This window comes from Pantoea sp. X-Soil-TKNS-1280, assembly GCF_059730475.1.
On the sequence record NZ_AP035962.1, the window covers coordinates 286,635 to 344,305 of the forward strand.

General features: G+C 55.3%; 42 protein-coding genes, 3 tRNA genes, 4 rRNA genes and 2 riboswitches (2 of these 51 cut by a window edge). Of the genes, 29 read left to right on the forward strand and 20 right to left on the reverse strand.

What is annotated here, in order from left to right; translation table 11 throughout:
* On the forward strand, positions 1-973 hold the 3' portion of the coding sequence (locus tag AC6I8X_RS01310; RefSeq protein ID WP_313688186.1) for an aminotransferase-like domain-containing protein. 470 nt of this gene lie to the left of the window's left edge; 973 of the gene's 1,443 nt are visible here — the last part of the coding sequence; its start codon lies off the left edge, out of view; the stop codon is at positions 971-973.
* Positions 974-996: 23 nt separating this feature from the next.
* Here AC6I8X_RS01310 and thiE read toward each other — a convergent pair whose 3' ends face one another.
* From thiE to rsd, 3 genes are all read right to left on the reverse strand, one after another.
* Positions 997-1,632 carry a thiamine phosphate synthase gene (gene thiE / locus AC6I8X_RS01315; protein WP_313688188.1) on the reverse strand — a complete coding sequence of 212 codons (636 nt, stop codon included), beginning with the start codon at positions 1,630-1,632 and terminating at the stop codon, positions 997-999.
* A complete protein-coding gene (gene thiC, locus AC6I8X_RS01320) occupies positions 1,629-3,554 on the reverse strand; it encodes a phosphomethylpyrimidine synthase ThiC (protein ID WP_497840430.1) in 1,926 nt (641 codons plus the stop codon). The genes thiE and thiC overlap by 4 nt, the downstream gene beginning before the upstream one ends.
* A gap of 79 nt (positions 3,555-3,633) precedes the next feature.
* Positions 3,634-3,733: riboswitch (TPP riboswitch) on the reverse strand.
* An 85-nt stretch (positions 3,734-3,818) separates the two neighbouring features.
* A complete protein-coding gene (gene rsd, locus AC6I8X_RS01325) occupies positions 3,819-4,325 on the reverse strand; it encodes a sigma D regulator (protein ID WP_313688194.1) in 507 nt (168 codons plus the stop codon).
* 63 nt (positions 4,326-4,388) lie between these two features.
* Here rsd and nudC point away from each other — a divergent pair, with 63 nt between their 5' ends.
* The 6 genes from nudC (at position 4,389) to AC6I8X_RS01355 (ending at position 8,790) form a co-directional block, all read left to right on the forward strand.
* Positions 4,389-5,162 carry an NAD(+) diphosphatase gene (nudC, locus tag AC6I8X_RS01330; RefSeq protein ID WP_299455299.1) on the forward strand — a complete coding sequence of 258 codons (774 nt, stop codon included), beginning with the start codon at positions 4,389-4,391 and terminating at the stop codon, positions 5,160-5,162.
* Positions 5,163-5,201: 39 nt separating this feature from the next.
* The gene (gene hemE / locus AC6I8X_RS01335) at positions 5,202-6,269 is read left to right on the forward strand and encodes a uroporphyrinogen decarboxylase (protein ID WP_497840431.1); all 1,068 of its coding nucleotides are present in this window, start codon (positions 5,202-5,204) and stop codon (positions 6,267-6,269) included.
* Between the two features lie 2 nt (positions 6,270-6,271).
* The gene (gene nfi, locus AC6I8X_RS01340; protein WP_313688199.1) at positions 6,272-6,940 is read left to right on the forward strand and encodes a deoxyribonuclease V; all 669 of its coding nucleotides are present in this window, start codon (positions 6,272-6,274) and stop codon (positions 6,938-6,940) included.
* A gap of 62 nt (positions 6,941-7,002) precedes the next feature.
* A complete protein-coding gene (locus tag AC6I8X_RS01345; RefSeq protein ID WP_299455291.1) occupies positions 7,003-7,593 on the forward strand; it encodes a YjaG family protein in 591 nt (196 codons plus the stop codon).
* A 188-nt stretch (positions 7,594-7,781) separates the two neighbouring features.
* The gene (hupA, locus tag AC6I8X_RS01350; protein WP_013507416.1) at positions 7,782-8,054 is read left to right on the forward strand and encodes a nucleoid-associated protein HU-alpha; all 273 of its coding nucleotides are present in this window, start codon (positions 7,782-7,784) and stop codon (positions 8,052-8,054) included.
* A gap of 67 nt (positions 8,055-8,121) precedes the next feature.
* Positions 8,122-8,790, forward strand: a complete 669-nt coding sequence (locus tag AC6I8X_RS01355; protein ID WP_497840432.1) for a DUF1481 domain-containing protein — start codon at positions 8,122-8,124, stop codon at positions 8,788-8,790.
* Positions 8,791-8,826: 36 nt separating this feature from the next.
* On the opposite strand, the gene purD is transcribed toward AC6I8X_RS01355, so the two are convergent.
* Together purD and purH are read right to left on the reverse strand one after the other, a co-directional pair.
* Positions 8,827-10,107: a phosphoribosylamine--glycine ligase gene (gene purD, locus AC6I8X_RS01360; protein WP_313689960.1), complete on the reverse strand. Its 1,281-nt coding sequence runs from the start codon at positions 10,105-10,107 to the stop codon at positions 8,827-8,829.
* A gap of 18 nt (positions 10,108-10,125) precedes the next feature.
* Positions 10,126-11,715, reverse strand: coding sequence for a bifunctional phosphoribosylaminoimidazolecarboxamide formyltransferase/IMP cyclohydrolase (purH, locus tag AC6I8X_RS01365; RefSeq protein WP_497840433.1), 1,590 nt, complete (start codon positions 11,713-11,715; stop codon positions 10,126-10,128).
* 603 nt (positions 11,716-12,318) lie between these two features.
* Between purH and AC6I8X_RS01370 the strand changes: the two genes are divergently transcribed.
* The 7 genes from AC6I8X_RS01370 to rrf (AC6I8X_RS01400) all read left to right on the forward strand — a co-directional run bounded on the left by AC6I8X_RS01370 (position 12,319) and on the right by rrf (AC6I8X_RS01400) (position 17,799).
* A 16S ribosomal RNA gene (locus AC6I8X_RS01370) occupies positions 12,319-13,860 on the forward strand.
* A gap of 73 nt (positions 13,861-13,933) precedes the next feature.
* Positions 13,934-14,010: transfer RNA gene (locus AC6I8X_RS01375), tRNA-Ile, on the forward strand.
* Positions 14,011-14,161: 151 nt separating this feature from the next.
* Positions 14,162-14,237 (forward strand) — tRNA-Ala (locus AC6I8X_RS01380).
* 196 nt (positions 14,238-14,433) lie between these two features.
* Positions 14,434-17,338 (forward strand): 23S ribosomal RNA (locus tag AC6I8X_RS01385).
* A 106-nt stretch (positions 17,339-17,444) separates the two neighbouring features.
* Positions 17,445-17,560 (forward strand): 5S ribosomal RNA (gene rrf, locus AC6I8X_RS01390).
* A gap of 14 nt (positions 17,561-17,574) precedes the next feature.
* A tRNA-Thr gene (locus tag AC6I8X_RS01395) sits at positions 17,575-17,650 on the forward strand.
* 33 nt (positions 17,651-17,683) lie between these two features.
* Positions 17,684-17,799, forward strand: a 5S ribosomal RNA gene (gene rrf / locus AC6I8X_RS01400).
* The 16S, 23S and 5S rRNA genes sit together here with 3 tRNA genes alongside, the layout of an rRNA operon.
* 116 nt (positions 17,800-17,915) lie before the next feature.
* Here the strand turns inward: rrf (AC6I8X_RS01400) and AC6I8X_RS01405 are convergent.
* A complete protein-coding gene (locus AC6I8X_RS01405; RefSeq protein WP_497840434.1) occupies positions 17,916-19,241 on the reverse strand; it encodes a carbohydrate porin in 1,326 nt (441 codons plus the stop codon).
* 480 nt (positions 19,242-19,721) lie between these two features.
* On the opposite strand from AC6I8X_RS01405, the gene metA reads away from it, so the two are divergent.
* From metA to aceK, 4 genes are all read left to right on the forward strand, one after another.
* Entirely contained in the window at positions 19,722-20,651 is a 930-nt protein-coding gene (gene metA / locus AC6I8X_RS01410; RefSeq protein WP_310618074.1) for a homoserine O-acetyltransferase MetA, read from the forward strand.
* A gap of 381 nt (positions 20,652-21,032) precedes the next feature.
* Entirely contained in the window at positions 21,033-22,631 is a 1,599-nt protein-coding gene (aceB, locus tag AC6I8X_RS01415; protein ID WP_313688663.1) for a malate synthase A, read from the forward strand.
* Between the two features lie 17 nt (positions 22,632-22,648).
* Entirely contained in the window at positions 22,649-23,953 is a 1,305-nt protein-coding gene (gene aceA, locus AC6I8X_RS01420) for an isocitrate lyase (protein WP_084871772.1), read from the forward strand.
* Between the two features lie 48 nt (positions 23,954-24,001).
* On the forward strand, positions 24,002-25,735 hold the full coding sequence (gene aceK / locus AC6I8X_RS01425; RefSeq protein ID WP_313688666.1) for a bifunctional isocitrate dehydrogenase kinase/phosphatase: 1,734 nt from the start codon (positions 24,002-24,004) through the stop codon (positions 25,733-25,735).
* Here aceK and iclR read toward each other — a convergent pair.
* Positions 25,732-26,562 carry a glyoxylate bypass operon transcriptional repressor IclR gene (iclR, locus tag AC6I8X_RS01430; RefSeq protein ID WP_084871773.1) on the reverse strand — a complete coding sequence of 277 codons (831 nt, stop codon included), beginning with the start codon at positions 26,560-26,562 and terminating at the stop codon, positions 25,732-25,734. The genes aceK and iclR overlap by 4 nt on opposite strands.
* Positions 26,563-26,712: 150 nt before the next feature.
* Here iclR and metH point away from each other — a divergent pair, with 150 nt between their 5' ends.
* Complete coding sequence (gene metH / locus AC6I8X_RS01435) at positions 26,713-30,444, forward strand: methionine synthase (RefSeq protein WP_409521717.1); 3,732 nt, start codon at positions 26,713-26,715, stop codon at positions 30,442-30,444.
* Positions 30,445-30,513: 69 nt separating this feature from the next.
* On the opposite strand, the gene AC6I8X_RS01440 is transcribed toward metH, so the two are convergent.
* The 5 genes from AC6I8X_RS01440 to pgi form a co-directional block, all read right to left on the reverse strand.
* Positions 30,514-32,607, reverse strand: a complete 2,094-nt coding sequence (locus AC6I8X_RS01440; protein ID WP_313685829.1) for a YjbH domain-containing protein — start codon at positions 32,605-32,607, stop codon at positions 30,514-30,516.
* Positions 32,607-33,344, reverse strand: a complete 738-nt coding sequence (locus AC6I8X_RS01445) for a capsule biosynthesis GfcC family protein (protein WP_313685827.1) — start codon at positions 33,342-33,344, stop codon at positions 32,607-32,609. The genes AC6I8X_RS01440 and AC6I8X_RS01445 overlap by 1 nt, the downstream gene beginning before the upstream one ends.
* Positions 33,341-33,988 (reverse strand): YjbF family lipoprotein, encoded by a 648-nt coding sequence (locus tag AC6I8X_RS01450; protein ID WP_313685825.1) that lies wholly within the window; start codon positions 33,986-33,988, stop codon positions 33,341-33,343. Before AC6I8X_RS01450 ends, AC6I8X_RS01445 begins: the two co-directional genes overlap by 4 nt.
* A 74-nt stretch (positions 33,989-34,062) precedes the next feature.
* Positions 34,063-34,311, reverse strand: a complete 249-nt coding sequence (yjbE, locus tag AC6I8X_RS01455; RefSeq protein ID WP_497840435.1) for an exopolysaccharide production protein YjbE — start codon at positions 34,309-34,311, stop codon at positions 34,063-34,065.
* Positions 34,312-34,896: 585 nt separating this feature from the next.
* Entirely contained in the window at positions 34,897-36,543 is a 1,647-nt protein-coding gene (gene pgi / locus AC6I8X_RS01460; RefSeq protein ID WP_497840436.1) for a glucose-6-phosphate isomerase, read from the reverse strand.
* Between the two features lie 419 nt (positions 36,544-36,962).
* A riboswitch (Lysine riboswitch) is annotated at positions 36,963-37,157 on the forward strand.
* Between the two features lie 113 nt (positions 37,158-37,270).
* Here pgi and lysC point away from each other — a divergent pair.
* Positions 37,271-38,626 (forward strand): lysine-sensitive aspartokinase 3, encoded by a 1,356-nt coding sequence (lysC, locus tag AC6I8X_RS01465; RefSeq protein WP_313685820.1) that lies wholly within the window; start codon positions 37,271-37,273, stop codon positions 38,624-38,626.
* Between the two features lie 275 nt (positions 38,627-38,901).
* Entirely contained in the window at positions 38,902-39,819 is a 918-nt protein-coding gene (gene panS / locus AC6I8X_RS01470; protein WP_313685818.1) for a ketopantoate/pantoate/pantothenate transporter PanS, read from the forward strand.
* 51 nt (positions 39,820-39,870) lie between these two features.
* Here panS and AC6I8X_RS01475 read toward each other — a convergent pair whose 3' ends face one another.
* Positions 39,871-40,464 (reverse strand): YhgN family NAAT transporter, encoded by a 594-nt coding sequence (locus AC6I8X_RS01475; protein ID WP_313685816.1) that lies wholly within the window; start codon positions 40,462-40,464, stop codon positions 39,871-39,873.
* Positions 40,465-40,685: 221 nt separating this feature from the next.
* Here AC6I8X_RS01475 and asd point away from each other — a divergent pair, with 221 nt between their 5' ends.
* Positions 40,686-41,795, forward strand: a complete 1,110-nt coding sequence (asd, locus tag AC6I8X_RS01480; RefSeq protein ID WP_313685814.1) for an aspartate-semialdehyde dehydrogenase — start codon at positions 40,686-40,688, stop codon at positions 41,793-41,795.
* 67 nt (positions 41,796-41,862) lie between these two features.
* On the opposite strand, the gene AC6I8X_RS01485 is transcribed toward asd, so the two are convergent.
* Positions 41,863-42,039 carry a hypothetical protein gene (locus AC6I8X_RS01485; RefSeq protein ID WP_208713649.1) on the reverse strand — a complete coding sequence of 59 codons (177 nt, stop codon included), beginning with the start codon at positions 42,037-42,039 and terminating at the stop codon, positions 41,863-41,865.
* 108 nt (positions 42,040-42,147) lie between these two features.
* On the opposite strand from AC6I8X_RS01485, the gene glgB reads away from it, so the two are divergent.
* From glgB to glgP, 5 genes are all read left to right on the forward strand, one after another.
* Positions 42,148-44,331 carry a 1,4-alpha-glucan branching enzyme gene (gene glgB / locus AC6I8X_RS01490; RefSeq protein ID WP_313685811.1) on the forward strand — a complete coding sequence of 728 codons (2,184 nt, stop codon included), beginning with the start codon at positions 42,148-42,150 and terminating at the stop codon, positions 44,329-44,331.
* Entirely contained in the window at positions 44,331-46,310 is a 1,980-nt protein-coding gene (gene glgX, locus AC6I8X_RS01495; RefSeq protein ID WP_497840437.1) for a glycogen debranching protein GlgX, read from the forward strand. Before glgB ends, glgX begins: the two co-directional genes overlap by 1 nt.
* Before the next feature lie 10 nt (positions 46,311-46,320).
* Positions 46,321-47,616: a glucose-1-phosphate adenylyltransferase gene (glgC, locus tag AC6I8X_RS01500; protein WP_497840438.1), complete on the forward strand. Its 1,296-nt coding sequence runs from the start codon at positions 46,321-46,323 to the stop codon at positions 47,614-47,616.
* Positions 47,617-47,677: 61 nt separating this feature from the next.
* The gene (gene glgA / locus AC6I8X_RS01505; protein WP_084871787.1) at positions 47,678-49,111 is read left to right on the forward strand and encodes a glycogen synthase GlgA; all 1,434 of its coding nucleotides are present in this window, start codon (positions 47,678-47,680) and stop codon (positions 49,109-49,111) included.
* A 21-nt stretch (positions 49,112-49,132) separates the two neighbouring features.
* Entirely contained in the window at positions 49,133-51,580 is a 2,448-nt protein-coding gene (gene glgP, locus AC6I8X_RS01510; RefSeq protein ID WP_497840439.1) for a glycogen phosphorylase, read from the forward strand.
* Positions 51,581-51,617: 37 nt separating this feature from the next.
* On the opposite strand, the gene AC6I8X_RS01515 is transcribed toward glgP, so the two are convergent.
* Together AC6I8X_RS01515 and AC6I8X_RS01520 are read right to left on the reverse strand one after the other, a co-directional pair.
* Complete coding sequence (locus AC6I8X_RS01515; protein WP_310618061.1) at positions 51,618-52,175, reverse strand: DcrB family lipoprotein; 558 nt, start codon at positions 52,173-52,175, stop codon at positions 51,618-51,620.
* A 117-nt stretch (positions 52,176-52,292) separates the two neighbouring features.
* Positions 52,293-52,958 carry a 7-cyano-7-deazaguanine/7-aminomethyl-7-deazaguanine transporter gene (locus AC6I8X_RS01520; protein WP_084871790.1) on the reverse strand — a complete coding sequence of 222 codons (666 nt, stop codon included), beginning with the start codon at positions 52,956-52,958 and terminating at the stop codon, positions 52,293-52,295.
* Positions 52,959-53,153: 195 nt separating this feature from the next.
* On the opposite strand from AC6I8X_RS01520, the gene tusA reads away from it, so the two are divergent.
* On the forward strand, positions 53,154-53,405 hold the full coding sequence (gene tusA, locus AC6I8X_RS01525; protein ID WP_313687066.1) for a sulfurtransferase TusA: 252 nt from the start codon (positions 53,154-53,156) through the stop codon (positions 53,403-53,405).
* A 19-nt stretch (positions 53,406-53,424) separates the two neighbouring features.
* On the opposite strand, the gene AC6I8X_RS01530 is transcribed toward tusA, so the two are convergent.
* The gene (locus AC6I8X_RS01530; protein WP_497840440.1) at positions 53,425-55,686 is read right to left on the reverse strand and encodes a zinc/cadmium/mercury/lead-transporting ATPase; all 2,262 of its coding nucleotides are present in this window, start codon (positions 55,684-55,686) and stop codon (positions 53,425-53,427) included.
* A 93-nt stretch (positions 55,687-55,779) separates the two neighbouring features.
* Complete coding sequence (locus AC6I8X_RS01535; protein ID WP_313687070.1) at positions 55,780-56,409, reverse strand: lysoplasmalogenase; 630 nt, start codon at positions 56,407-56,409, stop codon at positions 55,780-55,782.
* Between the two features lie 165 nt (positions 56,410-56,574).
* On the opposite strand from AC6I8X_RS01535, the gene AC6I8X_RS01540 reads away from it, so the two are divergent.
* Positions 56,575-56,931 (forward strand): DUF2500 domain-containing protein, encoded by a 357-nt coding sequence (locus tag AC6I8X_RS01540; RefSeq protein WP_313687072.1) that lies wholly within the window; start codon positions 56,575-56,577, stop codon positions 56,929-56,931.
* Between the two features lie 18 nt (positions 56,932-56,949).
* Here the strand turns inward: AC6I8X_RS01540 and AC6I8X_RS01545 are convergent, their stop codons facing one another.
* A complete protein-coding gene (locus AC6I8X_RS01545) occupies positions 56,950-57,219 on the reverse strand; it encodes a DUF1145 family protein (RefSeq protein ID WP_497840441.1) in 270 nt (89 codons plus the stop codon).
* Positions 57,219-57,671, reverse strand: partial view of a 16S rRNA (guanine(966)-N(2))-methyltransferase gene (gene rsmD, locus AC6I8X_RS01550; RefSeq protein WP_332668069.1) — the 3' portion only. Its footprint extends 138 nt past the window's final position; only the last 453 of its 591 coding nucleotides appear in the window; the start codon falls outside the window, past its right edge; its stop codon occupies positions 57,219-57,221. Before rsmD ends, AC6I8X_RS01545 begins: the two co-directional genes overlap by 1 nt.

Below are 57,671 nucleotides of genomic sequence, written 5' to 3' on the forward strand. Positions count from 1 at the left end.
TCTGACGATCGATAGCGGCTGTCAGCTTACCGCTGACGATATCGTGATCACCACCGGCTGCCATGAAGCGTTATCGGTATCTATCCGTGCTGTTTGCCAGCCTGGTGACATCATTGCGGTGGAATCACCGACTTTCCACGGCACCATGCAGACATTGCGTGGTTTTGGCATCCGCGTGATTGAGATCCCTACCGACTCGGTGACCGGCATCAGCCTCGAAGCGCTGGAGCTGGCGTTTGAACAGTGGCCGATCAAAGCCGTAGTGGTGGTGCCCAATTGTAATAACCCACTGGGTTTTATCATGCCGGAAGCGCGTAAACGTGCGCTGCTGACGCTGGCGCAACGCTTTGATGCCGCAATTATTGAAGACGATGTGTATGGTGAGCTGGCGTGGGAATATCCCCGTCCCATCAGCATTAAATCGCTGGATATGGATGGGCGCGTGCTGTTATGTAGTTCATTTTCCAAAACATTGTCACCGGGCCTGCGTGTCGGCTGGGTTGCGCCAGGGCGCTACCGTGAACGCGTGCTGCATATGAAATATATCAGTACCGGTTCATCGGCCACCGTGACGCAGCATGTGGTGGCGGAGTTTATTCGCCAGGGGCATTACTTGCCGCACCTGCGCCGCATGCGTCAGGTGTATCAACGCAATTACGAGACGTTGAGCTGCTGGGTCCGCCACTATTTTCCCTGTGGCATTTGCGTATCGCGCCCTCAAGGGAGTTTCCTGATGTGGATCGAACTACCTGAAGCCTTTGATGCCGTACGCCTGAATGCTGAACTTCGAGAGTCGAAAATTCAGGTGGCGGTGGGGTCATTGTTTTCGGCCTCAGGTAAGTATCGCAACTGCCTGCGTCTGAATTATGCATTGCCAATCAATGAGGCGACTGAGCAGGCGATCGCGCTGGTGGGAGCGGCGGTCGAACGGGCGATGCTGGCCTGTAGCTCGGAGGCTGAGGCCAGTTGCTGACGCGCCGCTACGCCAGCAGTGTCTTACGCTGTCACTGGGGGTTCCGCCAGCGCCAGCAATTCACGCGTGGCCGCCAGCCAGTCCGGGGCCTGGGTGATGGCACTGACCACCGCGATGCTGCCGACGCCGGTTGCCAAAACTTCAGGCGCGCGTGCCAGCGAGATGCCGCCAATCGCCACGGTTGAAATGCCTTCCAGCCGCGCCAGATGACGTTTCAGCTCGGTAATGCCCTGCGGCTCAGACGGCATCTCTTTGGTCTGCGTGGGGAAGATATGCCCCAGTGCGATATAAGAGGGATGTAGAGCCAGCGCCCGATCCAACTCGGCATCGTCATGGGTGGATAAGCCAAGGCGTAAACCCGCCTGGCGAATAGCATCCAGATCGGCCACATCCAGGTCCTCCTGACCCAGATGCACGCCATAGGCGTTATAGCGAATCGCCAATCTCCAGTAATCATTGATAAATAACCGGGCGCGATATTGTTTACCGAGCGCGATGGCATCGCGCACCGCGTCCTCAACTTCGTGATCCTCGCAATCCTTAATTCGTAGCTGAATGGTGCGTACACCCGCTTCCAGTAAACGGGCAATCCACTCAACACTGTCCACGACCGGATAAAGCCCTAAACGCGGGGCGGTACTGGGAAATGGGGTGGTCATACTTTTTCCTCTTTCAAAGCATCGGCAGCATGATACAGCTCGCCGCCACGGCTACGGAAGGCGTCTGACATCTGTGCCATGCCCACTTCAATCGGCTGGGTTTCAGCCTGCTGACGGGCGGCAAAGTCGCGCACTTCCTGGGTGATTTTCATCGAACAGAATTTTGGACCACACATGGAACAGAAGTGTGCCACTTTACCCGACTCCTGCGGCAGCGTTTCATCGTGGTAGGCGCGGGCGGTGTGAGGATCCAGTGCCAGGTTGAACTGATCTTCCCAGCGAAACTCGAAACGTGCTTTGGACATGGCGTTATCGCGAATTTGCGCGCCAGGATGGCCTTTGGCCAGATCGGCCGCATGGGCGGCGATCTTATAAGTAATCAGCCCTTGTTTTACATCTTCTTTATTCGGTAATCCCAGATGCTCTTTCGGGGTCACGTAGCACAACATCGCGCAGCCGAACCAGCCAATCATCGCGGCACCAATACCAGAGGTGAAATGGTCATAACCGGGGGCGATATCGGTGGTCAGTGGGCCGAGCGTGTAGAACGGGGCTTCGTGGCAATGTTCCAGCTGCTCGGTCATATTGCGGCGAATCATCTGCATCGGCACGTGGCCCGGGCCTTCGATCATCACCTGCACGTCATATTCCCAGGCGATTTTCGTCAGCTCGCCCAGGGTGTGTAGCTCAGCAAATTGCGCTTCATCGTTGGCATCCTGAATCGAACCCGGGCGCAGGCCATCGCCGAGCGACAGCGCAACATCGTAGGCGGCACAGATCTCACAAATCTCGCGGAAGTGCAGATACAGGAAACTCTCCTGGTGATGCGACAGACACCACTTCGCCATAATCGAACCGCCGCGTGACACAATACCGGTCAGGCGTTTTGCCGTCATCGGGACATAACGCAGCAGCACGCCAGCGTGGATGGTGAAGTAGTCTACGCCCTGTTCAGCCTGTTCCAGCAACGTATCGCGGAAAATTTCCCAGTTCAGATCCTCCGCCACGCCGTTCACTTTCTCCAGCGCCTGATAAATCGGTACAGTGCCAATCGGCACCGGGCTGTTGCGCAGAATCCATTCACGCGTTTCATGGATATAGCGGCCGGTGGAAAGGTCCATCACGGTATCGGCACCCCAGCGGGTTGACCACACCAGCTTCTCCACCTCCTCTTCAATTGAGGAGCTGACGGCCGAGTTACCGATATTGGCATTCACCTTCACCAGAAAGTTACGGCCAATGATCATCGGTTCGGATTCGGGATGATTGATATTGGAGGGAATGATGGCTCGCCCGGCGGCAACTTCCTGACGCACAAACTCGGCGGTGATATTGGCAGGCAGATGCGCACCAAAACTGTGCCCCGGATGTTGTTGCAGCAGCACTTCACCACGGATGCGCTCGCGCCCCATGTTTTCGCGCAACGCGATAAACTCCATTTCCGGGGTAATCATGCCCTGGCGTGCATAGTGCAGCTGAGTAACGCAACGACCTGCTTTGGCACGGCGCGGTTGGGGTAAATGTTCAAAACGCAGATGATCCAGCCCTTCATCCGCCAGCCGTTGCTGGGTATAGCTGGAACTGAGTTGGTTGATGGTTTCACTGTCGCCACGCTCAGCAATCCAGCCCGCACGAAGTTTTGCCAGTCCCTGGTGTACATCAATGGTTGCAGACGGGTCGCCATAGGCTCCGGCGGTGTCATACACCGGCACCGGTTCATTCGGTTCGTACTGCGGGTTTTCTTTGCTGCCGCCGGTCAGCGTGGGACTGAGCTGGATCTCACGCATCGGCACGCGAATGTCTTCACGGCTGCCGGTAAGCCAGATGCGCGTTGAATTGGGAAAGGCGGTACCTTGCAGAGAATCGATAAATTCCTGCGCCTGGGCGCGTTGTTCACGACGAGAAGTTTTTGCAACAGACATAGCAATTTTCCTGTAAATGATGGAAGTTGCTTGTCCGGAGTCCGGAAGGAGTAACAGAAACGATGCACGCATCGTACTGATGATGTTTACTCTTGTTCCCTTCGCAGGTACTAACCTGATCAGGTTCCGCGGATCCCGAATTAACGGTCTCAGCCCTATGGGCACTCCGACAAGATGGTGTTTTGCGCTCAAACCACAAAACAAAAAGCCCCTGTAGCATAGAAGGGCTTTTTGCGAATAACAAGTTTTTTACAAATGGGCGATTTAAGCCGGGCGGGCGACAGGACTCTCATTCGCCACCCGTGGGTGCGCCAGCTGATTATCCCACGCCAGACGCACCAGCTTGTCTTCCAGCGTAAAACGCGACTCCAGCACTTCGCCCACTTCAGATAACGCCTGCTGGAAGGTGGTGCAGTTGTCATCGGTGATGGCTTGTTGCAGATGGCCATCATACAACTGCATCATCCGTTCGGTATTGGCTTCCAGCGACGGGTAAAGCTGCGCAGCAGCAATCATCGGGCTATCGCCCTGCATCTCGCTGATAATATGTTCATACACGCTGAAATGACCGGCGGAGAGATAATCCACCAGATTGTGGCAAAAGGCATCCAGCGCCTGCTCATCCAGTGCGCTCAGCGCATCCTTCTTCGGCGTCATGCCAACCAACTGATAATAGGTCACCAGTAACTGACGACGCGCGTGTAGCCATGAATCGACTAATTCGTTGCCGCTGCCTACACGCTCGGTCAGGTCATCTAACTGAGTAAGCATACGAGGCTCCATGTGGGTTATAGTTGTTCATTCTGCGAATAGACGCTAAGGATGACGATTTAAATGCAACGTGAGATCTCAAGCGTAGACGCTGGCTGGTGGATTGTCAGCCATGAACAAAAACTTTGGCTGCCGCAGGGGGAGTTGCCGCATGGCACGGCGCAACAATTTGGCCTGGCAGGCAGCAGCGGTATGGTGATTGGCGAATGGCAGGGCGAAAATGTCTGGCTGGTGCGTGAATCACGACCCGACAACATGGGGTCAGTACGCCAGCTGATTGATGAGGACGTTGGCCTGTTCCAGCTTGCCGGGCGCGGCGTACAACTGGCGGAGTTCTATCGTTCCCACCGCTGGTGCGGCTATTGCGGCCACGAGATGCATTTAAGCAAACGTGAATTCGCCTGCCTGTGCGGCCATTGTCGCGAGCGCTATTACCCGCAAATCGCTCCCTGCATCATTGTCGCCATCCGCCGTGGTGATGAGATTTTGCTGGCAAACCATGCGAAGCATCGCAACAACGTTTATACCGTGCTGGCCGGATTTGTCGAAGTGGGCGAAACCCTCGAACAGGCGGTGGCGCGTGAAGTGATGGAAGAAAGTAATGTACGGGTGAAAAACGTGCGTTATGTGACCTCACAACCGTGGCCGTTCCCCCATTCGCTGATGATGGCGTATATGGCGGAATATGACGGCGGTGATTTGCAACATGACGGCAAAGAGCTGCTGGATGCGGGCTGGTTCCGCTACGATGCCCTGCCATTATTACCCCCGCCCGGCACCGTTGCGCGACGTTTGATTGAAGATACCGTTGCCCAGTGTCGCGCCAGCGCGATGTGAAAATGCTACACTGGCGCCCTGCAAGTGAGAGAGCCAATTATGAGTGAACTGAAGAACGATCGTTATCTGCGTGCCCTGTTACGTCAGCCGGTGGATATCACCCCGGTATGGATGATGCGACAAGCCGGGCGTTATCTGCCGGAATATAAAGCCACTCGTGCCGAGGCCGGTGATTTTATGTCGCTGTGTAAAAATGCTGAGCTGGCGTGCGAAGTCACGTTGCAACCGCTGCGTCGTTACGCGCTGGATGCGGCCATCCTCTTCAGCGATATCCTCACCATCCCCGATGCGATGGGGCTGGGCCTGTATTTTGAAACCGGTGAAGGCCCGCGTTTCTCTCACCCCATCACCTGCCGGGCGGATGTCGATAAACTGCCGGTGCCCGACCCGGAGCAGGAGCTGGGCTACGTGATGAATGCCGTGCGCACCATCCGCCGCAACCTGAAAGGTGAAGTGCCGCTGATCGGCTTTTCCGGCAGCCCGTGGACGCTGGCGACCTATATGGTCGAAGGCGGTAGCAGCAAGGCGTTCACCAAAATCAAAAAGATGATGTACGCCGAGCCGCAGACGCTGCATATGTTGCTGGATAAACTGGCAGACAGCGTGATCCTCTATCTGAACGCGCAGATCAAAGCGGGTGCCCAGTCGATCATGGTATTCGACACCTGGGGTGGCGTGCTGACCGGCCGTGACTACCGTGAATTTTCGCTTTACTACATGCACAAGATTGTCGATAGCGTGCTGCATGAAAACGAAGGTCGCCGCGTGCCAATCACCCTGTTCACTAAAGGTGGCGGGCAGTGGCTGGAAGCGATGGCAGAAACCGGTTGCGATGCGCTGGGGCTGGACTGGACCACGGATATTGCGGATGCGCGTCGTCGCGTTGGTCATAAAGTGGCGTTGCAAGGCAATATGGATCCGTCCATGCTGTATGCGCCTCCGGCCCGTATTGAGCAGGAAGTAGCGGGCATTCTTGAAGGATTTGGTGCCGGGGAAGGCCACGTCTTCAACCTGGGACACGGTATCCATCAGGATGTGCCGCCGGAGCACGCCGGTGCCTTTGTTGAGGCGGTGCATCGTCTGTCCCGTCCTTACCATCAGGGTTAACCATGGATTTAGCGGCGCTACGCAGGGAACAGCAACAGCGTGCGGCTGATGTGGTGCGGCAGGACGATTTTGAGGTGCTGCCGCCCCGCTGGATTGCCGGTGCCGATGTGGGCTTTGAACAGGGCGGTGCGGTCACACGCGCCGCGCTGGTGATTCTGGAGTACCCCTCGTTACAGCTGGTGGAGCATCAGATTGCCCGCATCAGTACCACCATGCCGTATATCCCCGGTTTTCTCTCCTTTCGCGAAGTGCCCGCCCTGCTGGCGGCCTGGCAGCAACTCACTCATCAGCCCGATCTGTTATTTGTCGATGGTCACGGTATCTCGCATCCGCGTCGCCTCGGCGTTGCCGCGCATTTCGGCTTGCTGGTGGATGTGCCCACCATCGGCGTGGCGAAGCGGCGTTTATGCGGGCATGTTGAGGCGCTGGAAGAGGCTCCAGGCAGCCGTCAGCCATTGATGGATAAGGATGAGCAGATCGGCTGGGTGTGGCGTAGCAAGGCGCGCTGCAATCCGCTGTTTATTTCCACCGGCCATCGCGTCAGCACCGATAGCGCCCTGCAATGGGTGGAAAACTGTACCGCGGGCTATCGTTTACCTGAGCCGACGCGCTGGGCGGATGCGGTTGCTTCCGGTCGTCCGGCCTTTCTGCGCAGGCAAAATGCGCGTTGACGCTGTTTGCGCGCGGCTTTTGCGGTACACTGCCGCCAGCTAAATTATTGAGAGCAAGTTTGATGTTACAGAACCCCGTCCATTTACGTCTGGCGAAGCTGGAAAGCTGGCAGCACGTCACCTTTATGGCCTGTCTGTGTGAACGCATGTTCCCCAACTACTGGGCCTTCTGTCAGCAGACCGAATTCGCAGATCCGCAGCTTTATCGCCGCATGCTCGATCTCGTCTGGGAAAGCCTGACGGTCAAAGACGCCAAAATCAATTTCGACAGCCAGCTGGAGAAACTGGAAGCGGCAATCCCTAATGGTGATGATTTCGACATCTACGGTGTGCATCCGGCGATTGATGCCTGTGTGGCATTGAGCGAAGTCCTGCATGCGCAGCTGAGTGGGGAAACCCTTGAGCATGCCATTGAGGTCAGCCGGACGTCGATCACTACCGTGGCGATTCTCGAAATGACCCAGGCTGGACGCGAAATGAGCGATGAAGAGCTGCGCGAAAACCAGGCAATTATTGACGAATGGGATCTGCAGTGGGAGATTTTTCGCCTGCTGGCAGAGTGCGAAGAGCGCGACCTTGAACTCATTAAAGGGTTACGTTCTGACCTGCGCGAAGCGGGAATCAGTAACATCGGTATAATTTTTCAGCAATAAGGCGAGAAAACGTGACTTCAGGCCCGAATTAGCGCGCCTGGAGGCTTCACATCAGCCCCCTGTCTGGTCTACATTTGGGGGGCTGAAAATTGTGGCTATCGGTGCGTGCAGGCTGAAGAGTGCCAGAATATGGCTTTTCCCTCGCACTCGTTGCTTAGCAAGCGATAAATACACTTTAAGGATAACTTATGAACAAGACTCAACTGATTGATGTGATCGCGGAAAAAGCAGACCTGTCAAAAACCCAGGCTAAAACTGCACTGGAATCTACTCTGGCTGCGATCACTGAGTCTCTGAAAGATGGTGATGCTGTACAACTGGTTGGTTTTGGTACTTTTAAAGTGAACCACCGCGCTGAGCGTACCGGTCGCAACCCGCAGACTGGCAAAGAGATCAAAATCGCTGCGGCAAACGTACCGGCGTTCGTCTCTGGTAAAGCGCTGAAAGACGCTGTTAAATAAGTTTCCGCGACGCGGTATAGCTTTAAAAGAGGGGCGGCATCGCCCCTTTTTGTTGCCGGAGCCTGCCATGCTGAACCTTTTACATCAGCGCGTCTGCGCTCTGTTATGTGGTGCCCTCCTGGTAGGGTGCAGCTCCACCCCTGATCTTCCTGCCTTTACTGCCAGCGGCTACCTTGCCGACCGTGGCGTAGTGCGTATCTGGCGCAAAAACAGCGACCATCAGTCAATTCATATGCGTACCGTCTTCATCCCCTTTGATGGTGATGCGATGGAGACCACCGATTACAGCTGGCTGAACAACAATCTCACCAACGTGGAACGACAGGTCACGGGCAAACAACCGGATACCGTCACGTTGCGTTTCGATCAGCAAGGCAATCTCAATTTTATGCAGCGGCAACTGGCCGGGCGACGTGAAGCCGTCAGCAGCGACAGCGTGGAACTGTACCGCTTCGATGCACAGCGGATGCTACAGCAGAGCAATGCGTTGCTGGATGGACGTGTGTTGCTGAGCCAGGGGCACTGGCTGGGCGGGATTCAGGTACGAACCTGCGAAGGTAAAGTCATTAATGCGCCTTTCGATAGCAGCATGGTGGCAGCCCTGACCCAGCAACAGCAGCGCGATCCCTCGGTGTCATTGATGGTGGCATGGCTGGAAGCGCCGGAAGGGGTACAGTTGCTTCATATCACCCCAACGGATGAATGCAGCTGGCAACCAAAAGAGAGCGATTTCTGACGGGAATGAAGAAGGGGCACTGAGTGCCCCTTGTGATTATTTGCGGTTGATGGCGCGATAGCCGATATCGTAGCGACAGAAACTGCCATCCCACGAGATAGGCTTAGCCAGCGCATAAGCACGCTGCTGCGCGGCAGCGACATCTTCACCCAGCGCGGTGACACACAGTACGCGTCCGCCATTGGTGACCACCAGATCATCTTTGAGGGTGGTACCTGCGTGGAACACCTTACCATCTGCAACTTCTTCCAGCGGCAGACCATGAATCTGGTCACCGGTGTTGTAGTCACCCGGATAACCGCCAGCCGCCAGCACCACACCCAGCGATGGACGTGGATCCCATTGTGAGGTCTGCTGATCCAGTTTACCGTCACAGGCCGCCAGGCACAGCGCCACCAGATCAGATTGCAAACGCAGCATGATCGGCTGGGTTTCCGGATCGCCAAAGCGGCAGTTGAATTCGATCACTTTCGGCTGACCAGCTTTGTCGATCATCAGCCCGGCATACAGGAAGCCGGTGTAAGTGTTGCCTTCGGCTTTCATGCCGTTCACGGTTGGCCAGATGATCTGATCCATCACGCGCTGGTGGATCTCATCAGTCACCACCGGAGCCGGTGAGTAAGCGCCCATACCGCCGGTATTCGGGCCAGTATCGCCATCACCCACACGTTTATGGTCCTGGCTGGTGGCCATGGGCAGTACGTTGTCGCCATCCACCATCACGATAAAGCTGGCTTCTTCACCATCCAGGAACTCTTCGATCACGATACGATGGCCTGCGTCGCCGAAAGCGTTGCCTGCCAACATATCCTGCACGGCATCTTCGGCTTCTTTCAGCGTCATCGCCACGATGACGCCTTTACCGGCAGCGAGACCGTCTGCTTTGATCACGATCGGTGCGCCTTTCTCGCGCAGGTACGCCAACGCAGGCTCAACCTCGGTAAAGTTCTGATACTCAGCGGTTGGAATCTGCTGGCGGGCAAGGAAATCTTTGGTGAAGGCTTTGGAACCTTCCAGCTGCGCTGCCGCCTGCGTTGGGCCAAAAATTTTCAGACCGGCCGCGCGGAACGCATCCACCACCCCAATCACCAGCGGGGCTTCCGGGCCGACGATGGTCAGGTCGATGTTTTCCTGCTGGGCAAACGCCAGCAGCGCAGGGACATCAGTGGCACTGATCGCCACATTCTGCAATGCGGGTTCCAGCGCGGTGCCAGCATTGCCCGGTGCCACAAATACGGTCTCTGCCAGCGGAGACTGCGCAGCCTTCCACGCCAGGGCGTGTTCACGTCCGCCGTTACCAATCACTAAAATTTTCATCTGTAACGCTCCAAACGATTAATGGCGGAAATGACGCATGTCGGTAAAGATCATGGCGATGCCGTGCTCATCGGCGGCGGCAATCACTTCATCATCGCGAATCGAACCGCCCGGCTGGATTACGCAGGTGACGCCGACGGCAGCAGCAGCATCAATACCATCGCGGAACGGGAAGAAGGCGTCAGAGGCCATCGCCGATCCTTTCACTTCCAGACCTTCATCACCGGCTTTGATCCCGGCGATTTTTGCCGAGTAGACGCGGCTCATCTGACCCGCGCCTATCCCGATGGTCATGTTGTCACGCGCATAGACGATGGCGTTGGATTTAACGAACTTCGCCACTTTCCAGCAGAACAGCGCATCACGCAGTTCCTGTTCGGTTGGCTGACGTTTGCTTACTACACGCAGCTGGCTGGCGTCGACCATGCCGAGATCGCGATCCTGCACCAGTAAACCGCCGTTAACGCGTTTGAAATCCAGCCCGGCAACGCGGCTCTGCCACTGACCACACACCAGCACGCGAACGTTCTGTTTGCTGGCGGTCACTTTCAGCGCGGCTTCGGTGGCTGAGGGGGCAATGATCACTTCGACAAACTGGCGGCTGATGATGGCCTGAGCCGTCGCTTCGTCCAGCTCACGGTTGAAGGCAATGATGCCGCCAAACGCAGAAGTCGGATCGGTTTTATAAGCACGCTCGTAGGCATCCAGAATGGAATCGCCTACAGCCACACCACAGGGGTTGGCATGTTTCACAATCACGCAGGCAGCTTCGCTGAACTCTTTCACACATTCCAGCGCGGCATCAGTATCGGCGATGTTGTTATAGGAGAGTGCTTTACCCTGTACCTGCTGTGCCGTCGCCACTGAGGCTTCCGCGACGTTTTCTTCTATATAGAAAGCGGCGTCCTGATGGCTGTTCTCGCCATAACGCATATCCTGTTTCTTAATGAAGTTAAGGTTCAGGGTACGTGGGAAGCGGCCTGCTGGCTCTTTGCTCTCGCCATGATAAGCCGGTACCAGGCTACCGAAGTAGTTGGCAATCATGCTGTCGTAGGCGGCGGTGTGTTCGAAGGCTTTGATCGCCAGATCGAAACGGGTTGCCAGCGTCAGGGAGTTCTCATTGGCATCCAGCTCCGCAATGATGGCGCTGTAGTCGCTGCTCTTCACCACAATGGCGACGTCTTTGTGGTTCTTCGCGGCAGAGCGCACCATGGTCGGGCCGCCGATATCGATGTTTTCCACTGCATCTTCCAGCGTACAACCCGGTTTTGCGACCGTCTGGGCAAAGGGGTAGAGGTTAACGACCACCATGTCGATGGGGTTGATGGCGTGCTGCGCCATGATGGCATCATCCTGGCCGCGACGACCGAGAATGCCGCCATGCACTTTCGGGTGCAGCGTTTTGACGCGTCCATCCATCATTTCCGGAAAACCGGTGTAGTCAGACACTTCAGTGACCGGCAGGCCCGCATCTGCCATCAGGCGAGCAGTACCACCTGTGGAGAGCAGCTCAACACCACGGCTGGAGAGTGCCTGAGCAAATTCGAGGATACCGGCTTTGTCTGAGACACTCAGCAGAGCGCGGCGTACAGGACGACGTTGTTGCATGGTGGTTTTATCCCTTGGCTTTGTTTCGCGTAAATAAGAGCGTTACATCAAGCTTAGCGTTTCTCTTCTATATAGAAGAAGCGGCTTGCTTCAGGTAACGCCCCAAAAGGGGCATCCTTGACGTCGCGGGGCATTGTAGCGAAAACGTTTGCGCGATGCTCGACTAAATTCATTTACCCGTCAGGATGTGGATAACTTTGTGTGTAAGTGGGTATAAGGCGGGGTTTTGCTGTGGAATGCAGCGAACGGTTGTTTTTATTGAAATTAGCGGTTGCGCATGCCGAACAACTCCCTATAATGCGCCTCCATCGACACGGCACAACGGCTTACGAAATGCGGTGTTGAGAGAGAAGTTCTGAAGGAACTCTCGCCAGAGAAAATCGCTGAAAAAAGTGATTGACTCTGAAGGAGGAAAGCGTAATATACGCCACCTCGCGACAGACGGTTAACCCGCTGCTCGAACTGCTCTTTAACAATTTATCAGACAATCTGTGTGGGCACTCGCAGGATTGATATCAAAAGTCTACGGACTTAAAAAATATCAAGTCTCAAGAGTGAACACGTAATTCATTACGAAGTTTAATTCTTTGAGCATCAAACTTTAAATTGAAGAGTTTGATCATGGCTCAGATTGAACGCTGGCGGCAGGCCTAACACATGCAAGTCGAACGGTAGCACAGAGGAGCTTGCTCCTTGGGTGACGAGTGGCGGACGGGTGAGTAATGTCTGGGGATCTGCCCGATGGAGGGGGATAACTACTGGAAACGGTAGCTAATACCGCATAACGTCGCAAGACCAAAGTGGGGGACCTTCGGGCCTCACACCATCGGATGAACCCAGATGGGATTAGCTAGTAGGTGGGGTAACGGCTCACCTAGGCGACGATCCCTAGCTGGTCTGAGAGGATGACCAGCCACACTGGAACTGAGACACGGTCCAGACTCCTACGGGAGGCAGCAGTGGGGAATATTGCACAATGGGCGCAAGCCTGATGCAGCCATGCCGCGTGTATGAAGAAGGCCTTCGGGTTGTAAAGTACTTTCAGCGGGGAGGAAGGCGATGAGGTTAATAACCTCATCGATTGACGTTACCCGCAGAAGAAGCACCGGCTAACTCCGTGCCAGCAGCCGCGGTAATACGGAGGGTGCAAGCGTTAATCGGAATTACTGGGCGTAAAGCGCACGCAGGCGGTCTGTCAAGTCGGATGTGAAATCCCCGGGCTTAACCTGGGAACTGCATTCGAAACTGGCAGGCTAGAGTCTCGTAGAGGGGGGTAGAATTCCAGGTGTAGCGGTGAAATGCGTAGAGATCTGGAGGAATACCGGTGGCGAAGGCGGCCCCCTGGACGAAGACTGACGCTCAGGTGCGAAAGCGTGGGGAGCAAACAGGATTAGATACCCTGGTAGTCCACGCCGTAAACGATGTCGACTTGGAGGTTGTGCCCTTGAGGCGTGGCTTCCGGAGCTAACGCGTTAAGTCGACCGCCTGGGGAGTACGGCCGCAAGGTTAAAACTCAAATGAATTGACGGGGGCCCGCACAAGCGGTGGAGCATGTGGTTTAATTCGATGCAACGCGAAGAACCTTACCTGGCCTTGACATCCACGGAATTTGGCAGAGATGCCTTAGTGCCTTCGGGAACCGTGAGACAGGTGCTGCATGGCTGTCGTCAGCTCGTGTTGTGAAATGTTGGGTTAAGTCCCGCAACGAGCGCAACCCTTATCCTTTGTTGCCAGCGATTCGGTCGGGAACTCAAAGGAGACTGCCGGTGATAAACCGGAGGAAGGTGGGGATGACGTCAAGTCATCATGGCCCTTACGGCCAGGGCTACACACGTGCTACAATGGCGCATACAAAGAGAAGCGACCTCGCGAGAGCAAGCGGACCTCATAAAGTGCGTCGTAGTCCGGATTGGAGTCTGCAACTCGACTCCATGAAGTCGGAATCGCTAGTAATCGTAGATCAGAATGCTACGGTGAATACGTTCCCGGGCCTTGTACACACCGCCCGTCACACCATGGGAGTGGGTTGCAAAAGAAGTAGGTAGCTTAACCTTCGGGAGGGCGCTTACCACTTTGTGATTCATGACTGGGGTGAAGTCGTAACAAGGTAACCGTAGGGGAACCTGCGGTTGGATCACCTCCTTACCTGAAGATACCTTCCTTCGAAGTGCTCACACAGATTGTCTGATAGAAAAGTAACGAGCAGAAAAACCTCTACAGGCTTGTAGCTCAGGTGGTTAGAGCGCACCCCTGATAAGGGTGAGGTCGGTGGTTCAAGTCCACTCAGGCCTACCAAATTTCTTCTCATGCTGCGTTATGCGCGCGGTCGTTTACCGACGTAAACTTCCCTTCCGCATGCCTTGCCTGAGCAGAAATTGCATTCTTCTTTTGTCTGAAGAATGTGAACTCGGTTGAGTGGTAGTAGTGGTCTCTGCAGTAACTGTATGGGGCTATAGCTCAGCTGGGAGAGCGCCTGCCTTGCACGCAGGAGGTCAGCGGTTCGATCCCGCTTAGCTCCACCATTACAGTACTTCAATACTTCAGAGCGTACCGGAAACGGTGTGCTGCGAAGTATTTGCTCTTTAACAATCCGGAACAAGCTGAAAATTTGAAACGACGCGTTGTGTCATTTCTCCGTAATAAGAAATGAAAACGACGCGTTCGAGTCTCTCAAAAGCTTACGATTCATAAGCGTTGCAAAACGCCTGTGGGTTGTGAGGTTAAGCGACTAAGCGTACACGGTGGATGCCCTGGCAGTCAGAGGCGATGAAGGACGTGCTAATCTGCGAAAAGCGCCGGCAAGGTGATATGAACCGCAACAGCCGGCGATGTCCGAATGGGGAAACCCAGTGCACTTGTGCACTATCGTTAACTGAATACATAGGTTAACGAGGCGAACCGGGGGAACTGAAACATCTAAGTACCCCGAGGAAAAGAAATCAACCGAGATTCCCCCAGTAGCGGCGAGCGAACGGGGAACAGCCCAGGACCTGAATCAGTTTGTGTGTTAGTGGAAGCGTCTGGAAAGTCGCGCGATACAGGGTGACAGCCCCGTACACGAAAATGCACAGATTGTGAGTCCGATGAGTAGGGCGGGACACGTGGTATCCTGTCTGAATATGGGGGGACCATCCTCCAAGGCTAAATACTCCTGACTGACCGATAGTGAACCAGTACCGTGAGGGAAAGGCGAAAAGAACCCCGGCGAGGGGAGTGAAACAGAACCTGAAACCGTGTACGTACAAGCAGTGGGAGCATCCTTCGGGGTGTGACTGCGTACCTTTTGTATAATGGGTCAGCGACTTATATTCTGTAGCAAGGTTAACCGTATAGGGGAGCCGAAGGGAAACCGAGTCTTAATTGGGCGTTAAGTTGCAGGGTATAGACCCGAAACCCGGTGATCTAGCCATGGGCAGGTTGAAGGTTGGGTAACACTAACTGGAGGACCGAACCGACTAATGTTGAAAAATTAGCGGATGACCTGTGGCTGGGGGTGAAAGGCCAATCAAACCGGGAGATAGCTGGTTCTCCCCGAAAGCTATTTAGGTAGCGCCTCGTGAACTCATCTCCGGGGGTAGAGCACTGTTTCGGCTAGGGGGCCATCCCGGCTTACCAACCCGATGCAAACTGCGAATACCGGAGAATGTTATCACGGGAGACACACGGCGGGTGCTAACGTCCGTCGTGAAGAGGGAAACAACCCAGACCGCCAGCTAAGGTCCCAAAGTCATGGTTAAGTGGGAAACGATGTGGGAAGGCACAGACAGCCAGGATGTTGGCTTAGAAGCAGCCATCATTTAAAGAAAGCGTAATAGCTCACTGGTCGAGTCGGCCTGCGCGGAAGATGTAACGGGGCTAAACCATGCACCGAAGCTGCGGCAGCGACGCTTAGGCGTTGTTGGGTAGGGGAGCGTTCTGTAAGCCGCTGAAGGTGGACTGTGAGGTCTGCTGGAGGTATCAGAAGTGCGAATGCTGACATAAGTAACGATAAAGCGGGTGAAAAGCCCGCTCGCCGGAAGACCAAGGGTTCCTGTCCAACGTTAATCGGGGCAGGGTGAGTCGACCCCTAAGGCGAGGCTGAAAAGCGTAGTCGATGGGAAACAGGTTAATATTCCTGTACTTGGTGTTACTGCGAAGGGGGGACGGAGAAGGCTAGGTTATCCGGGCGACGGTTGTCCCGGTTTAAGCGTGTAGGTGTGAAGACCAGGCAAATCCGGTCTTCTTTAACACTGAGGCGTGATGACGAGCCACTACGGTGGTGAAGTAACTGATGCCCTGCTTCCAGGAAAAGCCTCTAAGCTCCAGGTAACACGAAATCGTACCCCAAACCGACACAGGTGGTCAGGTAGAGAATACCAAGGCGCTTGAGAGAACTCGGGTGAAGGAACTAGGCAAAATGGTGCCGTAACTTCGGGAGAAGGCACGCTGGCATTAGGTGAAGGGACTTGCTCCCGGAGCTGAAGCCAGTCGAAGATACCAGCTGGCTGCAACTGTTTATTAAAAACACAGCACTGTGCAAACACGAAAGTGGACGTATACGGTGTGACGCCTGCCCGGTGCCGGAAGGTTAATTGATGGGGTTATCCGTAAGGAGAAGCTCTTGATCGAAGCCCCGGTAAACGGCGGCCGTAACTATAACGGTCCTAAGGTAGCGAAATTCCTTGTCGGGTAAGTTCCGACCTGCACGAATGGCGTAATGATGGCCAGGCTGTCTCCACCCGAGACTCAGTGAAATTGAAATCGCTGTGAAGATGCAGTGTACCCGCGGCAAGACGGAAAGACCCCGTGAACCTTTACTATAGCTTGACACTGAACATTGAGCCTTGATGTGTAGGATAGGTGGGAGGCTTTGAAGCGTGGACGCCAGTCTGCGTGGAGCCGACCTTGAAATACCACCCTTTAATGTTTGATGTTCTAACGTAGGCCCGTAATCCGGGCTGCGGACAGTGTCTGGTGGGTAGTTTGACTGGGGCGGTCTCCTCCCAAAGCGTAACGGAGGAGCACGAAGGTTGGCTAATCCTGGTCGGACATCAGGAGGTTAGTGCAATGGCATAAGCCAGCTTGACTGCGAGAGTGACGGCTCGAGCAGGTGCGAAAGCAGGTCATAGTGATCCGGTGGTTCTGAATGGAAGGGCCATCGCTCAACGGATAAAAGGTACTCCGGGGATAACAGGCTGATACCGCCCAAGAGTTCATATCGACGGCGGTGTTTGGCACCTCGATGTCGGCTCATCACATCCTGGGGCTGAAGTAGGTCCCAAGGGTACGGCTGTTCGCCGTTTAAAGTGGTACGCGAGCTGGGTTTAGAACGTCGTGAGACAGTTCGGTCCCTATCTGCCGTGGGCGCTGGAGAATTGAGGGGGGTTGCTCCTAGTACGAGAGGACCGGAGTGAACGCACCACTGGTGTTCGGGTTGTCATGCCAATGGCATTGCCCGGTAGCTAAGTGCGGAAAAGATAAGTGCTGAAAGCATCTAAGCACGAAACTTGCCCCGAGATGAGTTCTCCCTGACTCCTTGAGAGTCCTGAAGGGACGTTGAAGACGACGACGTTGATAGGCCGGATGTGTAAGTGCAGCGATGCATTGAGCTAACCGGTACTAATGACCCGTGAGGCTTAACCTTACAACGCCAGAGGCGTTTTGGTTGAGAGACCAGAGAAGATTTTCAGCATTGTTCGAACGGATTGATTCGTGCGGCCTGCGAGGGCGGTACGGATAAACAGAATTTGCCTGGCGGCTGTAGCGCGGTGGTCCCACCTGACCCCATGCCGAACTCAGAAGTGAAACGCCGTAGCGCCGATGGTAGTGTGGGGTCTCCCCATGCGAGAGTAGGGAACTGCCAGGCATCAATTTTAGTGTGCTGATATGGCTCAGTTGGTAGAGCGCACCCTTGGTAAGGGTGAGGTCCCCAGTTCGACTCTGGGTATCAGCACCAGTTATGGCATGAGTTCGGATTAAAAAGAATTTGCCTGGCGGCTGTAGCGCGGTGGTCCCACCTGACCCCATGCCGAACTCAGAAGTGAAACGCCGTAGCGCCGATGGTAGTGTGGGGTCTCCCCATGCGAGAGTAGGGAACTGCCAGGCATCAATCAAGTGAAGAAGCCCTGAACGAAAGTTCAGGGCTTTTTTACGTCTGAAAATCAGAAAAACTCACGGATGCCTGACAGCACGACGAATCGCGCTGTCAGGCATTACCGGTTTTAGAACGTTAAACTCGCAGTAATTCCCCCGACAAAAGCATCTTTTACGCTGCTATCCGCCCCTGGCGCGGCGACGTATTGAAGATTGGGGCGCAGTGACAACCACTGACGGACATTCCAGGCATAGTAGAGTTCATAATCGTATTCTGAACCTCTGATTACCGGCAGATAAGTGGCGTCATTGACACTCTGTACACCCTTTTCTTCATTTTCCCGCTCCAGCATGTGGCTATAGGCTGCATTCACATGCAGTCGGGCCATTCCTAAGCCAATTTCATCCTGTGGTCGTGCAGCAAAAAGCCCTTTCCAGGTTAATGCGACGGTCTGAGTATCATCAAGCTTTGAGGTCCGTTTATCGTGCATCACCTGGCTAAGCGTTAACGATAAGCCACGATGGTTGTCATGCTGCCAGGCGAATAACTGCTGTTGAACAATGGCATAAGCGCCATAACCATGGGCGGTATCGCCATATTCACCGCGCTGCCAGCTATGATAAACCCCGCCACGGGCTGAAGAGTAATAAGCACCCAGGCGATAATTGCCAGGTAATGCATCTGCACCCAGTTTGGGCTGCCAACCGATTTCTAGCGGGATAAGATTGCCGTCGGAGTGCTTAACCGAGAAATGGAAACCGCTACCACGATTATCGTTGTCATCATTTTGGTTATAAAATCCAACCTTAACATAGACATCCGGTGTGATATTGAGCTGTAAACGTCCCATCCATTGTGACACTGGCCAGTTCATCCAGCGATCGCTACGTGACTTACCGGGCACGCCTGGTCCGAGTGCGAGGTTCTGGAAATGGGTTTCGATGGTACCGAAGTCCTCACCCACCGTTGCCCGACCAAGTTTGAGATTGAAACGATCGTCACTAAAGCCGGTACGCAACCAGAACTGTGTCAGTCGCCATGTTTGTCCGCGACCATAGACTTCCTGCACTGAGGAGAGCATGGGGGCTTTAGGATTAGCGATCTGCTCAGAAAGGTTTTGTCCGTTGCGATCGGTCACCGTCGCCTGGAAATCCGTATCCTGCCAGCCCAGCAATTTTTGCAGGTCGAGATGGGTGCCAAACGCCCATTGGTCAGTGTAACGCGCTGTCGTTGCTGATTGATAACCCCCTGCCAGGTTTGCGGCACTCTCCATGACATAATTAACATTAAAATCAATGCCCTGTTGCTGAAGTGCGGTGCGCTGGCCATTCCAGTCACCCAACATCCAGGGGGAGTCGCTGGAAAAGGGGCTGGCCGCCGCAAACCCATTGGGGGCGGTAACAACCAGCATAATGCCTGGCCAAATCAGGCTGGCGATTTTAACTTTATGCATAATAAACAACCTTACAGATATAATTTCCGAGCCAATAAAATGAGGTGTTAATATTGATATCTTTTTTAATAACAGGAGTGACTTATACATCAGGATGGATTTTTATTTTACAGATATTTATGTATGACTTTTGATTGAAAGCAATGCTATTCACAATGCAATGAATTTGTTGGATTTTATATTTAAAGATAATTGAAATTTAATTCGTATACCTATTTTAATTGATAGTATTTAATCAACCGAAACGATATGGGTAATAAACCAAATAAATATAGGTTTATATTTTGACTGATCAAAATAAGCCGGGAGTTGTCTTAATTTAAGGCATCTGAAGTTTATTGCCGCTTAGGCCTGCTTATGCTGCATTAAGCTGAAACATTTTCATAAACCGCATGAAGACTCGACATTCTCACTGCACCAGGCTAATGTCAGGCATCTGGATGTCTAAACGTTTATACGGTTGTAAGAGGTGAGCAGGTTATGCCAATCAGGATCCCCGACGAGTTACCGGCAGTGAATTTTCTGCGCAATGAGAATGTCTTTGTCATGACGTCATCGCGCGCCCGTGTCCAGGAGATCCGCCCGCTGAAAGTGCTGGTACTCAATCTGATGCCGAAAAAGATTGAAACCGAAAACCAGTTTCTGCGTCTGCTATCCAACTCGCCGTTGCAGATCGATATTCAGCTGCTGCGTATCGACAGCCGTGAGTCACGCAATACACCGACTGAGCACCTGAACAACTTTTACTGTAATTTCGATGATATTCAGCATGATAACTTTGACGGCTTGATTGTCACTGGCGCACCGCTCGGTCTGGTGGACTTCAACGATGTCGCTTACTGGCCGCAGATTCAGCGTGTGCTGCACTGGGCAAAAGAACACGTCACCTCGACGTTGTTTGTCTGTTGGGCGGTGCAGGCGGCGTTGAATATTCTGTATGGTATTCCAAAGCAGACGCGCCAGAATAAGTTGTCCGGTGTCTATGAACATCAGATTCTGCATCCACATGCGTTACTGACGCGCGGTTTTGATGACAACTTCCTTGCCCCGCACTCACGCTATGCTGATTTCCCCAGTCAGCTGATTCGTGATTACACCGATCTGGAGTTATTTGCCGAATCAGAAACCACCGGAGCGTATCTGATGGCGAGTAAGGATAAACGCCTCGCGTTTGTCACCGGCCATCCGGAATACGATGCACTGACGTTATCCGGTGAATACCATCGTGATTACGATGCCGGGTTGAACCCAGAGGTTCCGTGGAACTATTTCCCACAGGACAATCCCGAGCTGCCGCCACGCGCAACCTGGCGCAGCCATGGCAACCTGTTGTTCTCCAACTGGCTGAACTACTACGTGTATCAGATCACACCGTTTGATCTGCGACATATGAACCCGACACTTGAATAACCCGCCATAATTCAAGCTGCCGGTGCGTTGGCTACGCTCATTCACCCCAGGAACGATCTGATGTGAGCTCCTGGGGATTCATTCCCTTGCCGCCTTCCTGCAACCAGAATTATTTAGGGTTTAAAACTCGTTTGATCATGCCGTGGCCGCCTCGTGTAGCCACGGCATTTTTTTGCCTGAATCATAAGGTGGAAGTTATTGCCTTTATTTCGAGTCTTAAAATTAAATAATAATCAGTATGATAAATTCATTTAATCATAAAAATGGAAATAGTTTTTGAAAATAAAATAAAAATCATTATGCTCTGATCTTGCAGGTTAAAAAACACCCTACAGCCGGATCCCGCAACCCAGAACGGGATCAACACAGGAGGCAGCCCGCATGACAGACTCGGTTATCAGCAGCACATTAACCTTTAGCCAGCCCTTTACCCACGCGGAAAAGCAGCTGCTCACCCCGGAAGCCATCGACTTTCTGCACTCTCTGGTGGCGCGTTTTGCCCCGGAACGCGAGCGCCTGCTAAAAGCCCGTCAGCAACGCCAGCAGCGTTATGATCAGGGTGCATTGCCAGGCTTTGATTCGGAAACGGCTTCCATTCGTGAAAACGAGTGGCAGGTACGTCCGATACCCCAACTGCTGCGCGATCGCCGCGTAGAGATCACCGGTCCGCCGGATCGCAAAATGGTGATCAACGCCTTGAATGCTAACGTGAAAGTATTTATGGCGGATTTTGAGGATTCGCTGGCACCGACCTGGGAAAAACTGGTCGATGGTCAACTGGCGTTACGTGATGCAGTGAAGGGGACGCTGAGTTTCACCAGTGAAACCGGCAAGATCTACCAGTTACGATCTGATCCCGCGCTGCTGATGTGCCGTGTCCGTGGTCTGCATCTGGATGAAAAGCATGTGGAGTGGCGCGATCGCGCTATCCCCGCTGGGCTGTTTGATTTTGCGCTGTATCTGTTTCACAACGTCGATGCGCTGCTGGATAAGGGCCACGGACCCTGGTTCTATCTGCCGAAAACCGAACATGCCAGCGAAGTGGCGTGGTGGCGTGAGATCTTCCGGTTCAGTGAAGATCGCTTTGATCTGCCGCGTGGCACCATCAAAGCCACGGTATTGATTGAAACGCTGCCAGCGGTATTCCAGATGGATGAGATCCTGTGGGAACTACGCGATCACGTCGTGGGGCTGAACTGTGGCCGCTGGGATTACATCTTCAGCTACATCAAAACCCTCGGTCAGCATGGTGAGCGTATTCTGCCGGATCGCCAGCAAATCACGATGGATCAGCCGTTCCTCGATGCCTATTCGCGGCTGCTGATCAGAACCTGCCACCGCCGTGGCGCACTGGCGATGGGGGGAATGTCGGCGCTGATCCCGAGCAAAGACCCGCAACGCAACGCCTGGGTCACGCAAAAGGTGCAGGAAGACAAAGCGCGCGAAGCAGCGAACGGTCACGATGGTACCTGGGTGGCTCATCCCGGCCTGGCCGATATCGCGATGGCGGAATTTAATCGTCAACTGGGTGATCAACCTAATCAAATGCATGTCAGCCGTGAGCAGGATAGCCCGGTCACCGCGGAACGGCTGCTGCTGCCTTGCCGTGGCAAACGCACCGAAGCAGGAATGCGTGCCAACATTCGCGTGGCGCTGCAATATCTTGAAGCCTGGATCAGCGGGAATGGTTGTGTGCCGATTGATGGCCTGATGGAGGATGCGGCCACTGCCGAAATTGCCCGCACCTCGATCTGGCAATGGATGCACCACAAGCAAATTCTCAGCGATGGCCAGCTGGTAACGGCGGCGCTTTTTGAACAGCTGCTGGATGAAGAACTGACGGCGTTGCAGCACAGCCTCGGTGAAGAACGTTGCCGAAATGGACGTTTTGCCGATGCCGCCGCGCTGATGGCACAAATCACCACCGATGATGAGCTGGTCCCTTTCCTCACCCTGCCAGGCTACCGCCTGCTGCCCTGACCCCGGGAGATATTGCTATGACGACTCGTACGCAACAAATCAAACAGCTGGAAACCACCTGGCAGGATGCACGCTGGCAGGGCATTACCCGACCTTACAGCGCCCAGGATGTGGTGAATTTACGCGGTTCCGTCAATCCGGCCTGTACCCTGGCGGAGCGGGGGGCGCAAAAACTGTGGTCGCTGCTGAATGGGGAATCGCAGAAAGGGTATATCAACAGCCTGGGGGCATTGACGGGCGGCCAGGCGGTGCAACAGGCGAAAGCGGGCATTGAGGCCATCTATCTCTCTGGCTGGCAGGTCGCGGCGGATGCCAACCTTGCCGGACAGATGTACCCGGATCAGTCGCTTTATCCGGTGAACTCGGTCCCGGCGGTGGTGGAGCGTATTAACCAGAGTTTCCAGCGTGCCGATCAGATTCAGTGGGCCAGCGGGATGTCGCCGGAGGTTGAAGGCTTTATTGATTACTACCTGCCGATTGTGGCGGATGCGGAAGCCGGGTTTGGCGGGGTGCTCAACGCCTTTGAGTTGATGAAATCGATGATTCAGGCCGGTGCGGCGGCGGTGCATTTTGAAGACCAGCTGGCAGCGGTGAAGAAATGCGGCCATATGGGCGGTAAAGTGCTGGTGCCAACCCAGGAGGCGATTCAGAAACTGGTGGCAGCACGTCTGGCCGCTGATGTGATGGACGTCCCGACGGTGCTGATTGCCCGTACCGACGCTGATGCGGCCGATCTCATCACCTCCGACTGCGATGAATACGATCGGGCGTTTATCACCGGCGAACGCACCTCGGAAGGTTTCTTCCGCACCCGTGCCGGGATTGAGCAGGCCATCAGCCGTGGTCTGGCCTATGCGCCTTACGCCGATGTGCTGTGGTGTGAAACTTCAACGCCGGATCTGGCACTGGCGCAGCGTTTTGCCGAGGCGATTCACGCACAATACCCGGGCAAGTTGCTGGCCTACAACTGCTCGCCGTCGTTCAACTGGAAGAAAAACCTCGACGATCGCACCATCGCCCGCTTCCAGCAGGCGCTGAGCGAGATGGGTTACCGCTTCCAGTTCATCACCCTGGCGGGTATCCATAGCATGTGGTTCAACATGTTCGACCTGGCGCACGCCTATGCGCAGGGCGAGGGCATGCGCCACTACGTTGAGAAGGTACAGCAGCCGGAATTTGCTGCGCGTGATAAGGGTTACACCTTCTCATCACACCAGCAGGAAGTGGGTACTGGCTATTTTGACCGCATCACCACGGTGATCCAGGGGGGGAAATCGTCGGTCACCGCGTTAACCGGTTCTACCGAAGCCGCGCAGTTCTGAGTTGTGATGCTGGCCCACGGAGGGGCCATTTTGCCGGGAGACGTGCCGATGCCGCCGAGAGAATCCCTCATTGCTCACACCATCCTGCAAGGTTTTGACGCGCAGTATGGTCGCTTTCTCGATATTACCGCCGGTGCTCAACAGCGTTTTGAGCAGGCTGACTGGCATGCCGTACAGCAGGCGATGAAAGCACGTATCCACCTTTATGATCATCATGTTGGGCTGGTGGCAAATCAGCTGCGCATCCTCAATGGGGCGTCCGACTGGGATGAAGGTTTCTGGCTGCGGGTGAAAAGCCACTACGAAACTCTGCTGCCGGGCTATCCACGCCATGAAATCGCTGAAAGTTTCTTTAATTCGGTATATTGCCGGTTGCAGGGCCATAGCCACCTGACACCGCAGCGATTATTTATCTTTCCTTCGCAGCCGTTCGCTCCGGCCCCGGCATCACCACGCCCGTTGTCACGCCTGTATCGGCCACAGCACAGCTGGCAGGAAACGCTGCGCCAGATCTTCAACGACATTCCGTTACGTTTGCCGTGGCAGGATCAGGCGCGCGATATCAGCTGGATCGTGCGTCATCTGCATGAGCAATTCAGCGCAGCGCAGCTGGCGACGGCGACGCTGGATGTTGCCAGCGAGCTGTTTTACCGCAATAAAACCGCGTGGATTGTGGCGCGCCTGCAATTGGAAGATGACACGCTACCGTGCCTGTTACCGATTCAGCGCGATGAGGCCGGGCGGCTGTGGATCGATACCTGTCTTACCGACAGCAACGATGCCAGCATCGTCTTCGGTTTCGCCCGCGCCTACTTTATGGTTTACGCCCCGGTGCCCGCCGCGCTGGTGGACTGGCTGCAACCGATTCTGCCCGGCAAAACCACCGCCGAACGCTATATGGCGATTGGTTGCCAGAAGCACGGTAAAACCGAGTGCTACCGCGAATATCTGCATTACCTGACGCACAGTCAGGAAGATTTCACCATTGCGCCCGGCGTGCGCGGCATGGTGATGCTGGTGTTTACCCTGCCGGGTTTTGACCGGGTGTTTAAGGTGATTAAGGACCGCTTTGCCCCGCAGAAAGAGGTGACGGATGCGCAGGTACGTGACTGTTATCGGCTGGTCAAAGAGCATGACCGTGTAGGCCGCATGGCCGACACCCAGGAATTTGAGCACTTTGCGCTGCCGCGCGCGCGCATTCCTGCGGAGTTGATGGCCGAGTTCGAGCGCGATATCCCGGAGAAAATTTGTATCGAAGATGACGTGGTGATCATTCGCCATCTGTGGCTGGAGCGAAGAATGCAGCCGCTGAACCTGTGGCTGATGCAGGCCAGCCCGGCGCAGCGTCAGCACGCGATTGAAGAGTATGGTGATGCTATCCGGCAACTGGCGGCAGCCAATATTTTCCCCGGCGACATGCTGTTTAAAAATTTCGGTATGACGCGCCACGGACGGGTGGTGTTTTACGATTACGATGAAATCCGCCCGATGACTGAGCTTCAGTTCCGCGATGTGCCGCCAGCCCGATACGAAGAGGACGAGTTGCAGGCCGAGCCGTGGTACAGCGTCGGACCGGACGATGTCTTCCCGGAAACCTTCCGCTACGCGCTGTGCAGCGAACCGGCAACCGGTAAGTTACTGCTGGCGCTGCACCCGGAGCTGTTCGATCCCGGCTGGTGGCGTGCGCAGCAGGCGCGGATTCGTCAGGGGCATATTGAAGAGGTGATGGCGTGGCGCGCGGCACAGCGCTTCAGCGTGCGCTATGCCACGATCGCGGCTTAACGACCGGCGTACGCCAGCGTGACCTGTTTCGCCGCACGGATCACCAATGCGCCGAGTTCGGTGATGCGGTCATCGGTCATACGCGCGATCGGCCCGGAAATCGAGATGGCGGCGAAAGGTTCACCGTGTTCATCGTAAATCGGTGCCGCGACGCAGCGCAGGCCCAGCGCGTGTTCTTCATCATCATGGGAAAAACCCACTTTGCGAATTAGCGCCAGATTCTCTTTCAGGCTGTGCGGTGACATCAGCGTTTTCGGCGTGTAGTAATGCAGGCCTTTCTGATGTAGCAGCGTGGTGACCTGGTCATCACTCAGATGGGCCAGGAAGGCTTTTCCAGCCCCGGAGGCGTGCATCGGCAACTTGCCGCCAATCGGCGCGGACATACGCATCAGCTGGGTGCACTGCACCTGGTCGATAATTACCGCCTGGTAATCACTGAGATCCAACACCGCCAGATTCACCGTTTCTCCGGCGTCTTCCATCAACTTGCGCAGAATCGGATGCACAATGACCAGCAGATTGCGGCTTTGCAGGAAGCTGCTGCCGACCACAAAGGCATGCGAGCCGATGGCCCAGAAACCTAAGTCGCCCACCTGATGAACAAAGCCCTGTTGCTGCATGGTGGTCAGCAGGCGATGGGTGGTGGAGTTGGGCAGCCCGGCCTGTTGAGCCAGCTCGGTCAGCGCTACGCTGCCGTTGGATTCCGCAATCAGTTCCAGCAGACGCAGACCACGCGTCAGGGACTGGACCTGGCCGCCAGCCGGGGCCGCAGTAGCCGCCGCAGTACGGGGTTTTTTGCCGCGTTTCGCGGGCGCAGGGGTAGCCATGACTTCTCCATAGTCGCATCAGATATGGAAACCATTTTCGTTTTTCGCCCTGTGAATGCAAATGCTGACTTACTGGTCGGATCTGTAAGGGTTTCCCCCTGAAAATGTCTCATCCGTCATAACTTTTACCCACCTGAAAGTTGTGCCAGTATGTCTGGCTGGCATTTCAGCCAACGTAATGACGTGGACGGGGCAACAGTGAGCAACAGAATAGAAGCGCTGCATCAGCAGCTCGCGCGACGCATCATGATTCTGGACGGTGGCATGGGCACCATGATCCAGAGCTATAAACTGGATGAGCAGGATTTTCGTGGCAGCCGCTTTGCAGACTGGCCGTGCGATCTCAAAGGCAATAACGATTTGCTGGTGCTGTCCAAACCCGAGGTGATTCGCGAGATCCATAACGCTTACCTCGCGGCAGGTGCCGATATTCTGGAAACCAACACTTTCAACTCTACCACCATTGCGATGGCGGATTACGAAATGGAAGCGCTGTCGGCGGAGATCAACCTCGAAGCTGCCCGGCTGGCGCGCGCCTGTGCCGATGAGTGGAGCGCGAAAACGCCTGAGCGCCCGCGTTACGTCGCCGGGGTGCTTGGCCCGACCAACCGTACCTGTTCCATCTCACCGGATGTGAACGATCCGGCATTTCGTAACGTGACTTTTAATCAGCTGGTGGACGCCTATCGTGAATCCACCCATGCGCTGATCGCTGGCGGTTCCGACCTCATTATGATTGAAACGGTGTTCGATACCCTGAACGCCAAAGCGGCTATCTATGCGGTTCAGGCTGAGATGGAGGCGATGGGCGTGAAGCTGCCGCTGATGATCTCCGGCACCATTACCGATGCCTCTGGCCGTACCCTGTCCGGGCAAACCACCGAAGCCTTTTATAACTCGCTGCGCCACGCCGAACCGTTATCTTTTGGTCTCAACTGCGCGCTGGGGCCGGATGAACTGCGTCAGTACGTGGCGGAGCTGTCGCGCATTGCCGAAGGTTATGTCACCGCGCACCCTAACGCCGGTCTGCCGAATGCTTTCGGCGAATATGACCTGGATGCTGCCACCATGGCGGAACAAATTGGTGAATGGGCGCGTTCGGGTTTCCTCAACATCATTGGTGGCTGCTGCGGCACCACGCCAGAGCATATTGCGGCAATGGTGGCAGCAGTGGACGGCGTTGCGCCGCGTAAGCTGCCGGAGATACCGGTTGCCTGCCGCTTATCCGGGCTGGAGCCCCTGAATATCAGCGCGGATTCGCTGTTTGTGAACGTCGGAGAACGTACCAACGTTACCGGCTCGGCCAAATTTAAGCGTCTGATCAAAGAAGAAAAATACAACGAAGCGCTGGATGTGGCGCGCCAGCAGGTCGAAAGCGGCGCGCAAATCATCGATATCAACATGGATGAAGGCATGCTGGATGCGGAAGCGGCGATGGTTCGCTTCCTGAATCTGATTGCCGGTGAGCCGGATATCGCCCGCGTGCCGATTATGATCGACTCCTCCAAATGGGAGGTGATCGAGAAAGGGCTGCAATGCATCCAGGGCAAAGGCATCGTCAACTCGATCTCGATGAAAGAAGGCATCGAGATATTTATCGATCACGCACGCAAAGTGCGTCGCTACGGTGCCGCCATGGTGGTGATGGCGTTTGACGAAGTGGGCCAGGCGGATACCCGTGCGCGCAAGATCGAGATTTGCCGTCGCGCATATCAGATCCTCACCGAAGACGTCGGCTTCCCACCGGAAGACATCATTTTTGACCCGAACATCTTTGCGGTCGCCACCGGTATCGAAGAACACAACAACTACGCCATGGACTTCATCGGTGCCTGTGAAGACATCAAACGTCAGCTGCCACATGCGATGATCTCCGGTGGCGTCTCGAACGTGTCGTTCTCGTTCCGTGGCAATGACCCGGTGCGTGAGGCGATTCACGCGGTGTTCCTCTACTACGCAATTCGCAACGGCATGGATATGGGGATCGTGAACGCCGGTCAGCTGGCGATTTATGACGATTTGCCTGCCGAGTTGCGTGATGCGGTGGAAGACGTGATCCTCAATCGCCGTGAGGATGGTACCGAACGGTTGCTGGAGCTGGCGGAGAAATACCGTGGAGCCAAAGGCGATGGCGAGCAGGAAAAGCAACTGGCGGAATGGCGCAACTGGGATGTGGTCAAACGTCTCGAATATTCGCTGGTTAAAGGCATCACCGAATTTATTGAGCAGGACACCGAAGAGGCGCGCCAGGCTTCCGCCCGCCCGATTGAGGTGATTGAAGGGCCGCTGATGTCCGGCATGAATGTGGTGGGCGATCTGTTCGGCGAAGGGAAGATGTTCCTGCCGCAGGTGGTGAAATCTGCACGCGTGATGAAACAGGCGGTGGCTTACCTTGAACCCTATATCCAGGCCAGTAAAGAAGCGGGCCGCAGCAACGGTAAAATCGTGCTGGCGACGGTGAAAGGTGACGTGCACGACATCGGTAAAAATATCGTCGGTGTGGTGCTGCAATGTAACAACTACGAAATTATCGATCTCGGCGTGATGGTGCCGAGTGACAAAATCCTGAAAACCGCCGTCGAGCAGAAGGCCGATATTATTGGTCTGTCCGGGCTGATTACCCCGTCGCTGGATGAGATGGTTAACGTGGCGAAGGAGATGGAGCGTCAGGGCTTCTCCATGCCGCTGCTGATTGGCGGTGCTACCACCTCGAAAGCGCATACCGCGGTGAAAATAGAGCAGAACTACAGCGGCCCGACGGTTTACGTACAGAACGCCTCACGTACCGTGGGCGTGGTGTCATCGCTGCTGTCGCCCAGCCTGAAAGAAGATTTTGTCGCGCGCACGCGCAAAGAGTACGACACCGTGCGCATTCAGCACGCGCGTAAAAAGCCGCGCACGCCGCCTGTCAGCCTGCAAACCGCGCGTGACAACGATTTCTCCTTTGACTGGGAAAGCTACACGCCGCCAGTGGCCCATCGCCTCGGCGTCAGCCCGGTGGAAGCCAGCATCGAAACGCTGCGTAACTATATCGATTGGACGCCGTTCTTTATGACCTGGTCACTGGCCGGGAAATATCCACGCATTCTGGAAGATGAGGTTGTGGGTGAAGAGGCGCAGCGCCTGTTCCACGATGCGAACGCGATGCTCGATATGTTGAGCCAGAACGGTACGCTGCAACCGCGGGGTGTGGTGGGGATTTTCCCGGCCAACCGCGTGGGGGATGATATCCAGATTTACAGCGACGAAAGCCGCAGCCAGGTGTTGTGTGTGAGCCATCACTTACGCCAGCAAACCGAGAAAACCGACTTTGCCAACTACTGTCTGGCTGATTTTGTTGCACCGAAAGCGAGCGGCAAAGCGGACTATCTCGGCGCATTCGCGGTGACCGGCGGGCTGGAGGAAGATGCACTGGCCGAGGCGTATGATCAGCAGCATGATGACTACAACAAAATCATGATTAAGGCGGTTGCCGATCGTCTGGCAGAAGCCTTTGCGGAATATCTGCACGAGCGCGTGCGTAAGGTGATCTGGGGCTTCGGTGCCCATGAGAATCTTAGCAATGACGAGCTGATTCGTGAGAACTATCAGGGCATTCGTCCGGCTCCGGGTTACCCGGCCTGTCCGGAGCACACCGAGAAAGCGCAGATCTGGCAGTTGCTGGATGTGGAAACCCATACCGGTATGAAGCTGACGGAATCTTTCGCTATGTGGCCCGGCGCATCAGTTTCTGGCTGGTACTTCAGCCATCCTGACAGCCGCTATTTCGCCGTGGCACAGATTCAGCGCGATCAGGTTGAGGATTATGCGGCACGTAAGGGCATGAGCGTCAGCGAAGTCGAGCGTTGGTTAGCACCTAACCTTGGGTATGACGCAGACTGATAAAAGGGGACGTTGGTCGGCATGAATGAACCCCGCAGGGTCGCCATTGATGGCGACCCTGGGAATCAATTAATTAAACCGTCCATCGCGATCTGACGTCATATCATACAGCTGATATTTACGACCCAGCATCTGGCCGCCGTCACGCGTCAGCGGTACCCAGTTCACCTGCGCACGACCACGTGTTGGCGTGACGGTAAACAGGTCCATCGGGATCGAGATATAGAAGCCTTTGGTGAAGCTGCCTTCGCCATACTCTGCCGCCGAGACGTTGGTTTTGGTGGCATAGAAACCGACGATCACGCCGCTGTCGAATTGCTTCGACATATCCAGCGTCACACCTTTATCCTTCGCCAGATACTGGCCCACGCTCGCTTTCACCAGCACGTTCTGCATAAACCACGGACGCCAGTAAGCAGTCAGATTACCGACCGGTGCTTTGTAGTCGGTGAACTGCATCATGTTGTCCCAGTCACGCTGCTTGACGTAGTTGGCATCGACGCCAATCGCCCAGTTACTGTCCACCGGACGATACAACACTTCGCCACCTACGCCGCCGTACATGGTTTCCAGATAACCACCGTACACCTGGCCATAGAAGTCATTGCCGAGGTAGCGCATGTAGTTGGCTTGCAGATCATTCACATACACGTTGTTCTCAACGTACTGGCGAATATGGGTACGCACGCGCGGCAGGGCGGAATTGGCCGTCAGGCCGTTGTAGTTAAACTTGTCGTAGTTATTGGCGAGGTTACCGAACAGGCTGCCACTGACCAGCAGGTGATCCGTCAGCTGGTAATCGACGTTACCCATCACGCCCAATTGGTACATGTAGAAGCTTTCCGGTCCACCTACTGACTGGTTCAGCACCGGCGACAGGCTGTAATTCAGGCGATCCCTGCGGATGAAATATCCCTGCTCGGTTGAGCCGGGATCGACTGGATTGATACGTGTCTGCTGCAGCGGCTGTTCGTGACCGAGCGGGTAGCCGGAGAGATCGTTTTTCAGGCTGGCGACATCGGTCCGCGTGGTCACCTGCGGCATATTGAAGCGCGACTCCGTTACATCAATGGTATTGATGCCTTCAGGCAGGTTATTGACGATGATGCGGTTAGCCCGATCAACACCTTCGCGCGTATCACGGTATTTGGTCTGCTCGCCAGAGACATACAGGGTATCGCCTTTGGTCTGAATCTTCGGACCATCAAGACCGGCGTTGTATTTCAGGTCGGTCAGCTGGTTGGCTACCACCGTGGACTGCAACAGCTCGCCCTGCGGCTGCGGATTGTAAGCCGGTTTGGCGCTGTCGATATGCGGCTGGCGTAAATCGTCAAAGTTAGTGCGCAGCGTAAAGCCAAACATAAAGGTATTGCCGCGTTCGTAACTGGCGTTGATGTCTGCCCAGTCAGTGATGCGATAAATCGCGCCGACGTTAACCTTGCTGTTTTGCTCCAGACGACCCGCGAAATCGTCCTGATAATTGTTGCCTTCATATTCGACTTTCAGACGCAGCGGCTGCCACGGCGTTTGATACTCGATACCACCGAACAGCGCTGCCGGGCCGTGGAACATCTGGGAACCGTTAATCGACCCCGCCGTGCCGCCGCCATTAGTTCGTGTACAGAAGCTATCGCTGTAGGAACAGAACGGGTTTTTGATGGTGCCGCTATTGCCGAGATAGCCCCAGCCGATGCCGAAGGTGAAATCGAACGGCCCCCAGGCTTTGGTGCCCACCAGATATTCGCTGTCGAACAGGCCGGTACCGCCCAAATCGCGCGCACCGAATGACACTTCCGGCAGCCAGTAGCTTTCCTGCCACAGGCGCAGCTTCAGGTCGAAGGCTTTGTCTTTATAACTCTGGTCACCGCTGAAGCTTTCAGAGGAACTGTAGCGGCGGGTACGTACGTCGGTATAACGCACGGTAGTCTCCAGCCACGGGAACAGTTGCAGTGACGCGGAATAGTAGCGGTATTGATCGTTATTACGATAGTTAAGGCTGAACTCGCCATCACGGGACATACGCGCGGTAGGAACCTGCATCAGGCCAGCGCCGCCGAAGTCAGATTGTGACGGGCCAATCGGATCGTCATAGGTTGCCGCATTCGCATCACAGGCAGCGGAAACAGCCACAGCCAGCAGGCTGAGAAGTAATTGTTTTTTCATCAGTCTGGGATCCGGTGAGTCAGAACAGAAATCATGCGGTCATTCAGGTCGCTCTGGCCCCATGGCAGGCTCCAGGACGAGAAACCGAGCCAGATAATGCTGCCCGGCTCTACCTCCACATGGCGCTGATTCCAGTAAGCAATGGGCACCTGCCGGGTCTGGCCGGATGGCGCAATTACCGTGGCAAAACTGCGGTCACCACCGGAAAGACGATCGTGGTCGTCAAGATAGTCACGCACCGTTCGGCCCGGCTGCCAGAGCACTTTGCCGGGATTTTCCAGTGCGCCGAGTACCAGCACCTGAGTGGGCGGTGCCAGCGTGTAGAGGTCATAATTGCCCAGCAGGCTACGATTGGCTCCCGGACGCAAGCGTACCCAGTCGGGGTCGAGCGGGGTAAACTGACGGCCTGTCACCGGCATCGCGGATAATTGCTGGATCACGGCACCAATCGCCGCTGCGCGGTCACCGCTGTTATCTGCCTGCCAGGCGCGCAAATCCGCCAGCAGTTGTTGCTGCTGCTGTTTAGCCACCGCCGTTGCGCCGCGTTCGGCAATGACCGTACCGGGCCACCAGGTGTGGATCGCCGGGTTAGTGACCAGCTGGCTGAGGTTTTGTGCATGATCGATCTGTAAAGTCGCGCGATTTTGCCCATCGTGGACGATAACCTGGCTATCGGCCAGCGCGTTGCCCGCAGTGAACAGCGCCAGTCCCGCCAGCAAAGACGTTATTTTTTTCATGATTTCGCCGGTTTCAGAATGGTGGTTTCAATCGGGAAGTCGCCAGCAGCCAGCATCTGGTTCGCCTGGACTACCGTGCCATCGCGGTTATCAATCCAGAAGGTGTTCTGCCATTCGCGCCCAATGCTGTCGATGCGTACGGTTTCGTGCCATACCCGGCAGGCTACGCTCTGTCCGGCAATCGTCAGCACCGTGTCGTCGCCGCGCTGGAATTGTGAGACGGCGGTGGCGGCACGCTGATTATCCTGCTCAGACCACTGCACGACACGTGTCCAGCTGGCACCGTTTTGCAGATGTAACGCGTCCGCCAGCGGGTCCTGCGCCAGATTGCTGACGTTCAACAGGTTGTCGGTCAGACCCAGGGTTTTCACCAGACGACCATGCTGGAGTGCCAGCATCGCTTTATCCTGGGTGACCCATTTTTGTTGGCCGTTTTCGTTGTAACCCAGCACCACAAAGATGCGCGGGCCTTCATTAATGCGGGCGTAGAGGCTGGCGTAAGGCAGGTCTGCCACCTGCTCATTGGTCACCGTGACATCATCCGGCCCTTTAATGGCGAGCATGACGGTCTGTTCCAGACCTTTCTGGGTTTGTGTGCAGGCCTGTAGCAGCAGGCAGAGAAGCAGCAAAGGAAGTCGGCGCACTGTGTGTCCCTGATTAAACGAATCAAAGCAAAAAATAACCACACGGCTGTGTGGTTATGTTTAAAGGTGCTACATCAACGAGTGGTACTCGTTGTGGTCGTGGTTGTTGTACCGGTATTTGCACCGTCACCACCGCCAGAAGCGGCAATGCCGAGACCTACCAACGCACCGAGAGCCCCGATACCCACAGCGGTGGACGCACCAGCGGACATTGCTCCCGCCTGCGCGCCTGCTGCAGCACCGGTTTCTTCCGGTGCGGCAATCGCAGCGGAAGAAACGGCAACGTAAAGTAAGGCTGCACTGGCAACCATAAGTTTTTTCATAACAACGTGTCCTGCATTTAAATGAATGAAGGATGTATACCCGTCATAGTTCAGGTTTCAGGTGCGTTAACCGCCCGCATGGCTGCAATCTGAATTATTTGGGGTATGCCCTTAACGGGCGCGTTCAGTATAGGGCAACAAATTACCAGAGTTCAGCGCGAGGGGAAGAGGGTGAAAATTACGCATGTTGCTGGTGATAAATAATGCAAATCAGCGATAGCTGCTTTTTTTAATTGTGCTTTTTATCAGAGCTGGAATAACTACATAGTTGTGACTGGTTCGGCAGGATTTTTCACTTTTGCATTAAATATTGGTACGGAATCAGAATATTCAGAATTCCCTTAACATGAGTAAATAAAAAAAATCTATTTATCATGGTGATAGCTAATAATTTTGTGAGAAATAGATCCATTCAATTTAGAAATTGTGGGTAAATGCGCGATAAATCTTCGGATTAAGCCTAGACCATTTTAAGAATTATCTAACCATTGTCTGTCGATTAAATAACGAAATCTCCCGATTTATTGCATATTTGTCATAAAAAAAGGCAGCCATAAGGCCGCCTTATTACAAAATGGGTAAAAATTAACGCCAGGATTTATAGCGATTAATTAAACCATTGGTGGAACTGTCGTGGCTGGCAATTTTCGCGTCATTTTCCAGTTCTGGCAAAATACGGTTTGCCAGCTGTTTGCCCAGCTCAACACCCCACTGATCAAAGGTGAAGATATTCAGGATGGCACCCTGGGTGAAGATTTTGTGTTCATATAACGCAATCAACGTACCGAGGCTGAACGGGGTAATTTCGCGCAGCAGGATAGAGTTGGTTGGGCGGTTACCTTCGAACACTTTGAACGGCACGATGTGGGCCACAGAGGCGGCGGATTTGCCAGCATCGGTAAATTCTTTCTCAACCACATCACGCGATTTACCAAAGGCGAGGGCTTCAGTCTGTGCGAAGAAGTTCGACAGCAGCTTCTGATGGTGATCCGCCAGTGCGTTATGGGTTTGTGCCGGAGCGATAAAGTCACACGGAATCAGTTTGGTGCCCTGATGAATCAGCTGGTAGAACGCATGCTGACCATTGGTGCCTGGCTCACCCCAGATGATTGGGCCGGTCTGGTAATCCACGGCGTTACCGTCGCGATCGACATATTTACCGTTGGATTCCATGTTGCCCTGCTGGAAGTAGGCAGCAAAACGATGCATGTACTGATCGTACGGCAGAATCGCTTCGGTCTCAGCACCGAAGAAGTTGTTGTACCAGATACCGATCAGCGCCAGCAGCACCGGCAGATTCTGTTCAGCAGGCGTGGTGGAGAAGTGTTGGTCCATGGCGTGCGCGCCGCTCAGCAGCTGCTCGAAATTGTCGAAGCCGATGGACAGAATGATGGACAGGCCGATCGCTGACCACAGGGAGTAACGGCCACCCACCCAGTCCCAGAACTCGAACATGTTAGCGGTGTCGATGCCGAACTCGCCCACGGCTTTGCCGTTGGTGGAGAGCGCTGCAAAGTGTTTCGCCACATGCTGCTGGTCACCAGCGGTTTTCAGGAACCAGTCACGCGCGCTATGGGCGTTGGTCATGGTTTCCTGGGTGGTGAAGGTTTTGGAGGCCACGAGGAACAGCGTGGTTTCCGGGCTTAGGTCTTTCAGCGTTTCGGCAATATGCGTGCCATCCACGTTGGAGACAAAATGCATATTCAGGTGGTTTTTATAGGGGCGCAGCGCTTCGGTCACCATGAACGGACCCAGGTCAGAACCACCGATACCGATGTTAACCACATCAGTAATGGCTTTGCCGGTATAACCTTTCCACTCACCGCTGATAATACGCTCGGAGAAGCCTTTCATCTTCGCCAGCACGGCATTCACTTCCGGCATCACATCTTTGCCATCGACCACAATCGGCGTGTTGCTGCGGTTACGCAGGGCAACATGCAGCACGGCACGATCTTCGGTGCGGTTGATTTTCTCACCGGAGAACATCGATTTGATGGCACCCGCCAGATCGGTCTCTTTTGCCAGCGCCTGCAGTTTGTCGAGGGTTTCCTGGGTAATACGGTTTTTTGAGAAATCCACCAACATCTGATCGTCGAAGGTGGCAGAGAATTTCGCAAAACGATCGGCATCCTGGGCGAACAGGTCGGCGATCTGCACCGATTTCATCTGGTCAAAATGCTGCTGCAGCGCTTTCCAGGCAGCGGTTTGTGTCGGATTGATATTTTTCATGGCAACACTCTTGTTGAAATAAAAAGAACTGTCATTCCATCCGGGCGCATCCAGCTGGCCCGGCTTGCTTAGCATTCTGGCGGCGGTTGAAGCGGCCGCAACGGGTTTCAGTATGACCACAGTTGCTACTGAAAGGAAAAAAATTGTGCCCTCCGCGAGCCGCTTACTGATGGCATCGACGGTGGTTGCTGCGATTGTTCTTAGGCATTTTCAGGAAAATCCGCCACGGATACCCTGTGCCGCATCAGCAAAAGGGCGGGTTGTTGGCAACCAGCCACTACTTTAGGCGTGAGTTTAGCCTGCTGTTTGTTCTGCGATGCTCACTGCGTGCAGCGAAAGTGAAAAATCCTCAAACATCAGGCGTTGACAGCGGAACAATTAACCGATATTTATGTGCGCGCTACTTACGCCCCAGGGCGTAAGCCAGAAGAGGCGCGTCGCCCAGGCAGTGTGTTGGAGGAACCGTATCCGGGGATAACACATCAGGGGGTGCGACGCCGAGGTGGGGCAACATGCGGTGTGTTGTGCTGTCGGCTGCAGGGGCTGAATCCTCTGGGTTGTCACCAGAAACGTCCACAGTCGGACGTTTCGCAAGGTGAAGCGCTTCTGGGTGACTCGTCTCATGATCTTGTCTGCCCATTTCTGCTCTTCTCTTGTGCCAAGGCTGATAGAATGTCTTCCGTCCCAATAAAGCGGGAGAAAGATAACCTGACACGAGGTTCGTTACATGTCTCAAACTCTGATCGTGGCGAAATTTGGCGGCACCAGCGTTGCCGATTTTGCTGCCATGAACCGCAGCGCCGATGTGGTGCTGTCCAATGCCAACACCCGCCTGGTGGTTCTTTCCGCCTCAGCAGGTGTCACCAATCTGTTGGTATCCCTTTCTGAAGGCCAGGAACAGGCGCAACGTGCGTACCTGCTGGATGAAATTCGCCGTATTCAATATGCCATCATCGATTGTCTGCAAGCGCCGGATGTGATCCGCGATGAGATTGATCGCATGCTGGAAAACATCACCATGCTGTCCGAAGCGGCGGCACTGGCAACGTCGAATGCACTCACCGATGAACTGGTCAGCCACGGCGAGTTGATGTCTACGCTGCTGTTCGTGGAAATTCTGCGCGAGCGTAAGATCAATGCCGAGTGGTTTGATGTGCGTAAAGTGATGCGTACCAGTGACCGTTTTGGCCGTGCTGAGCCAGACGTTGCCGTACTGAAAGAACAATCTGCTGCGCTGCTGCAACCGCGCACCGAGCAGGCGCTGGTGATCACGCAAGGCTTTATTGGCAGCGAAAGCAAAGGCCGCACCACCACGCTGGGCCGGGGTGGCAGCGACTATACGGCGGCGCTGCTGGGCGAAGCCTTGCAGGCGGCGCGTATTGATATCTGGACTGACGTGCCGGGTATCTACACCACCGACCCGCGTGTGGTGCCTGCGGCGAAACGCATCGATGAAATCACTTTCGAAGAAGCGGCAGAAATGGCCACCTTTGGTGCCAAAGTGCTGCATCCGGCGACGCTGCTACCCGCAGTGCGCAGTGATATCCCGGTGTTTGTCGGCTCCAGTAAAGATCCGGCCGCTGGCGGCACGCGTGTCTGCAATGAGACGCAAGACCCGCCGCTGTTCCGGGCGCTGGCACTGCGTCGTAAGCAAACCCTGCTGACGCTGCACAGCCTGAACATGCTGCACGCGCGCGGTTTCCTCGCGGAAGTGTTCGCCATTCTGGCGCGCCACAGTATCTCTGTTGATCTGATCACCACCTCTGAAGTGAGCGTGGCGCTGACGCTGGATACCACCGGTTCCACCTCAACCGGTGATAGCCTGCTAACGCAGGCGCTACTGACCGAACTCTCCTCCCTGTGCCGTGTGGAAGTGGAAGAAAACCTCGCGCTGGTGGCGATTATCGGTAACAGCTTGTCGAAAGCCTGTGGCGTCGGCAAAGAGGTGTTTGGTGTCCTGGAGCCGTTTAACCTGCGCATGATTTGCTACGGTGCCAGCAGCTATAACCTGTGCTTCCTGGTACCGGGCGGCGATGCGGAAGAAGTGGTGCGCACCCTGCATATGAATCTGTTTGGTTGCTAAAACCGAGTGGGTGCGGCGCGATTGATCGCGCCGCACCCATTGCATGCTGTATTAATCCCCGCCTTTTTCCAAAAAATGCAGAGTAATTTCGGCTAATTCCTTCGCTTCGGTAGCAGCCGATCCGCATTTTCCCTGCATCCCCATATCCAGCCTTACGTCACGATAACGAAATGTTATGATCCCGCGTCCGTCGTGGCAGCCGTTTCCTGCACGACGCTTTATCTGTGGCAACACTCCGTAATGACATAATAAAACCTGCATAAGGAAGTTCGTCCATGCTCGGCAAAATTACCCGCCTGTTCCCGCTTTGGGCTGTGCTGCTCTCCGTCGCGGCCTATTATTCACCGTCTACCTTCCTTGGCATTGGCCCGTGGGTGACGTATCTGCTGATGCTGATTATGTTTGGCATGGGCGTGACGCTAAATATCAATGATTTCAAACGCGTGCTGGTGCGTCCAGCTCCGGTAATCGCCGGGACTTTCCTGCATTATCTGGTGATGCCGCTGGCTGCCTGGGGTCTGGCGAAGTTATTCCAGATGCCGCCGGACCTGGCGGCGGGCATGATTCTGGTGGGCAGCGTTGCCAGTGGTACCGCGTCTAACGTGATGATTTATCTGGCGAAGGGTGATGTAGCTTTGTCCGTGACCATCTCCTCGGTCTCGGCACTGGTCGGCGTATTCGCCACGCCGCTGCTGACGCGTTTCTATGTCGATACCCATATTCAGGTGGATGTGGTCGGCATGCTGCTCAGTATCGTTAAAATCGTGGTGGTCCCGATTGGGCTGGGCCTGATTATCCATCACTCGATGAACAGCGTGGTACGTCGTGTCGAACCTTATCTGCCGGCGTTCTCCATGGTGTGTATTCTGCTGATCATCAGCGCGGTCGTTGCGGGCAGTCAGGGCTTTATCGGCTCGGTCGGCCTGGTGGTGATCGCCGCGGTGATTATGCACAACGCCATTGGTTTGCTGGGTGGCTACTGGGGCGGCAAGCTGTTTGGCTTTGACGAATCCACCTGCCGTACCCTGGCGCTGGAAGTGGGGATGCAAAACTCCGGTCTGGCGGCAACGCTGGGCAAACTTTACTTCTCGCCGCTGGCCGCGCTGCCTGGCGCGCTGTTCTCGGTATGGCACAACCTGTCGGGTTCGCTGCTGGCCGGTTACTGGTCAGGCAAACCGATTAACAAAAAATAACGACCTGCACCTGTCACGGCGCGATTTATCGCGCCGTGACAGGTCCGAGCCTTACAGCTTCAGGTAAGCACGAATCCCATCCAGAAACATCTGCGTTGCCAGCATAATCAAAATCAACCCCATCAGACGTTCCAGCGCATTCACGCCTTTATCGCCCAGCAGACGCAGAAACAACCCGGACAGCAGCAAAATCACTACCGTGACGCCCCAGGCAATCATCAGCGCCCCTACCAGATGCAGCATTTGGTTGGGATATTGATGCGACAGCAGCATCAGCGTCGCCAGCAGTGACGGCCCGGCGACCAGCGGAATCGCCAGCGGCACCAGAAACGGCTCCTCACCGGCAGGCAAACCGGTACTGTTGCTCTCGGCTGAAGGGAAAATCATGCGGATGGCGATCAGGAACAAAATGATGCCGCCGGAAATCGATACCGTCTCCGTGCGCAGATTAAGAAACGCCAGAATGCGCTCACCGGCGAATAAAAACAGCAACATCAAGACCAGCGCAATCAACATTTCACGGATCAATACCATCCGGCGACGTTTCGGTTCCAGATGCTTCAAAACCGACATAAAAATCGGCAGGTTACCCAGCGGGTCCATAATCAGCAGCAATAATATGGTGGCGGAAATCATTTCAGTCATTTGTGTTTAACCATCCCTTTGCGGCGTAAAACGCCGTTATTAGTTGCGCTGCTGAAAAAGTTAGCGCAATCGAATTAATTCACTTGCCAGAAGTGCAGCATTTTGTAGAGTTGAGGGTCATAGGTAAACCTGATTATTACGCAGACCGGCAGGTTAATCCGGCTGGTTTTTTCCCTCGCACCAGACAGGGCCTCTCAAGAAGCGCCCGAGACGGACAGAAAATGAAGAATGTAGGTTTTATTGGTTGGCGTGGTATGGTCGGCTCCGTGCTGATGTCCCGCATGAGCGAAGAACGTGATTTTGATGTGATCAATCCGGTCTTCTTCTCCACTTCGCAACTGGGCCAGGCGGCACCGACCTTCGGTGGTAAGTCCACCGGTGCGCTTCAGGATGCTTTTGATATTGATGCGCTGAAAGCGCTCGACATCATTATCACCTGCCAGGGCGGCGATTACACCAGTGAAGTCTATCCGAAGCTGCGCGCCAGCGGCTGGCAGGGTTACTGGATTGACGCCGCTTCGACGCTGCGTATGAAAGATGACGCCATCATTATTCTCGATCCGGTCAACCATCAGGTGATTCGTCAGGGCCTCGACAGCGGTATCAAAACCTTTGTTGGTGGTAACTGCACCGTAAGCCTGATGCTGATGTCACTCGGCGGCCTGTTCGCTAACGACCTGGTGGAGTGGACCTCCGTGGCGACTTATCAGGCGGCTTCCGGTGGCGGTGCGCGTCATATGCGTGAGCTGCTGACCCAGATGGGCATGCTGCACGACCACGTGGCGAAATCATTGCAGAATCCGGCCTCGGCTATCCTCGAAATCGAGCGTAGCGTGACCGATTTCACCCGTTCCGGTACCCTGCCGACCGATAACTTCGGCGTACCGCTGGCGGGCAGCCTGATTCCGTGGATCGACAAACAGCTGGAAAACGGCCAGAGCCGCGAAGAGTGGAAAGGCCAGGCCGAGACCAACAAAATCCTCGGCAGCCAGAAAGTGATCCCGGTCGATGGCCTGTGTGTGCGCGTGGGTGCACTGCGTTGCCACAGCCAGGCGTTTACGCTGAAGCTGAAAAAAGATGTGCCGCTGGCTGAAATTGAACAACTGCTGGCTGCCCACAATGAATGGGTGAAAGTGGTGCCGAACGATCGTGAGATCACCATGCGTGAACTGACCCCGGCGGCAGTCACCGGCACCCTGGCGACACCAGTGGGTCGTCTGCGTAAACTGAACATGGGGCCGGAATACCTTTCGGCTTTCACCGTCGGTGACCAGCTGTTGTGGGGCGCGGCTGAACCGCTGCGCCGTATGCTGCGTCTGCTGGTGGACTAAGCGTAACGCGATAAATATCGGCCGGGGTTTCCCGGCCTTTTTTGCATTTCAGGCTGCAACACTTAACCTAAATTACGCCTGACAAGTGATCGGCTTCCCCTTTTTGCTCACCCGAAAATAATTTTTTGCGATCCCCCCTGGCTTCTGCCAGCCCCAAGCTATGATTTAACAATGATGTGCCGGTAGTTGGTTGTTTTGCTTTCCGTACTGAATGGTTGTTGTACATAGCAAAGATTTTTTCCACGGACGGTATCCTTCCTTGCTCTGTACTCATGGCTCAATGATGAGCAGCGCATCTGATAAGGCTTAACGTCTGACGCAGTTCGCCTGCCAAATGTCACAGGAAGAAATCATGTCAGAGCTTCCCGATCGCCAGGCGATCAATGCCCTGTTTGCGGGTAATTATTCCGATCCGTTTTCTCTTCTGGGGATGCACCAGACCGCAGAAGGTCTGGAGGTGCGGGCTTTACTGCCTGATGCGTCAGAGGTGTGGGTGATTGAAACCAACACCGGACGTAAATGCGCCCAGCTTGAATGTCTCGACTCACGTGGTTTCTTTTGTGGTGTGATCCCGCGCCGTAAAAATCTGTTTCGCTATCAATTGGCGGTGAACTGGCATGGTCAACAGAATCTGATCGATGATGCCTATCGTTTTGGTCCGCTGCTGGAAGAAATGGATGCCTGGTTACTGGCGGAAGGCACCCATTTACGTCCCTACGAAACCCTCGGTGCACACGGCACCACGATCGATGGCGTCAGCGGTACGCGTTTTTCCGTCTGGGCACCTAACGCCCGGCGCGTCTCGGTGGTAGGTGAATTTAACTACTGGGATGGCCGCCGCCATCCGATGCGTTTCCGGCGTGAACTGGGCATCTGGGAGCTGTTTGTACCGGGAGCGTTTAATGGCCAGCTGTATAAATTCGAAATCATCGATGCTTATGGCCAGATGCGGATCAAAGCCGATCCCTTTGCGTTCGAGGCGCAGATGCGCCCGCAGACGGCATCGATGATCTGCGGCTTGCCGCCGAAAACCGAGATGACGCCGGAACGTAAAGCGGCGAATGGTTTCGACGCGCCGATATCGATTTACGAAGTGCACCTCGGTTCCTGGCGGCGACACACCGAGAATAACTTCTGGCTAAGTTACAAAGAGTTGTCGGAACAGCTGATTCCTTATGTCAAAGAGATGGGTTTTACCCATATTGAATTGCTACCGATTAACGAACATCCGTTTGATGGCAGCTGGGGGTATCAGCCGCTCGGCATGTATGCGCCCACCCGCCGTTTCGGCACGCGTGACGAGTTCCGTCAGTTTATTGCCAGCGCCCATGCGGCAGGCATCAACGTGCTACTGGATTGGGTGCCAGGCCACTTCCCCAGCGATGACTTCGGTCTGGCGAAGTTTGATGGCACCGAATTGTATGAACACAGCGACCCTCGTGAAGGCTACCATCAGGACTGGAACACGCTGATCTACAACTTTGGCCGCCGTGAAGTGAGCAATTTCCTGTCCGGCAATGCGCTGTACTGGCTGGAGCGCTTTGGCATTGATGGGTTACGGGTCGATGCGGTGGCATCGATGATCTATCGCGATTACAGCCGCGCTGAAGGTGAGTGGATCCCCAATCAATACGGTGGCCGCGATAACCTTGAGGCCATCTCCTTCCTGCGTTACACCAACCGTATCCTCGGGCGCGCGGCACCCGGCAGTATCACGGTAGCGGAAGAGTCTACCGACTATCCTGGCGTGTCCAGGCCGCCGGAAGCCGGGGGGCTTGGCTTCTGGTTCAAGTGGAACCTGGGCTGGATGCACGACACGCTGGATTACATGAAGCATGACCCGGTGCACCGACGCTACCATCACCACCTGATGACCTTCGGTATGCTGTACAACTACACCGAAAACTTCGTGCTGCCGCTGTCCCATGATGAAGTGGTGCATGGCAAACGCTCCATTCTGGATCGTATGCCGGGCGATCCCTGGCAGAAGTTTGCTAACCTGCGTGCCTATTACGGTTGGATGTGGGCATTCCCCGGTAAGAAGCTGTTGTTTATGGGCGGTGAGTTTGCCCAGGGCAAAGAGTGGAACCATGACACCAGCCTGGACTGGCATTTGCTGGAAGGGGCGGATAACTGGCACCACGGCGTGCAGCGGCTGGTGCGCGATCTCAACCACACCTATCGTCACTACACGCCGCTGTATCAGCTCGATTTCGATGCGCAGGGCTTTGAATGGCTGGTGGTGGATGATCATGAGAACTCGGTGTTTGCCTTTGCACGACGTGATCGTGAGGGCAACGAGGTCATTGTGGTCAGTAACTTCACCCCGGTACCCCGTCTTCACTATCGCTTTGGTGTGAATCAGGCTGGTAGCTGGCGCGAAGTGCTGAATACTGACCAGCATGACTATCATGGCAGCGACCTGCGTAACCCCCAGGTTCATACCGACGACATTGAGAGTCACGGGCGTCCGCAATCCCTCAGTTTATCCCTGCCGCCGCTGGCGACGGTCTGGCTGGTGCGGGAGGGCGAATAATGCTGGAAAGCGGGCAGCCCGCACCGCTGGGCGCGAACTATGATGGTCACGGCGTCAATTTCACGCTGTTTTCCCGCCATGCGGAAAAGGTTGAGCTGTGCCTGTTTGACCATCATGGTGTGGAACGTCGCTTCCCGCTGCCGCAACGTAGCGGCGATATCTGGCATGGTTACTTTCCCGGGCTGAAACCGGGCCAGCGTTATGGCTATCGGGTGCATGGCCCGTGGGCGCCCGCGCAGGGGCATCGTTTTAACCCGGCGAAGCTGCTGGTGGATCCCTGTGCCAGAGCGGTGGTCGGTGATGTGCCGGACGATCCCCGTTTTTTCAACGGCAGTACCACGCCGGACAAGCAGGATAATGCGGCGATCGCGCCAAAATCGCTGGTGATCGCCGAAGATTTTGCCTGGGATGAAGACCAGCCGCTGCGTACTCCGTGGGGCAAAACGGTGATTTATGAAGCGCATGTCCGCGGGTTAACCAGGCAACATCCGGAAATTCCGGAAAGGATACGCGGGACTTATGCTGCACTGGGGCATCCTGTTATGGTTAAGCACCTGCGCCATCTCGGTATCACGGCGCTGGAGCTGTTGCCGATCGCCCACTTTGCCAGTGAGCCGCGTCTGCTGCGGCTGGGGCTGAGTAATTACTGGGGCTATAACCCGGTGGCGCTCTGGGCGGTCGATCCGCGTTATGCCTCGGGTGAAGATGGCCTGACGCCGTTGCAGGAGTTTCAGCAGGCGGTAAAACGGCTGCATGCGGCGGGTATCGAGGTGATTCTCGACGTGGTGTTTAACCACACCGCCGAGCTGGATGAAATCGGCCCGGTGATTTCGATGCGGGGCATCGACAACGCCAGTTATTACTGGCTTAACGGGCAGGGCGAGTACCAGAACTGGACCGGTTGTGGCAACACGCTCAATCTCAGCGATGTTCAGGTGATGGAATGGGTGCTGGCAGGGCTGCGCCATTGGGTGCGTGACTGCCACATTGACGGCTTCCGTTTTGATCTGGCCTCGGTGCTGGGGCGTACGCCGGAATTCCGTCAGGATGCGCCGCTGTTTGCGGCCATTAAAGCCTGCCCGATTTTGTCCAACGTGAAACTGATCGCCGAACCCTGGGATGTCGGTCCCGGCGGCTATCAGGTCGGCAATTATCCGCCAGCGTTTGCCGAGTGGAACGATCACTTTCGTGATTCGGCACGGCGCTACTGGCTGCTTGGTGAGCTAAACAACGGTGATTTTGCCCGGCGTTTTGCCGCCTCCAGCGACGTTTTTCAGCGTGCGACACGTCTGCCGCACGCCAGTATCAATCTGATCACTGCCCATGACGGCTTTACGCTGCGTGATGCGGTGAGTTTCAACCATAAACACAATCAGGCTAACGGCGAGGACAATCGCGACGGCAACAGCAGCAACTTCAGCAATAACCACGGGCATGAAGGGCTGCATGTCAGTTTCGATATTGTCGAGCGGCGGCGGCTCAGCGTGCATGCGTTGCTGACGACGCTGTTGCTGGCGCAGGGCACGCCGATGCTGCTGGCCGGTGACGAACGCGGCCACAGCCAGCATGGCAACAACAATGCGTATTGTCAGGACAACCCGCTGACCTGGCTGGACTGGCAACAGGATGATTCAGGACTGATCGACTTCACTGCCGCGTTAATCCATCTGCGTCTGCGCATTCCCGCGCTGACCGCAGATCGCTGGTGGCAGGAAGGCGATGGCAACGTGCAGTGGTTCAATGCCAGCGGCAAACCACTGGAGGAGGAGGAGTGGGGACAGGGGGCGCACAGAATGCAGATCCTGCTCTCCAGCCGCTGGTTAATAACAATTAACGCCACGGATGCGGTGAGTGACCTCGCCTTACCAGACGGAGAGTGGCGCGCCATTCCTCCATTCGCCGGGGAAGATAACCCCATTTTGACAACTGTCTGGCACGGGCCCGCACACGGTGTGTGTGTGTTCCAAAAGCAATCATAAGGAGTCAGACATGGTGAATTTAGAGAGAACAGATCATCTGATGCTGGCACGCCAGCTCCCTACACAGACGGTGGCCCTGATCCTTGCCGGGGGCCGTGGTACTCGCCTGAAGGACCTGACAGCCAAACGCGCCAAACCTGCGGTGCACTTTGGCGGGAAGTTCCGCATCATCGACTTTGCGCTGTCCAATTGCCTCAATTCCGGCATCCGGCGCATTGGCGTGATTACGCAATATCAGTCACATACGCTGGTGCAGCATATCCAGCGTGGCTGGTCGATTTTCAATGAAGAGATGAACGAATTTGTCGATCTGCTGCCTGCACAACAGCGCTTATCCACCGATCACTGGTATCGCGGCACGGCGGATGCGGTAACGCAAAACCTCGACATTATTCGCCGTTATAACGCGCAGTACATCGTGATCCTCGCCGGGGATCATATCTACAAAATGGATTACTCACGCATGCTGCTGGATCATGTGGATCGGGGGGCTAAATGCACCATCGCCTGCATGCCCGTGCCGCTGGAAGAAGCCACGGCTTTTGGCGTGATGGCAGTCGATGCCGACAACAACGTCGTCGATTTTGTGGAAAAACCCCCCGTTCCCCCGTCAATGCCCGGCGATGACAGCAAGGCACTGGCCAGCATGGGGATTTATGTGTTTGACGCGGATTATCTCTACCAGCTGCTGGAAGAAGACGCGCAGATACCCGAGTCCAATCACGATTTTGGTAAAGATTTGCTGCCGAAAATCGTGGCCAGGGGCGAGGGTTACGCGCACTCCTTCACCTTGTCCTGCGTGCAGAGTGACGAATCTGCCGAACCCTACTGGCGTGATGTCGGAACGCTCGAAGCCTACTGGCGTGCCAATCTGGATTTAGCTTCCGTCACACCGGAACTGGACATGTATGACCATACCTGGCCGATCCGCACCCACATGGAACCGTTACCGCCGGCGAAGTTTGTGCAGGATCGCTCTGGCAGCCACGGTATGACGATGAATTCGCTGGTTTCCGGCGGCTGCATCATCTCCGGTTCCGTGGTGGTGAATTCGGTGCTGTTCCCGCGCGTACGCGTCAATTCGTTTTGCAATATCGATTCTTCGGTGCTGCTGCCTGATGTGGTGGTTGGTCGATCCTGTCGTCTGCGCCGCTGCGTGATTGATCGCGCCTGCGTGTTGCCAGAAGGCATTGTGATTGGCGAAAACCCGGATGAAGACAGCCGCCGATTTTACCGTTCAGAAGAGGGCATCGTTCTGGTGACGCGCACCATGTTAGCCAGGCTGGCGGGTGCCGTAGGCAGATAACGAAAAAGCACACAGACAATCGACGCGTGGAGCGCGGGCGATAACACAAAAGGGGTCCAGGATGCAGGTTTTACATGTCTGTTCAGAACTTTTCCCGCTTTTGAAAACGGGCGGGTTGGCTGATGTTGTCGGCGCATTACCGCAGGCACAGATTGCCGGTGGTACGGATACGCGGGTACTGCTTCCCGCGTATCCTGATCTGCGTAAAGGGATTCCGGATACGGAAATTGTGGCGGAACTGCCCACCTTTGCCGGGTTTGTTCGTTTACTTTATGGACATTTCAACGGTGTTGGCATTTATTTAATTGATGCGCCGGGATTGTATGAACGCCCCGGCAGTCCGTACCACGACGAATCACAGTTCGCCTATGTCGATAACTATCTGCGTTTTGCGCTGCTCGGCTGGATGGGCTGTGAACTGGCCTGTGGACTGGATACTTTCTGGCGACCCGATATCGTGCATGCGCATGACTGGCATGCCGGATTAACCTGCGCATATCTGGAAGCGCGTGGCCGTCCGGCGAAGTCGGTGTTTACCGTGCACAACCTGGCTTATCAGGGATTGTTCTCAGCCAATCATTTGGAACAGATTCAGCTGCCGCGTGCATTTTTCAATATGCACGGGCTGGAGTTTTACGGCCAGATTTCTTACCTCAAGGCTGGCCTGTTTTATGCCGATCATATCACTGCTGTCAGCCCGACTTACGCGCTGGAGATCACCCGCCCGGAGTTTGGCTACGGCATGGAAGCGCTGCTGGCACAGCGCCTGCGCGAAGGACGATTGAGCGGTGTGCTTAACGGCGTCGATCCGGCAATCTGGGACCCGGCGCATGATCTGTTGCTGACCGCGCGTTACAACCGCGACACATTAGAGAGCAAGGCCGAAAACAAACGTCAGCTGCAAATTGCCATGGGGCTGAAGGTGGATGACAAAGTGCCGGTATTTTGCGTCATCAGCCGCCTGACCCGGCAAAAAGGCCTGGATCTGGTGCTGGAGGCGTTACCCGGTTTGCTGGCGCAGGGCGGTCAGCTGGTGTTGCTCGGCCAGGGGGATGCGGAGTTGCAGCAGGGATTTCTGGCGGCAGCGGCAGAGCATCCCGGCAGTGTCGGCGTGCAGATTGGTTATCACGAAGCGTTCTCGCACCGTATCGTCGGTGGGGCGGATGTGATTCTGGTGCCAAGCCGTTTCGAACCGTGCGGTCTGACACAACTTTATGGTTTGAAATACGGCACGCTGCCCCTGGTACGTCGTACCGGCGGGTTGGCCGATACGGTGAATGACAGTTCGCTGGAAAACCTGGCCGATGGCATCGCCAGTGGCTTCAGCTTCGAAGACAGTAATGCCTGGTCGCTGTTGCGGGCGATCCGGCGCGCATTTGTACTGTGGTCCCGTCCTTCCCTGTGGCGCTTTGTTCAGCGTCAGGCGATGGGGATGGATTTTAGTTGGCAGGTGGCAGCACAAGCCTACCGCGATCTTTATCAACGTTTGCTGTAATGAGAGATTGGGATACTTGATATGAACGCACCTTTCACCTATGCCTCACCCACCCTGACGGTTGATGCGCTGAAGCACTCGATAGCCTATAAGCTGATGTTCACTATCGGCAAAGACCCTTCCATCGCCAATAAGCATGAATGGCTCAACGCCTCGCTGCTGGCAGTCCGTGATCGTATGGTCGAGCGCTGGCTGCGTTCCAGCCGTGCGCAGCTGTCGCAGGATGTTCGCCAGGTGTATTACCTGTCGATGGAATTTCTGATGGGACGTACGCTGGGCAACGCATTGCTGGCAATGGGGATTTATGACGATCTCAACCAGGCGCTGGATGAGATGGGGTTGGATCTCAGCGAACTGATGGAAGAAGAGAACGATCCGGGCCTGGGCAACGGTGGCCTCGGACGTCTGGCGGCCTGCTTCCTCGACTCGCTCGCCACGCTAGGCCTGCCGGGACGGGGTTACGGCATCCGCTACGATTACGGCATGTTTAAGCAGAATATCGTTGACGGGCAACAACGTGAATCGCCGGATTACTGGCTGGAATACGGTAACCCGTGGGAATTTCAGCGGTTTAATACCCGCTACAAAGTGCGTTTCGGTGGCCGTCTGCAACACGAAGGCAGTCGGGTGCGCTGGATCGAAACCGAAGAGATCCTGGCGATTGCCTATGATCAGATCGTTCCCGGTTATGACACCGATGCCACCAACACACTGCGACTCTGGGGCGCGCAGGCGAGTAACGAGATCAACCTCGGTAAATTCAACCAGGGGGATTACTTCGCGGCGGTAGAGGATAAAAACCACTCGGAAAACGTATCGCGGGTGCTGTATCCCGATGACTCAACCTACTCTGGCCGCGAACTGCGTTTGCGTCAGGAGTATTTCCTCGTCTCCTCAACGGTTCAGGATATCCTCCATCGTCACTGGCAAATGCACCAGACCTGGGACAATCTGGCGGACAAAATCGCCATTCACCTCAACGACACCCATCCGGTACTGGCGATTCCCGAACTGATGCGCTTGTTGATCGACGAACAGAAATTCAGCTGGGATGATGCGTTTGAAGTGACCTGCCAGGTGTTCTCCTACACCAACCATACGTTGATGACGGAAGCGCTGGAAACCTGGCCGGTGGATATGATCGGCAAGATCCTGCCGCGTCATCTCAGCATCATCTTTGAAATCAATGACTATTTCCTGAAAACCATTCAGGAATATTACCCGGATGACTGGGATCTGATGTCGCGTATCTCGATCATTGATGAGAACAATGGCCGCCAGGTACGTATGGCATGGCTGGCGGTGGTGGTCAGCCACAAGGTCAACGGTGTTTCTGAGTTGCACTCCACGTTGATGGTGCAGTCGCTGTTTGCCGATTTTGCCAAACTGTTCCCGGGCCGGTTCTGTAATAAAACCAATGGCGTCACCCCGCGTCGCTGGCTGGCGCTGGCCAACCCGGCGCTTTCTGAGGTGCTGGATGAGGCGATTGGCCGTACCTGGCGCACCGATCTCAGCCAGCTCAGCGATCTCACGCCACAGATTGATTTCCCGGCGTTTATCGAACAAATTGCCGATGCCAAATTTGCCAACAAAAAACGGCTTGCCGATTGGGTGGCGAAAAACCTTGATATTGTGCTCGATCCGCACGCGCTGTTTGATGTGCAAATCAAACGTATCCATGAATACAAACGTCAGTTGCTGAATGTACTGCACGTCATCACGCGCTATAACCGTATCAAGGCCGATCCCACTGCGGAATGGGTGCCGCGCGTCAATATCTTCGCCGGTAAAGCCGCTTCGGCGTATTACATGGCGAAGCACATCATCCATCTAATCAACGATGTGGCGAAGGTGATCAACAACGATCCCGATGTGAAGAACAAGCTGAAAGTGGTGTTTATTCCGAACTACGGCGTCAGCCTGGCGCAGATCATTATCCCGGCGGCGGATCTCTCCGAACAGATCTCCACGGCGGGTACGGAAGCCTCGGGCACCAGCAACATGAAATTTGCGCTGAACGGGGCGTTAACCATCGGCACGCTGGATGGTGCGAACGTTGAGATGCGGGAACATGTGGGTGAGGAGAATATCTTTATCTTCGGTAACACCACGCCACAGGTGGAGAAGCTGCGCCGTGACGGCTATAACCCGCGTAAATATTACGAAGAGGATGCCGAGCTACATCAGGCGCTGACGCAAATCGCCAGCGGTGTGTTTAGCCCACAGGAGCCAGGCCGCTACCGCAATTTGTTTGATGCGCTGGTTAACTTCGGCGATCACTACCAACTACTGGCGGATTATCGCAGCTATGTTGATACGCAGGATAAGGTGGATAAGTTGTATCGCCAGCCAGACGAATGGCAGCGGCGTGCGGCGCTGAATATCGCCAATATGGGCTATTTCTCGGCGGACCGGACCATTCAGGAGTATGCCGATGAGATCTGGCATATTTCGGCGGTAAGGTTGTAACAAGGTAACGGCGCGATTTATCGCGCCGTTACGGGGTTTATTTCAGGGTGATGCTTTTCACGATGCTGTCTGCATCGCTTTGCGCCTGCTGCTGGTTATCCGCAGGCAGGGTGATTTGGATGGTCAGCAATTTGTCATCCACTTTCGCCATAATCACTGACGACCAGGAGGTCTGGTGATTGGCGGAAATCACCGTATCCAGCTGCTGAGCAGGCTGTCCGCTCAGCGTCACCGCTTTGTCCGACACCACCTGCAACTGCGGGTCGCGGCTGCGCTGCTGCTGTTCCAGACGCTGTGACAGCGTATCCAGCGCGTCAGTGGTCGGGTCACCGGCAATCACGATAATGGCACGAGCGCCGGTTTGATCGGCATACACATGCATATTGGCCGATTCTGAACCGAGTTTACCGCTCTTATCAGACATGCCCGCTGGCAGGGTAAAGCTCAGTTTTCCATCCAGCAGATTAACCGTTTGGCTTGACTGGCTGGCGCTGGCGCCATTGTCAGCCGCAGCTGCGTCATCTTTCTTCTGGTCACAGGCCGCGAGGCCAAGCACCAGCAGGCCAATGCCCGCATATTTCACTAAGTTACGCATTCCTATCCCTTTCACAAGATTCCAGTCGGATGTTATCAAATCGAAATCGGCGGCTAAAAGCAACCGCCGGTTTGTCAGGAAATCTTAGCGGGCAGCAGAGGATCGTACTACGTGCAATTAGCCGAAATTGAGCTGACGCTGGGCCGAACGCTCCGCCAGACGCTTTAACGCTGCATTGAGCAGCACGCCATAGGCCGGCAGGAAGAAAATCATGCAGATCATTACTTTGAAGCTGTAATCCACCAGCGCGATTTCCACCCAGTGCTGAGCCATAAACGGATCCGGGCTTTTATAGAAAGCGATAAAGAAAAAGGCCAGCGTATCGCTGATATTGCCCAGAAACATCGCTGCTGCTGGCGCAATCCACCATTGTGGCAGGCGGCGCAGACGGTTAAAGACGTGTACATCCAGAATCTGCCCCAGCGCGTAAGCCATAAAGCTGGCGCTGGCGATACGCGCCACGAACAGGTTCACCTGTTCCAGCGCTGCCCAGCCTTGCCATTCGCCCTGGTAAAACACGCAGGAGACGACATAAGAGATCACCAACGCCGGGACCATCACCGCCAGGATAATACGACGGGCCAGCGGCGCGCCGAATATGCGCACGGTCAGATCGGTGGCGAGGAAAATAAACGGGAAGCTGAAGGCACCCCAGGTGGTCTGGAAGCCAAAAATGGCCACCGGCAATTGCACCAGGTAGTTACTGGAGGTGATCACCAGCAAGTGGAATAGCGACAGCCAGAACAGCGCAAACATGCGCTGACGTGGAGAAAAAGCGATCATATTAAGCCTTTTTAGTGTTGGGGTGAGGGAACCCAAAACGCCACAGCCTGCTGCGACGGTAAACGAAAAATCGGCGGCATCTTATCGCGCTGTGCGATTTATGCAATGGTTAATATTAACGCAACCGTTATCGTCTTGCGCTGGTCACCGGGCGCGCTAGAATGAGCGGCCTTACTTGTTAACAGACAGAGAATCATGAGCGATCTTTTTTCCGCGCCGGACCACACCCTCGATGCCCTTGGCCTGCGTTGCCCGGAGCCGGTGATGATGGTGCGCAAAACGGTGCGTCAGATGCAGGCGGGTGAAACCCTGCTGATTATTGCCGACGATCCGGCCACCACGCGTGATATTCCCGGCTTTTGCCGTTTTATGGAACATACATTGCTGGCGCAGCAGACGGAAACCCTGCCGTATCAGTACCTGATCCAAAAGGGAACGGATGCCTGATATCAGGCATCCGTTACGGCTAGCGCGAACGCAGTAACCGCAGCGCATTGGCGGTGACCAGCGCGGTAGCGCCGGAATCTGCCAGCACCGCCAGCCACAAGCCGGTAAAACCGAGCAATGTCGTCACCAGGAATAATGCCTTCAGCCCGAGCGCCAGCGCGATATTCTGACGGATAATACGACGTGTACGGCGGGCCAGTGCCACGGTGCGCGGCAGAATCGCCAGGCGGTTTTGCGTCAGTGCCGCATCGGCGGCTTCCAGTGCCACATCAGTCCCGCTTCCCATCGCAATGCCCAACGTGGCGGCTTTCATCGCCGGAGCATCGTTGATGCCATCGCCAATCATCGCCAGCGGATGTTGCGTATCCAGCTCACGTACAGCAGTGACTTTGTCCGCAGGCAGCAGACCGGCGCGATAATCAATCTGCAACGTTGCCGCGATCGCCGCAGCGGCGCGAGGGTTATCACCCGTCAGCATCAGGCTGCTGATGCCCAGTTTTTGCAGTGCGGCAAGGGCGGTAACCGCCTCTGCGCGCAATCGATCCTGCAACGCCAGCAGACCCAGCGGACGTGCATCCTGCAACAATATCACCACGGTTTTGCCCTGCGCTTCATACTGCGCGATGCTCAGCTGCTGTTCATCAGCCAGGTTTGTTACCTCACGCGGTGCCAGCAACTGATAGCTGATACCGCGAATATTCGCCTGAATCCCGCTGCCTGCCAGTGCCTGCTGGTTGCTGGCGGCGGGCAGGGTAAGCCGCCGACGTATCGCTTCCGCCACGATGGCCAGCGCCAGTGGATGGCTGGAACCCTGTTCAACCGCCGCGCTCAGCGCCAGCAATTGCTCTTGCTGCTCGTTGCTGAAAGCGACGATATCGGTGACCTGTGGCTTACCTTCGGTCAGCGTGCCGGTTTTATCGAACGCCATCATCCTGACGCGGCTGAGTCGTTCCAGTGCGGCGCCACCTTTGATCAATGCGCCCTGACGTGCAGCGGCAGCCAGGCCGGAGGTGATGGCTGCCGGAGTGGAGATCACCAGCGCACAGGGGCAACCGATCAGCAGCAATGTCAGCCCTTTATAGATCCATGGCAACCACTCAGTGCCAGCCAGCAGCGGCGGCAGAACCATCACCAGCAACGCCAGCAGCATAATCGCCGGGGTGTAGAGACGGCTGAAACGGTCAATAAAACGCTCCACCGGCGCGCGATGGCTTTCCGCTTCTTCAATCAGTTGCAGGATGCGGTCAATGGCGCTGTGACCCGGTTCCGAGAGCACTTTCAGCGTCACCAGACGATCAACGCTGGTGGCCCCGGCCATCACCGTTTCACCAGGCTGGCGTGCCACAGGTATTGATTCACCGGTGAGGGCACTTTCGTCAAAGCTGGCGCTGTGGCTAAGCAGCTCGCCATCGGCGGGTAAGCGACCCCCGGCGGCGACTTCAATCACATCGCCGGGCTGCAAATCCGCCAGTGCGACCTGCTGGCGCTGCGTGCCGCGCACACGGGTGGCGGTGTCGGGACGCAGCGCCATCAGTGCAGTCACCCCACGGCGAGCGCGGGTGGCCGCATAGGCTTCCAGTCTTTCGCCCAGCTGGAACAGCAGCAGCACCATCGCCGCTTCAGCGTGTGCGCCAATCACCAGCGCACCGGCGGCGGCCAGTGTCATCAGGGTTTCGATACTGAAGGGGGAGCCGCTGCGCAGCAAACGCCAGGCACTGCGCGCGACCGGTAGCAGGCCAACTAAGGTGGTGGCAATAAACAGACGATCGCCCCAGACGGGCGAGGCCAGGCTCAGCAGCCAGCTGGCGAGCATCAGCACGCCCAGCAGCAGCAAACCGGCATTTTCCTGTAAACGGCTGGGCTGAATCTGCGGATCGGAGGAAATCAGGCTGAAACCAGCGTTTTTCACCGCCTGCTCAATGGCTGGACGAATATCATTTTCTGCGTCAACGACCAGTTTTTCACTGGCAAAGATGACGCGGGCGGTGTGCACCTGCGGCAGTTTTTGTACCGCGTTTTCGATTTTGCGTGCGCAGCTCGGGCAATCCATGCCAGCAATTTGCCAGCGGAATTGTTGGGTGCCAGGGCCGAGCCTGTCGCTCTCTTCGTCGGCGTCGCCGCCGGGACTGCCGCTATTGCAGCAGTCACAGCTGCTTTCAGGCGTTACCGGTTGGGCGGCGGAAATTTGGAGCGTCACCGGGCGGGCGCTGCTGATGCCGCACAGTGGCTGCGGTTTGCTGTGGTTTTTACCACAGCCGCAGGGGTGAGAATGTTGATGCATGTAACCTCCGGATTCAGGGACGGGCATTAACCCGTACCCTGATGCTACACTCTGGAGTGCACTCCAGAGTCAAGCACTAAGGTTACTTTTTCTTCAGTTGATCCACAAAGAACGCACAATCATGAAGTGACCGGCGAAGTAGCAGGCCGCAACGATAGCACTGTCGGCACTGACCCGGCGGCGGTAATGCGTGATAAACCAGACGATATTCGCCAGCAGCAACAGCCCGGCACCGACCAGCAGCGAGAAGCTGTAATCAGTCGGACGGAAGAAGTAGTTCTCGGCGGCCACCCAGTTCATTACCAGCGTCATACCGATAAAGGTACAAACCGGCCAGCGCAGTTCCTCCAGTTTCGTCCAGATGATACCAATCAGCACCACGCCAATGATCAAGAGCGTTAGCGGGATCGGCCAGAAGAAACTCACTGTCATATGCGCGGCGAAGCTGATGGTGTACAGCAGATGCGAAAGAAAGAACGCCCCGAGGGCATACAGCATCTGCTGGCGTGGCAAAAGCGTCAGAGCATCGCCAAGCAGCGTGGCGACCAGGCCAGCCACAATCAGATAGTCGGTGGTGTTGAAGGTGGGCGCTTGCCAGGCCCAGGCTAATAGTAGCAGCAGGGTGACAGGTTTAAATAACCAGCGCTGCCATTGGGGGCCACGGTAGGTTGCATCGACATAGAGCCAACCGGAAAAAAGTACGGCAAGGAAAGACCAAAGCATGTTTTCTCCCTTTTTCTGGACGTGTTGTCCGCCAGTCTGATGAATTTTCCCAAAATCGCCAACCCAGTGTATGTTACCGGCGATGAATGTGACAATCGGGCAACTCTGGTTGTATGCTTTGTCGTCTTTACCTTTCCGACATTAACGCAAAGCACGAGCGAAAACATGAGCAAACCACCGCTACTCTTTTTTATCGTTCTGGCGATTATTGCCGTTTTGGCGACCCGTCAGTTTATCAAACAGCGCCGCGAAACCGCGGTGAACGATGCTTCTCCGATCCGCTCTCTGAGTGTGGAAATCAAAACCAAGCGTGAATATCCGTCACCGAACCGCCGTTCGCGTCAGCGCGAAGTGATTGCCGGGGAAGATATGCGCTATGAAGCCTGGTTCCATCCTCTGAATGGTGCCGGGGATTTCAAATTGATCATCAATGCTGGCGATTATCATCAGATGGATAAAGGCGTGAAGGGCGAGCTGAAAATGCAGGGCAGCCGGTTTGTGAGTTTTACGCCGGTGCCCTGATCGGTACGGGAAGAAACATTACCCTTTCGGGTAATGTTTCTTCTGCCATGCCAGCAGTTCAAATACGCCGAAAAAGAATATCTTCCATTGCGTGGCTCGTCCCAGCTTTGGTGCTTCTTTCGGCTGCGTGGCGCGCAGCAACACCAGCTGCAATCCGTGCATGATGACCATAAAGAACAGCGCGACATGCACAAAATAGCGCAGCGGCACAGGAAACGGATGCACCAGATTTAGCAGTAAAAATGCCCAGACGCAGAGCATCAATAAACGTCCCAGATTAAGCCACATCACGCATCTCCTTGTTGGCGTTGGTATAAACGATAGGCGACCTGACCGGCAATTTTTTCGCGATAAAGATCCCAGTTAGCAGGCACCGGTAGCGCGCCATGTTCCACTTCGCTTTCGACATAGATTAGCGCATCTTCCGCCAGCCAGCCGTTCTGCTCCAGCAGGGCCAGCGTCTCCTGCAATAACCCCTTACGAAATGGCGGATCGACGAACACCACATCAAAAGGCTCACCCGGCTGGCTCAGCCATTGCAGCGTATTGGTTTGGACGACTTTACCGTTACTGGCACGCAGCGTTTGCAGATTCTGCGTCAGTTGCTGCGCCACCGGGCGTTCCAGCTCCAGCAGCGTGGCGGAGGCGGCAAAACGCGATAGCGCTTCCAGTCCGAGCGCGCCGCTGCCAGCAAAACAATCCAGGCAACGTGCCTGCTGAATATCCGGGGCCAGCCAGTT

What these genes read in the sequence shown, in the direction of transcription:
- AC6I8X_RS01520 (WP_084871790.1), bottom strand. Translation starts at nt 52,958, where the DNA reads ATGATCGCTTTTTCTCCACGTCAGCGCATGTTTGCGCTGTTCTGGCTG.
- AC6I8X_RS01545 (WP_497840441.1), bottom strand. Translation starts at nt 57,219, where the DNA reads ATGTGGCTTAATCTGGGACGTTTATTGATGCTCTGCGTCTGGGCATTT.
- purD (WP_313689960.1), bottom strand. Translation starts at nt 10,107, where the DNA reads ATGAAAATTTTAGTGATTGGTAACGGCGGACGTGAACACGCCCTGGCG.
- pgi (WP_497840436.1), bottom strand. Translation starts at nt 36,543, where the DNA reads ATGAAAAATATCAATCCGACACAAACCGCTGCCTGGAAAGCGCTGCAG.
- AC6I8X_RS01405 (WP_497840434.1), bottom strand. Translation starts at nt 19,241, where the DNA reads ATGCATAAAGTTAAAATCGCCAGCCTGATTTGGCCAGGCATTATGCTG.
- glgA (WP_084871787.1), top strand. Translation starts at nt 47,678, where the DNA reads ATGCAGGTTTTACATGTCTGTTCAGAACTTTTCCCGCTTTTGAAAACG.
- glgP (WP_497840439.1), top strand. Translation starts at nt 49,133, where the DNA reads ATGAACGCACCTTTCACCTATGCCTCACCCACCCTGACGGTTGATGCG.
- nudC (WP_299455299.1), top strand. Translation starts at nt 4,389, where the DNA reads ATGCAACGTGAGATCTCAAGCGTAGACGCTGGCTGGTGGATTGTCAGC.
- glgB (WP_313685811.1), top strand. Translation starts at nt 42,148, where the DNA reads ATGTCAGAGCTTCCCGATCGCCAGGCGATCAATGCCCTGTTTGCGGGT.
- AC6I8X_RS01530 (WP_497840440.1), bottom strand. Translation starts at nt 55,686, where the DNA reads ATGCATCAACATTCTCACCCCTGCGGCTGTGGTAAAAACCACAGCAAA.
- glgX (WP_497840437.1), top strand. Translation starts at nt 44,331, where the DNA reads ATGCTGGAAAGCGGGCAGCCCGCACCGCTGGGCGCGAACTATGATGGT.
- panS (WP_313685818.1), top strand. Translation starts at nt 38,902, where the DNA reads ATGCTCGGCAAAATTACCCGCCTGTTCCCGCTTTGGGCTGTGCTGCTC.
- lysC (WP_313685820.1), top strand. Translation starts at nt 37,271, where the DNA reads ATGTCTCAAACTCTGATCGTGGCGAAATTTGGCGGCACCAGCGTTGCC.
- hemE (WP_497840431.1), top strand. Translation starts at nt 5,202, where the DNA reads ATGAGTGAACTGAAGAACGATCGTTATCTGCGTGCCCTGTTACGTCAG.
- AC6I8X_RS01515 (WP_310618061.1), bottom strand. Translation starts at nt 52,175, where the DNA reads ATGCGTAACTTAGTGAAATATGCGGGCATTGGCCTGCTGGTGCTTGGC.
- iclR (WP_084871773.1), bottom strand. Translation starts at nt 26,562, where the DNA reads ATGGCTACCCCTGCGCCCGCGAAACGCGGCAAAAAACCCCGTACTGCG.
- aceA (WP_084871772.1), top strand. Translation starts at nt 22,649, where the DNA reads ATGACGACTCGTACGCAACAAATCAAACAGCTGGAAACCACCTGGCAG.
- metH (WP_409521717.1), top strand. Translation starts at nt 26,713, where the DNA reads ATGTCTGGCTGGCATTTCAGCCAACGTAATGACGTGGACGGGGCAACA.
- aceB (WP_313688663.1), top strand. Translation starts at nt 21,033, where the DNA reads ATGACAGACTCGGTTATCAGCAGCACATTAACCTTTAGCCAGCCCTTT.
- glgC (WP_497840438.1), top strand. Translation starts at nt 46,321, where the DNA reads ATGGTGAATTTAGAGAGAACAGATCATCTGATGCTGGCACGCCAGCTC.
- AC6I8X_RS01475 (WP_313685816.1), bottom strand. Translation starts at nt 40,464, where the DNA reads ATGACTGAAATGATTTCCGCCACCATATTATTGCTGCTGATTATGGAC.
- nfi (WP_313688199.1), top strand. Translation starts at nt 6,272, where the DNA reads ATGGATTTAGCGGCGCTACGCAGGGAACAGCAACAGCGTGCGGCTGAT.
- AC6I8X_RS01535 (WP_313687070.1), bottom strand. Translation starts at nt 56,409, where the DNA reads ATGCTTTGGTCTTTCCTTGCCGTACTTTTTTCCGGTTGGCTCTATGTC.
- hupA (WP_013507416.1), top strand. Translation starts at nt 7,782, where the DNA reads ATGAACAAGACTCAACTGATTGATGTGATCGCGGAAAAAGCAGACCTG.
- asd (WP_313685814.1), top strand. Translation starts at nt 40,686, where the DNA reads ATGAAGAATGTAGGTTTTATTGGTTGGCGTGGTATGGTCGGCTCCGTG.
- thiE (WP_313688188.1), bottom strand. Translation starts at nt 1,632, where the DNA reads ATGACCACCCCATTTCCCAGTACCGCCCCGCGTTTAGGGCTTTATCCG.
- AC6I8X_RS01445 (WP_313685827.1), bottom strand. Translation starts at nt 33,344, where the DNA reads ATGAAAAAAATAACGTCTTTGCTGGCGGGACTGGCGCTGTTCACTGCG.
- yjbE (WP_497840435.1), bottom strand. Translation starts at nt 34,311, where the DNA reads ATGAAAAAACTTATGGTTGCCAGTGCAGCCTTACTTTACGTTGCCGTT.
- tusA (WP_313687066.1), top strand. Translation starts at nt 53,154, where the DNA reads ATGAGCGATCTTTTTTCCGCGCCGGACCACACCCTCGATGCCCTTGGC.
- metA (WP_310618074.1), top strand. Translation starts at nt 19,722, where the DNA reads ATGCCAATCAGGATCCCCGACGAGTTACCGGCAGTGAATTTTCTGCGC.
- AC6I8X_RS01440 (WP_313685829.1), bottom strand. Translation starts at nt 32,607, where the DNA reads ATGAAAAAACAATTACTTCTCAGCCTGCTGGCTGTGGCTGTTTCCGCT.
- purH (WP_497840433.1), bottom strand. Translation starts at nt 11,715, where the DNA reads ATGCAACAACGTCGTCCTGTACGCCGCGCTCTGCTGAGTGTCTCAGAC.
- rsd (WP_313688194.1), bottom strand. Translation starts at nt 4,325, where the DNA reads ATGCTTACTCAGTTAGATGACCTGACCGAGCGTGTAGGCAGCGGCAAC.
- AC6I8X_RS01540 (WP_313687072.1), top strand. Translation starts at nt 56,575, where the DNA reads ATGAGCAAACCACCGCTACTCTTTTTTATCGTTCTGGCGATTATTGCC.
- thiC (WP_497840430.1), bottom strand. Translation starts at nt 3,554, where the DNA reads ATGTCTGTTGCAAAAACTTCTCGTCGTGAACAACGCGCCCAGGCGCAG.
- AC6I8X_RS01345 (WP_299455291.1), top strand. Translation starts at nt 7,003, where the DNA reads ATGTTACAGAACCCCGTCCATTTACGTCTGGCGAAGCTGGAAAGCTGG.
- AC6I8X_RS01355 (WP_497840432.1), top strand. Translation starts at nt 8,122, where the DNA reads ATGCTGAACCTTTTACATCAGCGCGTCTGCGCTCTGTTATGTGGTGCC.
- aceK (WP_313688666.1), top strand. Translation starts at nt 24,002, where the DNA reads ATGCCGCCGAGAGAATCCCTCATTGCTCACACCATCCTGCAAGGTTTT.